The sequence below is a fragment of the Caballeronia sp. LZ035 genome (assembly GCF_031451175.1).
Classification (GTDB): Bacteria; Pseudomonadota; Gammaproteobacteria; order Burkholderiales; family Burkholderiaceae; genus Caballeronia.
On record NZ_JARUXS010000002.1, the window covers coordinates 1109572 to 1167242 of the forward strand.

General features: G+C 61.3%; 47 protein-coding genes (2 of these 47 only partly in view). 26 read left to right on the forward strand and 21 right to left on the reverse strand.

Going from position 1 to position 57671, the window contains the following annotated elements; translation table 11 throughout:
• Positions 1 to 829 carry the 3' portion of a catechol 1,2-dioxygenase gene (catA, locus tag QCE88_RS20665; RefSeq protein WP_309905577.1) on the forward strand. The gene continues 125 nt to the left of window position 1, outside the view, so only the last 829 of its 954 coding nucleotides appear in the window; its start codon lies off the left edge, out of view; it ends in the stop codon at positions 827 to 829.
• 92 nt (positions 830 to 921) lie between these two features.
• Here catA and QCE88_RS20670 read toward each other — a convergent pair whose 3' ends face one another.
• Positions 922 to 1623, reverse strand: coding sequence for a YafY family protein (locus tag QCE88_RS20670; RefSeq protein WP_309905579.1), 702 nt, complete (start codon positions 1621 to 1623; stop codon positions 922 to 924).
• Here QCE88_RS20670 and QCE88_RS20675 point away from each other — a divergent pair.
• From QCE88_RS20675 to QCE88_RS20735, 13 genes are all read left to right on the forward strand, one after another.
• The gene (locus QCE88_RS20675) at positions 1622 to 2116 is read left to right on the forward strand and encodes a VOC family protein (protein WP_309905582.1); all 495 of its coding nucleotides are present in this window, start codon (positions 1622 to 1624) and stop codon (positions 2114 to 2116) included. The two genes, QCE88_RS20670 and QCE88_RS20675, sit on opposite strands and share 2 nt — an antisense overlap.
• A gap of 155 nt (positions 2117 to 2271) precedes the next feature.
• On the forward strand, positions 2272 to 5439 hold the full coding sequence (locus QCE88_RS20680; RefSeq protein WP_309905584.1) for a PAS domain S-box protein: 3168 nt from the start codon (positions 2272 to 2274) through the stop codon (positions 5437 to 5439).
• A 744-nt stretch (positions 5440 to 6183) separates the two neighbouring features.
• Positions 6184 to 10059: a hypothetical protein gene (locus QCE88_RS20685; RefSeq protein WP_309905587.1), complete on the forward strand. Its 3876-nt coding sequence runs from the start codon at positions 6184 to 6186 to the stop codon at positions 10057 to 10059.
• 128 nt (positions 10060 to 10187) lie between these two features.
• A complete protein-coding gene (locus QCE88_RS20690; RefSeq protein ID WP_309905589.1) occupies positions 10188 to 12242 on the forward strand; it encodes a hypothetical protein in 2055 nt (684 codons plus the stop codon).
• Positions 12243 to 12540: 298 nt separating this feature from the next.
• Entirely contained in the window at positions 12541 to 12717 is a 177-nt protein-coding gene (locus QCE88_RS20695) for a hypothetical protein (RefSeq protein WP_309905591.1), read from the forward strand.
• Between the two features lie 36 nt (positions 12718 to 12753).
• Complete coding sequence (locus QCE88_RS20700) at positions 12754 to 13971, forward strand: CaiB/BaiF CoA-transferase family protein (RefSeq protein ID WP_309905593.1); 1218 nt, start codon at positions 12754 to 12756, stop codon at positions 13969 to 13971.
• Positions 13968 to 14426, forward strand: coding sequence for a MaoC/PaaZ C-terminal domain-containing protein (locus QCE88_RS20705; RefSeq protein WP_309905595.1), 459 nt, complete (start codon positions 13968 to 13970; stop codon positions 14424 to 14426). The genes QCE88_RS20700 and QCE88_RS20705 overlap by 4 nt, the downstream gene beginning before the upstream one ends.
• 46 nt (positions 14427 to 14472) lie before the next feature.
• The gene (locus QCE88_RS20710) at positions 14473 to 15429 is read left to right on the forward strand and encodes a sugar ABC transporter substrate-binding protein (RefSeq protein ID WP_309905598.1); all 957 of its coding nucleotides are present in this window, start codon (positions 14473 to 14475) and stop codon (positions 15427 to 15429) included.
• Positions 15429 to 16970 carry a sugar ABC transporter ATP-binding protein gene (locus tag QCE88_RS20715; RefSeq protein ID WP_309905599.1) on the forward strand — a complete coding sequence of 514 codons (1542 nt, stop codon included), beginning with the start codon at positions 15429 to 15431 and terminating at the stop codon, positions 16968 to 16970. Before QCE88_RS20710 ends, QCE88_RS20715 begins: the two co-directional genes overlap by 1 nt.
• Positions 16967 to 18181 carry an ABC transporter permease gene (locus tag QCE88_RS20720; RefSeq protein WP_309905601.1) on the forward strand — a complete coding sequence of 405 codons (1215 nt, stop codon included), beginning with the start codon at positions 16967 to 16969 and terminating at the stop codon, positions 18179 to 18181. The genes QCE88_RS20715 and QCE88_RS20720 overlap by 4 nt, the downstream gene beginning before the upstream one ends.
• 26 nt (positions 18182 to 18207) lie before the next feature.
• The gene (locus tag QCE88_RS20725; protein WP_309905603.1) at positions 18208 to 19047 is read left to right on the forward strand and encodes an IclR family transcriptional regulator; all 840 of its coding nucleotides are present in this window, start codon (positions 18208 to 18210) and stop codon (positions 19045 to 19047) included.
• Positions 19044 to 20234 carry an extracellular solute-binding protein gene (locus tag QCE88_RS20730; RefSeq protein ID WP_309905605.1) on the forward strand — a complete coding sequence of 397 codons (1191 nt, stop codon included), beginning with the start codon at positions 19044 to 19046 and terminating at the stop codon, positions 20232 to 20234. Before QCE88_RS20725 ends, QCE88_RS20730 begins: the two co-directional genes overlap by 4 nt.
• Entirely contained in the window at positions 20231 to 21301 is a 1071-nt protein-coding gene (locus QCE88_RS20735) for a Gfo/Idh/MocA family oxidoreductase (RefSeq protein ID WP_309905607.1), read from the forward strand. Before QCE88_RS20730 ends, QCE88_RS20735 begins: the two co-directional genes overlap by 4 nt.
• Before the next feature lie 19 nt (positions 21302 to 21320).
• Here QCE88_RS20735 and QCE88_RS20740 read toward each other — a convergent pair whose 3' ends face one another.
• Both QCE88_RS20740 and QCE88_RS20745 read right to left on the reverse strand, forming a co-directional pair.
• A complete protein-coding gene (locus QCE88_RS20740) occupies positions 21321 to 22529 on the reverse strand; it encodes a CaiB/BaiF CoA-transferase family protein (protein ID WP_309905609.1) in 1209 nt (402 codons plus the stop codon).
• Between the two features lie 8 nt (positions 22530 to 22537).
• Positions 22538 to 23662: an extracellular solute-binding protein gene (locus QCE88_RS20745; RefSeq protein ID WP_309905611.1), complete on the reverse strand. Its 1125-nt coding sequence runs from the start codon at positions 23660 to 23662 to the stop codon at positions 22538 to 22540.
• A gap of 253 nt (positions 23663 to 23915) precedes the next feature.
• On the opposite strand from QCE88_RS20745, the gene QCE88_RS20750 reads away from it, so the two are divergent.
• The 3 genes from QCE88_RS20750 to QCE88_RS20760 all read left to right on the forward strand — a co-directional run bounded on the left by QCE88_RS20750 (position 23916) and on the right by QCE88_RS20760 (position 26375).
• Complete coding sequence (locus QCE88_RS20750) at positions 23916 to 24665, forward strand: SDR family oxidoreductase (protein WP_309905613.1); 750 nt, start codon at positions 23916 to 23918, stop codon at positions 24663 to 24665.
• Between the two features lie 323 nt (positions 24666 to 24988).
• Positions 24989 to 25894 (forward strand): LysR family transcriptional regulator, encoded by a 906-nt coding sequence (locus tag QCE88_RS20755; protein ID WP_309905615.1) that lies wholly within the window; start codon positions 24989 to 24991, stop codon positions 25892 to 25894.
• 151 nt (positions 25895 to 26045) lie between these two features.
• Entirely contained in the window at positions 26046 to 26375 is a 330-nt protein-coding gene (locus tag QCE88_RS20760; protein ID WP_309905617.1) for a YciI family protein, read from the forward strand.
• A gap of 61 nt (positions 26376 to 26436) precedes the next feature.
• Here QCE88_RS20760 and QCE88_RS20765 read toward each other — a convergent pair whose 3' ends face one another.
• Genes QCE88_RS20765 through QCE88_RS20785 form a run of 5 tightly spaced genes read right to left on the reverse strand, consistent with a single transcriptional unit; the run spans position 26437 to position 31351 of the window.
• Positions 26437 to 27741, reverse strand: a complete 1305-nt coding sequence (locus QCE88_RS20765) for an MFS transporter (RefSeq protein WP_309905619.1) — start codon at positions 27739 to 27741, stop codon at positions 26437 to 26439.
• Positions 27742 to 27787: 46 nt separating this feature from the next.
• Complete coding sequence (locus QCE88_RS20770; RefSeq protein WP_309905621.1) at positions 27788 to 28387, reverse strand: peroxidase-related enzyme; 600 nt, start codon at positions 28385 to 28387, stop codon at positions 27788 to 27790.
• Entirely contained in the window at positions 28384 to 28899 is a 516-nt protein-coding gene (locus QCE88_RS20775) for a CMD domain protein (RefSeq protein WP_309905623.1), read from the reverse strand. Before QCE88_RS20775 ends, QCE88_RS20770 begins: the two co-directional genes overlap by 4 nt.
• Before the next feature lie 2 nt (positions 28900 to 28901).
• The gene (locus QCE88_RS20780; RefSeq protein WP_309905625.1) at positions 28902 to 30377 is read right to left on the reverse strand and encodes an NAD(P)/FAD-dependent oxidoreductase; all 1476 of its coding nucleotides are present in this window, start codon (positions 30375 to 30377) and stop codon (positions 28902 to 28904) included.
• Positions 30374 to 31351, reverse strand: a complete 978-nt coding sequence (locus tag QCE88_RS20785) for a LysR family transcriptional regulator (RefSeq protein WP_309905626.1) — start codon at positions 31349 to 31351, stop codon at positions 30374 to 30376. The genes QCE88_RS20780 and QCE88_RS20785 overlap by 4 nt, the downstream gene beginning before the upstream one ends.
• 922 nt (positions 31352 to 32273) lie before the next feature.
• On the opposite strand from QCE88_RS20785, the gene QCE88_RS20790 reads away from it, so the two are divergent.
• The 3 genes from QCE88_RS20790 to QCE88_RS20800 all read left to right on the forward strand — a co-directional run bounded on the left by QCE88_RS20790 (position 32274) and on the right by QCE88_RS20800 (position 36348).
• Positions 32274 to 32822 (forward strand): hypothetical protein, encoded by a 549-nt coding sequence (locus QCE88_RS20790; RefSeq protein ID WP_309905628.1) that lies wholly within the window; start codon positions 32274 to 32276, stop codon positions 32820 to 32822.
• A gap of 818 nt (positions 32823 to 33640) precedes the next feature.
• Positions 33641 to 34555: a hypothetical protein gene (locus tag QCE88_RS20795; protein ID WP_309905630.1), complete on the forward strand. Its 915-nt coding sequence runs from the start codon at positions 33641 to 33643 to the stop codon at positions 34553 to 34555.
• Positions 34552 to 36348: a hypothetical protein gene (locus QCE88_RS20800; protein WP_309905633.1), complete on the forward strand. Its 1797-nt coding sequence runs from the start codon at positions 34552 to 34554 to the stop codon at positions 36346 to 36348. Before QCE88_RS20795 ends, QCE88_RS20800 begins: the two co-directional genes overlap by 4 nt.
• A gap of 928 nt (positions 36349 to 37276) precedes the next feature.
• On the opposite strand, the gene QCE88_RS20805 is transcribed toward QCE88_RS20800, so the two are convergent.
• From QCE88_RS20805 to QCE88_RS20815, 3 genes are all read right to left on the reverse strand, one after another.
• Positions 37277 to 39688: a TonB-dependent siderophore receptor gene (locus QCE88_RS20805; protein ID WP_309905634.1), complete on the reverse strand. Its 2412-nt coding sequence runs from the start codon at positions 39686 to 39688 to the stop codon at positions 37277 to 37279.
• A gap of 255 nt (positions 39689 to 39943) precedes the next feature.
• Positions 39944 to 40927: a FecR family protein gene (locus QCE88_RS20810; RefSeq protein ID WP_309905637.1), complete on the reverse strand. Its 984-nt coding sequence runs from the start codon at positions 40925 to 40927 to the stop codon at positions 39944 to 39946.
• Positions 40928 to 40957: 30 nt separating this feature from the next.
• The gene (locus QCE88_RS20815; RefSeq protein ID WP_309905639.1) at positions 40958 to 41455 is read right to left on the reverse strand and encodes a sigma-70 family RNA polymerase sigma factor; all 498 of its coding nucleotides are present in this window, start codon (positions 41453 to 41455) and stop codon (positions 40958 to 40960) included.
• A gap of 380 nt (positions 41456 to 41835) precedes the next feature.
• Between QCE88_RS20815 and QCE88_RS20820 the strand changes: the two genes are divergently transcribed.
• The 4 genes from QCE88_RS20820 (at position 41836) to QCE88_RS20835 (ending at position 45082) form a co-directional block, all read left to right on the forward strand.
• The gene (locus QCE88_RS20820) at positions 41836 to 42276 is read left to right on the forward strand and encodes a hypothetical protein (RefSeq protein WP_309905641.1); all 441 of its coding nucleotides are present in this window, start codon (positions 41836 to 41838) and stop codon (positions 42274 to 42276) included.
• Position 42277: 1 nt separating this feature from the next.
• Positions 42278 to 42676, forward strand: a complete 399-nt coding sequence (locus tag QCE88_RS20825) for a hypothetical protein (RefSeq protein ID WP_309905643.1) — start codon at positions 42278 to 42280, stop codon at positions 42674 to 42676.
• 390 nt (positions 42677 to 43066) lie between these two features.
• Positions 43067 to 44194: a redoxin domain-containing protein gene (locus QCE88_RS20830; protein ID WP_309905645.1), complete on the forward strand. Its 1128-nt coding sequence runs from the start codon at positions 43067 to 43069 to the stop codon at positions 44192 to 44194.
• 54 nt (positions 44195 to 44248) lie between these two features.
• Positions 44249 to 45082 (forward strand): hypothetical protein, encoded by an 834-nt coding sequence (locus QCE88_RS20835; protein ID WP_309905647.1) that lies wholly within the window; start codon positions 44249 to 44251, stop codon positions 45080 to 45082.
• A 131-nt stretch (positions 45083 to 45213) separates the two neighbouring features.
• Here the strand turns inward: QCE88_RS20835 and QCE88_RS20840 are convergent, their stop codons facing one another.
• The 10 genes from QCE88_RS20840 to QCE88_RS20885 form a co-directional block, all read right to left on the reverse strand.
• Positions 45214 to 46953: an ABC transporter substrate-binding protein gene (locus QCE88_RS20840; RefSeq protein WP_309905649.1), complete on the reverse strand. Its 1740-nt coding sequence runs from the start codon at positions 46951 to 46953 to the stop codon at positions 45214 to 45216.
• Between the two features lie 101 nt (positions 46954 to 47054).
• The gene (locus QCE88_RS20845) at positions 47055 to 47336 is read right to left on the reverse strand and encodes a DUF2160 domain-containing protein (protein WP_309905651.1); all 282 of its coding nucleotides are present in this window, start codon (positions 47334 to 47336) and stop codon (positions 47055 to 47057) included.
• Positions 47336 to 48148, reverse strand: a complete 813-nt coding sequence (locus QCE88_RS20850; protein ID WP_309905653.1) for a carbohydrate ABC transporter permease — start codon at positions 48146 to 48148, stop codon at positions 47336 to 47338. Before QCE88_RS20850 ends, QCE88_RS20845 begins: the two co-directional genes overlap by 1 nt.
• Positions 48138 to 49034 (reverse strand): sugar ABC transporter permease, encoded by an 897-nt coding sequence (locus QCE88_RS20855; protein ID WP_309905655.1) that lies wholly within the window; start codon positions 49032 to 49034, stop codon positions 48138 to 48140. Before QCE88_RS20855 ends, QCE88_RS20850 begins: the two co-directional genes overlap by 11 nt.
• On the reverse strand, positions 49031 to 50155 hold the full coding sequence (locus QCE88_RS20860; RefSeq protein WP_309905657.1) for an ABC transporter ATP-binding protein: 1125 nt from the start codon (positions 50153 to 50155) through the stop codon (positions 49031 to 49033). Before QCE88_RS20860 ends, QCE88_RS20855 begins: the two co-directional genes overlap by 4 nt.
• Positions 50142 to 51233: an ABC transporter ATP-binding protein gene (locus QCE88_RS20865; RefSeq protein WP_309905659.1), complete on the reverse strand. Its 1092-nt coding sequence runs from the start codon at positions 51231 to 51233 to the stop codon at positions 50142 to 50144. Before QCE88_RS20865 ends, QCE88_RS20860 begins: the two co-directional genes overlap by 14 nt.
• A 617-nt stretch (positions 51234 to 51850) precedes the next feature.
• A complete protein-coding gene (locus tag QCE88_RS20870; RefSeq protein WP_309905661.1) occupies positions 51851 to 52453 on the reverse strand; it encodes a carboxymuconolactone decarboxylase family protein in 603 nt (200 codons plus the stop codon).
• A 10-nt stretch (positions 52454 to 52463) separates the two neighbouring features.
• Positions 52464 to 53804, reverse strand: a complete 1341-nt coding sequence (locus QCE88_RS20875) for an MFS transporter (RefSeq protein ID WP_309905663.1) — start codon at positions 53802 to 53804, stop codon at positions 52464 to 52466.
• 125 nt (positions 53805 to 53929) lie between these two features.
• The gene (locus tag QCE88_RS20880) at positions 53930 to 54814 is read right to left on the reverse strand and encodes an isocitrate lyase/phosphoenolpyruvate mutase family protein (protein WP_309905665.1); all 885 of its coding nucleotides are present in this window, start codon (positions 54812 to 54814) and stop codon (positions 53930 to 53932) included.
• Positions 54801 to 55871 carry a TauD/TfdA family dioxygenase gene (locus QCE88_RS20885; RefSeq protein ID WP_309905667.1) on the reverse strand — a complete coding sequence of 357 codons (1071 nt, stop codon included), beginning with the start codon at positions 55869 to 55871 and terminating at the stop codon, positions 54801 to 54803. The genes QCE88_RS20880 and QCE88_RS20885 overlap by 14 nt, the downstream gene beginning before the upstream one ends.
• A 205-nt stretch (positions 55872 to 56076) precedes the next feature.
• Here QCE88_RS20885 and QCE88_RS20890 point away from each other — a divergent pair, with 205 nt between their 5' ends.
• Both QCE88_RS20890 and QCE88_RS20895 read left to right on the forward strand, forming a co-directional pair.
• Positions 56077 to 56973, forward strand: a complete 897-nt coding sequence (locus QCE88_RS20890) for a LysR family transcriptional regulator (RefSeq protein ID WP_309905669.1) — start codon at positions 56077 to 56079, stop codon at positions 56971 to 56973.
• A gap of 229 nt (positions 56974 to 57202) precedes the next feature.
• Positions 57203 to 57671 carry the start of an MFS transporter gene (locus QCE88_RS20895; RefSeq protein ID WP_309905671.1) on the forward strand. It continues 968 nt past the right edge of the window, so the window shows 469 of its 1437 coding nt (coding positions 1-469); it begins with the start codon at positions 57203 to 57205; its stop codon lies off the right edge, out of view.

Here is a 57671-nt window from a genome sequence, read left to right on the forward strand (position 1 = left end):
CAGGGCAATCGACGAGCTCGACATGACGCCCGACGAAATTTGGGCCGGCGTGAACTATCTCAACAAGCTCGGACAGGACGGGGAAGCGGCGCTGCTTGCAGCGGGGCTCGGACTCGAAAAGTTTCTCGACCTCCGCATGGATGCGGCGGATCGCGAAGCCGAGATTCATGGTGGCACGCCGCGCACGATCGAAGGGCCGCTGTATGTGGCAGGCGCGCTGGTGCGTGACGGCGTGTCCCGCATCGACCTCGATGCCGACGCAGCGGCGGGGCCGCTGATTATCCGCGGCACGGTGAGCGGTCTGGATGGCGTGCCGCTGGCGAACGCAGTGGTCGAATGCTGGCATGCGAATTCCAGCGGCTTCTATTCGCACTTCGATCCGACCGGCGCGCAAAGCGACTTCAATCTGCGCGGTGCCGTGAAGACCGGCGCCGACGGCAAGTATGAATTCCGCACGCTGATGCCGGTGGGTTACGGTTGCCCGCCACAGGGCGCGACGCAGCAACTGCTCGACTTGCTTGCGCGTCACGGCAACCGCCCGGCGCATGTGCACTTCTTCGTCACGCACCCGGACACGCGCAAGCTGACGACGCAGATCAACATTGAAGGCGACCCGCTGATCTGGGACGACTTCGCTTACGCAACGCGTGAGGACCTCATTCCGCACGTGACCGAACGGACGGGGGGCAAGGCGCTCGGATTGAAGGACGACGGCTACAAGGAAATCGAATTCAATTTCGCGTTGACGCCGCTGGTTGCTGGCGTGGATAACCAGCGAGTCAGCCGTGCCCGCGTGGATCTGACTGAGTCGGCGCTGCAGGCATCCTGATGCGGCAAGTGGGTGTACCGGGAAGCACGTGGCGTGGATTCACGCCACGTGCTTTCGACTTTTCGGCGCCTGTCAATCAGTGACCCGTTTCCTCACAACAGATCAACCCCACGCGATTCCTTCATATAACGCTTCCAGCGCGCGACGAGAATCAGTCTTCGTTCGCCGTGTCGCTCATCGAGGAAGTGGATGCTCACGATCCGGTCGGTCCTGAAGTGGCGGAAGGCCTGCCGCAACTCGCACCAGGCAGCCAGCAGACGCGCGGCATCGGCATAGCCGATGAGTATGGGCCAGATCGTTCGCTCGCTCATGCGTCCGGCTTCGTCGCGATAGCGGATTCGCAGCTTGCGGCCGTCGCGGATCCATTCGCGCAACTGGCTCATATCGAGCGTGTCTGCCGAGGCTGTAAGCGGCGCTACCGCGCCGATCGTCGGGTCCGCGATGAAGGGCCGGAGGTGGTCAGGCACGGCCGTCGTAATCTTTGCGATGAGGTCTTTCGCTGCCCGGGAGAGCACTGCGTCGCTACGCTGCGCAACCCATTGGGCGCCGAGCACCGCTGCCTCCAGTTCCTCGGCGGTCAGCATCAAGGGCGGCATGTCGTACTGACGATCGAGCACGTAGCCTGTTCCGGCCTCGCCGCGAATTGGCACGCGCTGCGCCATCAGGTCCGCGATATCCCGATAGACCGTGCGCGTCGACACCTCGAGTTCCTCGGCGAGATTACGGGCGATGACGGGACGCCGTGCGCGTCGCAGAATCTGGATGAGCTGAAAGAGGCGGTCGGATCGGCGCATGCATTCGCTGCTGACAACACGGTGGCAGCAGCACCTTTGTAGGATGGCCGTGACGTCGCACACCCTTGGTGCGAACCCATCACGAGAGGAGAACATGGACTTCGTTTCTACCCGTATTATCACCGACGACATTGCCGGCCTCGTTCAGTTCTATGAGCGGCTCGGCCTGACGGCCACGTGGCTGGCAGACGAGTTTGCAGAACTCGAAGCGCCGTCCTGCAAGCTGGCGATAGGCACGACTCGAACGATGCAGCAGTTCTTTGCCGGCGCCGCGGTGGCGGCGAGCAATCGCTCGGTCATCATTGAATTCCGTGTAGCGGACGCCGACGCCGAATATGAGAAGTTGCAGGCAATGGGCGCTCATATCGAGCAGGCACCGGTCACGCAGCCGTGGGGCAACCGCTCGCTGCTGTTCCGTGACCCCGATGGCAATCTCATCAACTTCTTCACGCCGGTAACGCCGGAGGCGTCGCAAAGGTTTGCGCGGAACTAGTTTGTGTCCCCGGTCGAATTGTTTACGCCGTTGCGCTCAACTTTCTCCATCCGGTGCCGATAAGCGGAAAGTTCGTGCTGAGCGGAGGGGTTGAGCAACGTCGTGGCAACCCGTCATCAGCACATGTCGCCGCAACTCATATTGGCGGAGTGAAGATGCTGCACAATTCGATCAAGTCCTCCTTTACTCCCGCCGATGCGGAAGCGATGGAGCGAACCCTGGGGCGGATCGCCTTCGCGCCCGACGGCAGCATCCTTCGTGTGAACGAGCGCTTCCTGGCGCTGTTCGACTACCAGGGATGGGAACTCGTCGGACGCAATCGCAGCATCTTCCGGCCGCTCGCAGCGGGCGCCGCCGTGCCGGACGAGATCGATACGGTGCTTGAAACCGCCGAACCCTTTTTCGGTGAGATGCAGCAGTTGAAACGCGACGGCTCGTCCTTCTGGACCGAGGTGTCCTGCATCCCGTTCGCGGCCGGGGACGGCACGGTCGGCGAGATCGTCATGCTGGTGCGCGACGTGACCGACCGCATGATGTCGGCCGCCGACGACGCCGGGCAGATCGCTGCCATCAACACGTCGCAGGCCGTCATCCACTTCGCGATGGACGGCACGATCCTTCACGCCAACGAGAAGTTCCTGGACGCGACCGGCTACGGGCTCGATGAAGTCGTCGGCCAGCATCATCGGATGTTTGTCGCCCCCGACGAGGCAAGCGACCCATCTTATGCCGCGTTCTGGGCGCGTTTGCGGGAGGGTTTGCACGCTTCCGGCGAATATCGGCGCTTCAGCAAGGATGGCAGCGCCGTCTGGCTGCGCGCGACCTACAACCCCATCCTCGACCTCGATGGGCGTCCGTTCAAGATCGTTAAGTATGCGGTCGATGTGACGTCGGAGAAGCAGCAGAACGCCGATTTCGAAGGTCAGATTGCGGCTATCGACAAGTCGCAATGCATCGTGACCTTCGCGCCCGACGGCACCATTCTGGATGCCAACCGCAACTTCCTCGAAGCGGTGGGTTATACGATGGAGGAACTCGAAGGCCGCCATCACCGCATGTTCGTCGATCCGGCCTATGCGCACAGTCTCGACTACGAGATCTTCTGGAGCGATCTGGCTGCCGGCCGTCATCGCAGCGGAGAGTTCCGGCGGATTGGCCGCGACAAGCGCGAGATCTGGCTGCAGGCAATTTATAGCCCGGTGCTCGACCAGGATGGCCGGCCTTTCAAGATCGTAAAGTACGCGACGGTCGTCACGCGCGAGAAGCTTCGGCAGGCGGACCATCAAGGCCAGATTGCCGCGATCCACAAGTCGCAGAGTGTGGTTGCGTTCAATGTTGACGGTACGATCCTTGACGCCAACGATAACTTCCTCGATCTGGTGGGGTATCGGCTGTCTCAGGTTATCGGTCGCCATCATTCGATGTTCGTGTCGGCGGAAGAGCGCGATAGCGAAAGTTATGGGAAGTTCTGGCCAGCGCTTGCTGCGGGTGAGTACCAGGCGGGCGAGTTCAAGCGTCTCGGCCGCGATGGCCGGGAGATCTGGTTGCAGGCTTCGTACAATCCGATCCTCGACATGAACGGGCGGACCTTCAAGGTAGTCAAGAACGCCGTCGATGTGACCCAGCAGAAGCTGCGGCAAGGCGATTACGAAGGCCAGATCGCGGCGATCAACAAGTCGCAGAGCGTCGTGTCGTTCGACATGGACGGTAATGTGCTCGAAGCGAACGATAACTTCCTCACGCTGATGGGCTATACGCTGCGGGAGGTGGTGGGTCGGCATCATCGCATGTTCGTCGACAAGGAAAGCGCCGCCCATGCCGATTACGCGCGCTTCTGGAGTGAGCTGCGGGCTGGCACGTTCTTGTCTTCCAAGTTCAAACGCATTGCCGCGAATGGGGCGGAGGTCTGGATCCAGGCGTCCTATAACCCGATCTATGACCTGAACGGCAAGCCCTTCAAGATCGTCAAGATCGCCGCGGACATTACCGCCGACGTGTCCCTCGCCGCGGATCTCTCGCGCGCACAGAAGGAAGTCCAGCACGATCCGGCGACGGGCCTGCCGAACCGCCTCGGCCTGCGCATGTTCATGCGTCAGGTGCTCAAGGCGACTGACAGTGAACTCGCGCTGTTCTATCTGGATCTCGATCACTTCAAGCCGATCAATGACACGTTTGGGCATGATGTGGGTGATCTGGTGCTGCGCACTGTCGCCGCGCGCCTGACGGGAGAGATGAGGGAAGGGCAGTTGGTCGCGCGGATCGGTGGCGACGAGTTTGTGGTTGCGGCATCGAACCTTGCGAGGGCGCAGGTGGTCGAGCTTGCGGAGCGGCTGATCGAGGCTGTGTCGCAGCCGATCGCTCATGGCGAGCGGTGGCTGGAGGTGGGGCTGTCGATCGGTATCGCAATGACGCCGCAAGATACGCTGGAAGAGGATGAGCTTTTTCGCTTCGCGGATGTGGCGCTGTATCGGTCGAAGGGGAATCAGCGTGGTACCTATACCTTCTATGCCGAGGATGCGGAAACTTCCGCCGAGACAGAACGGCATCTCGCGCATGACATGCTGATCGCGATCAAGGCGCGTGAGTTCGACCTTGCTTGCAGCGTGCGCGTTGCGGCGACGAATGCGATTGCGGTTGAGGTTCAGGCGTGGTGGAATCATCCGTCGCTTGGACGGCTCGGTATGGAAAGTTATCTGCGTGTTGCGGAGCAGAGCGGGCTTGTGGTGCCGCTCGGAGAATGGGTGCTGCGGGAAGCCTGCAAGCTCGCGACGCGCTTGCCTGAGGTGACTGTTTGCGTGCCTGTTTTTCCCAAGCAACTGCTGACCAGCGATTTTGCGGAGACGCTGGCATTGGCGCTGCGTGAGAGTGGCATTGACGCGAATCGCCTTGAGCTGCGGCTCGAACGCGGTACGGCACGTGTGAATACGGAAAGCCTCCGCGCCGATCTCGCCAAGCTCAGGGCGATGGGTCTTCGAGTGGTGGCAGATAGCGCGCTTGCCGGTGAAAACGCGCTGTCGAATCGTGCTTCCTGGAGCATGGATCGGGTGACGGTCGATGCGCGTCTTGGGGCGTTGCTCAAGAGACAGATGCATCCGCTTGCAGAGGAGATTGCTGGGGTCGAGGCCAATGACGCCAAGGTAACAATGAGCGGCAAGCGTTACTTCGAGATCGACGCCTCGGCGGCGTTGCGGAGCTTCGTGGTGCTCGATGCGGTCAAAGCGTCGGAGCTAGCGGCGGTGCTGCGGGAGACGAGGAAGAAGATCAAGGGTGAGGGGTGCGGGGAAGAGGGGAGGAAGGTGGGGAGGAAGGAGAAGGTGGTGTGAGAGTGGGGGCGGCCGTTTGGTTGAGAACGGCTGCCTTCCTTTGGCGGAAGATGTGCGGTCTACGCGTATCGGCTCGGGGCGGACAAATCGATGGTCGTCGAGCGACGGACTGTGTTCAACGGGTTCTGGAAACGGTCCCGGTGCAGCAAGATTGAAGCCGAGTCTTCGTCGTAGTCGAGTATGAAGTCAGCAGGGCAGAAGGGATTCGAAAGGCCAGTCGCGGCATAGGCGAAGTCGTTTTTTCGACGAGATGAATCGAATACTCGTAGGAGATGAGGCTCTCGGCGGTGGATGGTGGCTAGGGTAATGATGCGGTCACGAGTCTACCGCAGCTGCTCCGACCAGAATTTGCTGGAGGCGACGGCGGATCGCGGGCACATGGAGGGGGAGGTGCGCTAATCGACCTTAGGAGACATTCGTCGGTCGCGGACCGTGCGGCTGCTGCACGTCTGTTTGCTGTCGTTCGGCGGCCGACATTGGTAATGTGGTACATCGGGAACCGCGGATACGTCGTGACGGCCAGAACGATCATGGCGTTCTTCCCATTGGAAGTCCGCTCTAGGCTGGACAGAGAGTCATTCACGATCGAGTTCTCGAATGACATCTGCGATCGGCGCATGCCATACTTCGCAGCAGAAAGGCGTTCGATGAGTCAGCAGCATGCCTCTCTGGCGCCAGACGCACCGGGTGATGCTGACGCCGTTCCCTTGATCCATGTCGGCTTCGACTATCCAATCCGATTCCATGGCCCCGACAGAGCCCAAAAAGCCGAATCCATCCACCACTGCAGCTTCTGCAACGGCGCCGGCGGAAGGCGAACGCCGAGCACTCCGCGGATATATCGGCCAGTATGAGCGGGCGGGTGCTGCCATCTATGCAGCGCTCGAGCGCGACGAGTTGCTCTGGATCGGCGTCGCCGACCGCACCGCGGGTATTGCCGACGACCTGGTACTTGGCTTCGATGGATTGGTGGTCGGCCACCAGTTCAAGACGTCCAAGTTCCCGGGAACCTTCACTGTTGAGACGTTGTTTACTGGCGCCAATGGCCTCTGGAAGCCCCTTGTTCATGCTTGGCAATGCCTGCGCAAGGACAACCCGGGAAGCCGTGTCGAGATCCGCTTGGTCATCAACGATTTTCCATCGACTACTGACAAGCCAGGCGACGGCACGCCGCCCCACAGCGCGGCATTTCTTGAAGAGTTCCAGCAGCATCCACATCGGTCGCTGGCAGATTGGTACACGCCGGAATGGAACCGACTGATCGATCACCTACGCCAGGAAGCTAGCCTGAGTGATGGCGACTTCGAACAGTTCTTGCACAGCCTCCGTGTGCTGTACGGAGCTGCGGCGGACTTCGTCCAATCGCACAAGCTGAACGCCGAGCAGGCACGACAGGCATCCGAGATTGCCAGCGTACTGCCCAAGCTGGTCGTCGACGCACGCGACAAGGACAGGTGGACGCGTGACGAACTGCTTCGTGAGCTTGGCTGGCGGGATCCCGCCAAGACGCTTCTCATCCATCGATTCCCGGTCGGCGCCTATGTTCAGCGCAACCGCGACACTGAGGTCAAGCTGCTGGCCGCGTTGCAAACCACCGGCCAGGGCTACGTCTCACTCATAGGTCCGCCTGGTGCCGGGAAATCCACCCTCCTACAGGTGGCGCTGGCCACCGAAGCAAATATCCGGCTCGTCCGCTACCTGGCGTACGTGCCGGGCGCTGCCCAGGGCGTGGGTCGCGGAGAGGCCGATAACTTTCTGACCGATGTCGGCACGCAGTTGCGCAACAGCGGTTTGATCGGACTGCGTCTTCGTGATGACTCGCTGCATGAGCGACGCGAACAGTTCGGCGTCCTGGTGCGGCAGGCGGGGGAACGCTTTGACCGCGACGGGATCCGAACGATCATCGTCGTCGACGGGCTTGACCATGTGCCCCGCGAAGAGCGGCCAACCAATTCGCTGCTGGGCGAGCTACCTCTTCCCGTAGCCATCCCGAACGGGGTTGTGTTCGTCCTCGGCACGCAGCGGCTGGATCTCGCGAATCTGAAGCCCGCCGTTAAGGAACAAGCGGAGAAGAGCGAGCGGCTGGTCCTCATGAGCCCCCTCGGCCGCGAGGACGTCGTCCGGATGGCGAATTCGCTTGGCCTGCCTGCCGACATTCCGCGATTGGAGTTGAGCAAGCTCACGCATGGCCACCCGCTGGCAACGCGCTACTTGATTCAGGCACTGATGCACGCGGACGAAGTTGGCCGCAAGCACCTGCTCAGTGGCGCGATGCCGTTCGAAGGCGACATTGAGACCGTGTATACCGCAGCCTGGCGCGAAATCGCAAGCGACAGCGATGCCATGGACGTGCTGGGCTTCATCGCCCGAGCCGAGGCGCCCATGGACCTGCGGCTGCTGGCCACGGTGGTCAAGGAGTCCGCGATTGAACGCGCCCTGGTCGTTGCACGGCACTTGCTCCGCAGGTCACCCCAGGGATGGAGCGTCTTTCACAACAGCTTCAGGCTGTTCGTCATCGCTCAACCGCGAACCCGCCTCGGAAGTATCGAAGTCGAATATTCTCAGCGCGCGTATCGCGACCTCGCCGAGCTGGTGAAGAACGCGCCGCAACAATCGGCGCAGCGATGGCTTGAGCTGCGCTACCGTGCCCGTGCGGGCGACGGTGCCGATGTACTTGCACTAGCGATGCCCGCCCACTTCAGGCGGCAGCTAGCTGACGGGCGTTCTATCGTCGAAATCCACGCCGATATCCGGCTGGCTCTGCTAGCAGTGCGTGGAACGTACGATACGACCGCCTTCACACGGCTACTGCTGTGTCGTGACGAAGTGGACCGGCGCGAAACAGCCCTTGAGTATGCCAACCAGCTTCCGCTGGCGATGCTGGCGGTCGGGGACATTGATTCAGCTCTTTCTTTCGTGCAGTACTTCCCCACGCAGGGCTACGAGGTTGTCGACGTCCTGTTGAATAGAGGCGACTTCGAGCGCGCGAAGGAGCTATTTGAAAGTCTCGAACCACTATCGCAGCTCCATACGTCCAAGTTCGAGAACCACGGGCACGAGCACAACATCAAAGAATTCGAGAGGTGGGCGAGGCGCGCCGTCCATTTCCGAGACACAGAGCAGGTCAAGGCAGCGATTGACCACCTCGCCGCAGAGGGGCTACGCGAGCCCGAAAAGCCGGATCCAGAAACTGTCGTCGCGCTGCGCCGGCATTTGAGGAGGGAAGCCGCAGAGGCGACGCTCCTTCAGAAGGTTGACGTCGATCCACAAGAACTCTGCAGCAAGCTCGGGGTAGCCGACGAAGACAAGCCGTCTGTGATGGTTCGCGCGGGGCTTGTGGCAAGTCGGCGTGGCGACATCGCGCAAGCGCTTGCCCTGTTTGACGCCGCTACCGCCCTTCCTGGCTTCGGAGAAGTGTCCAACGGCTACCGCCGCCGTGTGGCAGTGATTGCATTCCAAGCTGGCCGTCGTGACCTAGCCGAGGCTCTGTTCGACAAGTTGGTCGCACCGATGATCTCCATGTGCGACGACGAGGTGGACCTGGCTGGGCTGGGTTATCTGGTCGGCGCGGTGATGCATCACGCGAGGCTTTGCACGCTGCTCAACAAGCCGCTGCCAAGCGCGACAACGTCGAAGCACTCCTTCCTTCATCCGTTTCAGCAGCACGCGTCGACGATAGGCGTGCTTCTAGGTCGCGCCGCTGTCGACGACGCGACCGTGCAGGCTGGCAGCATCCAGGCCGAAGCCCGCGCTGCCCTTGGGTACTTGCTACGTCTGACGTCAGAAGCCGGTAGCGAGTCATATCGCATCCGGCAGGCCTTCAAAGCGATCCCCGTGCTGGCACAAGCGCTGCTTAGGCTCGGCGCCGAATGTGGCGAGGATGAGTACCGCGCCGTACTTCGAGAAATTGACGCAGCCATCGCCTCATCGATGCTGGGGGGCACTGCATACCTGCGGCGCCGGTTGGCCGTCGATGCGTATCGGGTTGATGGTGACCGCGCGGGGGCCGTCGACCGGCTCAACGACCTCGTGACGGAGCTTCAGGAGCGCACGCCGAGCGAACAGATAGACGGGTTGGCGGATCTGGCCATCGCGTTGGCTGCGGTCGGGGACGTAGAACGGGCGAAGCAGTTGCTTGCGACAGTTCCCGAGCAATGCCTTGGCTACGCGCTGGCTCCCAAAAAAGACCCACAGTACGCAATCTGGCGGGACATCTTGGTCCTTGCGAACACCGCTGACCCGGAGAGCCGTGTCAAACGGGTCTCAAACTTGATGCGGCAGGTCGGCGGCATGACCGAAACGGAAGGGTCGTCGGCCGCGCATCGCCTGACGATGTCGCTCATTGAAGAAGCGATGCAGGTCGGGCCTCGCTTCGGCTTCGAGGTGTCAAAGACACTGGCGTATTGGCATCTGATTGGCTGGCCGAACCGCGTCGACCTGCTCATGACGGGGATGGCGCGGCGAAGCCCTGACCTCGTCTTACCTTGCGCCACCGTCTGGTGCGGGCTCTGCCTACCGTTCTACATCGAACCGCACTACCGGGATCCGTACCACGTCGGCGACTTCATCGACAGCGCCGCCGACGCTGCAGGCCCCGGCCAGATGAGCCGCTCACGCTGATGCTATTGGGGGCGATCGAGGTAGCAAGCAGAGCACACGAGAGGGTCGGACTGCTCCAGCGCCTTCGCACCGCGGCCGGAAGACATGAGTTCTCGTCCTCGGAGCTTGACGCCGCTGTAGCCCGATGGATGTCAGAAGCGCCGGAACCTCGACACTCGTCTACGTCGAGCAAGTACGACTCGGAGGCCACTCTCGAGGAACTTGAACGCGCGTTTGAAGCGGATGGCGACAAGCTGGACTACAACGCGCCGTACCGTTTCAGAGATCTGGCCGAGAAAGCTCCGCTTAATTTGGTGCGGAGGATGTTTGAGCGTTGGCAGGTTTTGCGGGACGACGCGCGCTGCCGCTTCCTGATGGTGAGGCGGTTAGCTGCGGCGGGTGAGGTTGAGTACGTCAAGAAGCTGATTCAGGGCTACGAGACAAGCAAGGACCCCAGGAGCTCCTGGAGCCAATGGATGGGCGGCGGCAAGTTCCTCTACTTTGAGGCGAAGAAGCTCTTGGAGGGACCGTCCACGTCCCTTGTCGCCTTCGACAACATCGTCGATTCAGTGACGGCGGGCAAGGAGAGTACTCAGTCGCTGCTGACAGAGCTGGATTCGATATTGCCAGTAATCAGCGCGACGCCGGACTGGCCGGCCATCTGGTCGCTGCTTGAGGAACAGATGGCCTGCACTCGCGAGTTCCAGCTGGGACGGTCATTCCAGCCGAGCGAGCTACCACTCAGCGACACGGATCTTCTGGAGGACTTGCTGCACTTTGCCTATCGGCTGCCCGTTGCCGAAGTTCAGCGACACGCACGCAACTGCACGCTGCGCTTGGCAGGGCAAGCCGGACACGGTCAAGCTTTGTTCAAGTCCCTTATGCGGCGACTTCTAACCGGCGATTTCGATGCCCCCTTGCAAGGGCTCGGAACGCTGCTGGGTGTTGACAGCGCGGGCCTTGCACCTGAGCTGGGCACTGCCGTGGCTGCGTTGGTCAGTCACCGCGATATTTCGGTAGCAGAGTCAGCCGCGCTCTTGTCGCATCGGTGGGGGCTGGCAGTATCCATGGACGCGAAGCCACTGCCGTTCTTCTATAGCCTCGAACTGGAGGCCCCCTCAGAGGGCGACCATGCCTTCATGGACGAGAGAACTGGTGCGATGCGAGTCGAGTCGCCGCTTGGCTGGACTCAGATGCTGCGCTCGACAGCAAAGCACCTTGCACAGGCAGCAGGCATTGACGAGATGACAATCCGCCGGCGCGCGGCGATGCTCATCCAAGATTGGGGCGGACTTGAGGCATTTGGGCCTTCTAGTATCAAAAGGCTTGAGGCTCAGCTTCGCGCCCTAGACATGCAGATCACATACCTGAAGCCCCATGCCTACATTGCGATTACCGCGCTTCGCCACGTCGCGGGAGAACTGCGGCTAGCCGGCAAGCTGGACGGCCGCGACAGGCCGACGCTGTTGGAGCGTTTGGGTTGCCCTCTTCCGCCTCGGCCGCTGAAGCTCCCGCAAGTGCGCCCCGAATGGATCCGCATGCCGCTGTTTGACCGGCATGTGGCTTGGTCCGAGCGAGAGAAGAAGTGGGTTGAAGAGGTCGACAGCGACGTTGCTTCCTTCCCGGCACACCACGATGGCCAAGTCGTAGCCGAGATATCGCGTATCAAAATTTTTAAGCCACGCCAGTCCGAGCATCGCCTCTACCGATTTCGAGCACCCTCAGCACAAACCGACAGAGAAGACTTCGACCAGTGCTATGCCACGCTTCCAATCGCTGTCTGGCTTGGCCAGCACATCGCCCTCGACAATGAACTGGCGCCAACGCTGGTAAGACGAGTTGTTTGTTCTGTGGACACGGGCTTTGACGCAGCGCCCTATCCGTTCGCGCTGTGCCCGAACTGGGTTAAGAGGCTTCGCTGGCGCACGCATGACGAAGAACCGAGCGTCTTCCTTAACGCAAGCGGGGTTGTAGTCGCAAAGCTCTATTGGTGGCGTGACGCCGGCCCGGTTGACATCGATGCGGAGTCTCTGTGGGGCGAGGGATGCTACCTCGTTCTGACACCGACAGGCATCGAACAGCTCACCGCTACCAGTGGAACACTGGCCTTGGTCATCAACGTGTTTGCAAGCAGGCAGATCAAGCAGCCAAGCCACGACGGGCAATCTCTCCTAAAGACGGCGAAAAACAGCTACTCAGTCTAAGCCGTCCACATTCAGCTGACCGCGATCGCTGCAAACCAGACATTGGGAATGAAATGCGAGCGGCTGCAACGGGTCGTGACGACTCGTTCAAATTTTCCTCGAAGCAAACTCAACCGTACTGCGTCGTCAACGACCGCAATCCGAAGTGCAACGGCCGCAAGTCGGGGGAACCGCGAGGGTCCGCAAAGGCCGAACAAGAGACGATAGGCTGGCGCCGCACCACAACCTTCATCTATAAACAACTGCCTCTTCTGCTCGACTGTGCGAACGCGAAATAAGGCAGTTGCGAGTCGCGCCCATGCCGCTCAATCAACGTGCGGCGGTGCGCAAAAACCTCCCGACCGCGGCCATCATGCTGGCCGATCCCGCCAACGATTTGATGCTCGACCAATCCAACGATGCAATCCCACAATCTGACGTTCTCGACCTGACTCGCTTTACTCCCCCGAAAGCCCCCTCTGCGGGAATCCCCTAAATTGAGTTCGTTCATCTGCAAACATATAGTTCCTGCATGAACGAACGAATCCTCACCAACGAAGCGACCGACACAGCCGAGGCGCCCGACGCCATGCCCCTCGAAGGCCTGCTAGTCGTCGACTTCAGCCAATTCCTGGCAGGCCCGTCATGTTCGCTGCGCCTGGCTGACCTCGGCGCAAACGTCATCAAGATCGAGCGCCCGCAAGGCGGCGACCTGTGCCGCCAACTAAGCATCTCCGATCAACATTTGGACAACGACAGCGTCCTGTTCCATACGATCAACCGCAACAAGCGCAGCTTCGCCGCCGATCTCAAGCAGCCAGCCGACCTCGACCGCGTCAAAACGCTCGTGACGCACGCCGACGTACTGATCCACAACTTCCGCCCTGGCGTCATGGAGCGTCTCGGCCTTGGCTACGACACGGTGCGCGAGTGGAATCCCCGCGTGGTATACGCGAACGTCACCGGCTACGGCGAACATGGCCCATGGCGCGACAAGCCCGGCCAGGATCTACTGGCACAAGCGCTATCCGGCATCACCTGGCTCTCAGGCGACGCCGCACAAGGCCCCGTGCCCGTAGGCGTCTCCGTCGCCGATATAGTGACCGGTGCGCACCTCGCGCAAGGCGTACTTGCCGCGCTCGTCCGACGCGGCGTAACAGGCCGCGGTTCACGCGTCGAAGTCAGCCTGCTCGAATCCATTCTCGACATGCAATTCGAGCAGCTCACCGCCTACCTGCGCGGCGACGGCTCGCTGCCGCGGCGCTCCGCCGTCAACAACGCCAGTGTCTATGGCGCGGCGCCCTACGGCCTCTACGAAACCGCCGACGGCTTCCTCGCCATCGCAATGGCCCCTGCCGCGCAACTCGCGCAACTGCTCGACTGTCCGGCGCTCGAAGCCTTCGCCGATCCCTCACTCGCCTTCTCATGCCGTGACGACATCAAGGCGACGTTGCGCGTGCATCTGCGCACACGCACGGCGGCCGCATGGCTGGACGTGCTCGAACCCGCCGATATCTGGTGCGCACGCGTCCAGAACTACGAAGAACTGATCGCGCATCCCGGCTTCACCGCGCTCGACATGACGCAGCGCATCGTCACCACGGCCGGCGATGCGCTGACCACCTTGCGCTGCCCGATTCGCATCGATGGCGCCGTGCTGAAGTCATCGCGCGCCGCCCCCACGCTCGGCGAACACACCGACGAGATCGCCGCTGCATTCGGGCTCGACGGCAAGGAGACAGCGCAGTGATCCACGAACAGTTCTACGAAGACTACGAGATCGGCTTCTCGCGGCGCACGTTCGGACGCACCATCACCGAGACCGACATCGTCATGCACGCGGGGCAGACGGGCGATTTCTTTCCGCATCACATGGATGCGCAATGGTGCGCCACCCAGGATTTCAAGCAGCGCATCGCGCACGGCACGCTCGTGTTCAGCGTCGGGATCGGCATGACGGCAAGCACGGTCAATCCGCGCGCGATGTCCACAGGTTATGACCGCGTGCGCTTCGTGAAGCCGGTGTTCATCGGCGACACCATCACGGTCGCGGCGAGCATCACCGAAAAGCGTGCGCATCCGAAGCGCGACACGCATGGCATCGTGATCGAGCGTATCGAGATTTCGAATCAGCGCGGCGACACCGTGCTCGTGTGCGATCACCTGTATCTGGTGGAGCGGCGCACGCCCGGCATCGAATCGTGATCCCAACAGCGGGACCCTGAACCCGCATCACAATGACGGAGACATCATGCGGAAAGTTCTTGCGACGCTGGGCGCAGTGGCGCTCGTCTGCGCGTCCGGTGCGGCGAGTGCAAAAGATATCACCCTCGGCTATTCGAGCGTGGGCCTGAGCTATCCGTTCGCGGCCGCCATCGCGAAGGGTTTCGAGAATGCAGCCAAGGCGGCCGGCGTGAAGACAGTGGTGCTCGATGCCAAGGGCAGCGTGCAGAAGCAGGCCAACGATATCGACGATCTGATCGCACAGAAGGTCGATGGCATCGCGATCATGCCGCTCGATTCGACCGTCGCGCAAGGCTGGGTGGATCGCGCCGTCGCACGCGATATCCCGACCGTGGGCGTCGCGTCCGAGATCGGCGATCCGCACAAGCGGCCCATCAAGCAGGTCTATGAAAAGCTCACCGCGCTCGTCACGCAGGACGAAGTGACGGCCGGCGAACGCGCGGGCACCATGGCCGCCTCGATGTTGCCCAAGGGCAAGGTGGCCAAGATCGCCATCGTCGAGGGCGCGGCGGGTTATGCCGAAGTCTCGCAACGCTCCCAGGGCTTCAAGCAAGGGCTCGACAAGGCCGGGGTGAAGTACACGATCGTCGCGTCGCAGCCGGGCGACTGGACCTCGGAAAAGGGCGAGTCCACGTGCCAGAACATCCTGGCCTCGCATCCCGACGTCGACCTGTTCTTTGCCCAGTCCGACGATATGGTGGTCGGCTGCGCGCTCGCCGTGCGCAACGGCAGTTCGAGTGCGAAGCTGATCGGCATGGGTGGCTCGAAGCTCGCCATCAACGCAATCAAGCTCGGCGACGTGACCGGCACGGTCTGCTACAAGCCCGAGGAGATCGGCAAGCTGGCGTTCAACGCGCTCTACGGCACCGTGACGAAGAAGAACGTGACGAAGGCCGTGTTCGTCGCCTATGACACGCCGCCCATCACCAAGGCCAATCTCGCGGGCTGCGTGCCGCAATGGTGATGGACGTGCTGCTGCGCTTCGAGCGCGTCGAGAAGGTCTTTCCGAACGGCACCGTGGCGTTGCGCGGCGTCGATCTCGAAGTCGAACGCGGCAAGGTGCACGGCTTGCTCGGCGCGAACGGCGCGGGCAAGTCGACGCTCATCAAGATCCTTTCGGGTGCCTTCGCGGCCTCGGGCGGGCGCGTCGTCTGGCGCGGCGAAGCGGTGCAATGGGCGAGCCCGAGGGAAGCCAACGCGATGGGTGTTGCGACCATCCATCAGCATATTCCGCTCGTGCCGACGCTCTCCGTGCTCGAAAACGTCTTTCTCGGCGATGCAGGCCGCTGGCGGCGCGACACGGCTTACCGCGCGCGCTTCGACGCATTGTGCGAGCGCATCGGCTACGCGCTGGATGGCGATGCGCTGGTCAGCGACCTGTCGATCGGCGAACGCCAGATGGTCGCCATCTTCCAGGCGCTCGGCACGGGCGCCGAACTGATCGTGATGGACGAACCCACTGCGTCGCTTGCCAACGAAGAGCGCGAGATCGTCTATCGGACGGTGCGGCATCTGTCGCGCGTCGAAGGCAAGGCGATCCTGTTCGTCTCGCACTTTCTCGATGAAGTGATCGCGCTCACGGATTGCGTCACGGTGCTGCGCGACGGCGTCGCCGTCATGCACGCCGATACCGCCTCACTCGACGAATCGCGCATCGCGGAGGCGATTGCCGGGCGCGAGATCGTCGCGCTCGAACGCGCCACGCCGCCGCCGCGCGCCGCGCATGCGCCCGTGCTGCTCGAACTGGACCAGGTCGCTTCGCCGGGCAAGCTCGCGCCGGTGTCGATGAAGGTCGCGGCGGGCGAAGTCGTCGGCATCGCGGGGCTGCTCGGCTCGGGCCGCAGTGAATTGCTGCACGCCATCTTCGGCGCGGATCCGCAGGCGAGCGGAGAAGTGCGCGTGGGCGGCCGCGCCATCCGCCGTTCAACGGGCGCGGCGGTCGAAGCGGGCATTGCGCTCGTGCCGGAAGACCGCATGCGCCAAGGGCTCGTCCCGCTCTTCGAAATCTGGCGCAACACGACGCTGCCCGCGCTCGACAGCGTGTCGTGGCGGCGCTGGCTGCCGATGCGCGAACGCGAGATGCGACGCGGCGAGGAAGCCATCCGGCGCTTGCAGATCAAGGCGCAGTCGCCCGACGAACTCGTCACCGAACTCTCCGGCGGCAACGCGCAAAAAGTCACCATCGCGAAATGGCTCTTCAGCGACGTGCAGGTCTTCCTGCTCGATGAACCCACCGCCGGCATCGACATCGGCGCGAAGACCGACATTCTCCTGCTCGTGCGCGAACTCGCGGCGGCGGGCAAGGCGGTGATCGTGGTGTCGTCGGAATTCGAGGAATTGCTCGCGGTGAGCGAACGAATCGTCGTCATGCGCGACGGGCGCTGTATTGCGACACGCGCCGCGCAAGCGACGTCCGAGCACGAACTCATTCTGCTGGCGGGCGGCCGCGCCCCCGCGACTCATGCAGACGAAGCCACGGTAGCGATCTCAGGCGAAAAAACATGAACGTTTCGACTTCTTCCAATGGTCATTCGGTCGCGCCGGAGCGTCCGCCGAAAGCGCGTGTCGACTGGCGGCGCGTCTTCGGCTTGCGCGAGATGGGCGTGTATTACGCGCTGATTCTGCTGGTGCTCGTGCTGTCCGCCGTCACGGCCTACACGGGACGCGCGAACTACCTCAGCATCGTCAACGTGACGAACGTGCTGTATCAGTCGTCGCTGATCGCGATCATGGCCGTGGCGATGACCGTCATTCTGATCACCGGCAACTTCGATCTCTCGGTGGCGTCGGTCGCGGCGCTGTCGGCAGCGGTGATGATCGGTCTCGCGGATTCCATCGGTTTCGTGCCGGCCGCGCTGGTCGCGATGCTCGTCGCCGTGCTCGCGGGCGTGCTCAACGGCGCGATCGTGCAGTGGCTCGGCATCAATGCGTTCATCGTGACGCTCGGGACGCTGACAGCGATACGCGGCGTCGTGCTGATCGTCACCGACGGGCGTTCGCTGTCGGTCGAATCGGTCGACGCCATCGCCGCCATGCGCGTGTTCGAATCCGGCCGCGTGCCGCTCGGCGGCTTTTTCATCGTGCTGGGCATCGTCCTGATCGCGGCGAGCGGGCTGATGATGATGCGGGCGAAGCGCGCCGGGCGTGCGCTCGGCAACGCCGCGCCCGCCGCGTTCGGCATGCTGGCGGGCGGCGTGGTCGTGTTCGCGCTCGGCTGGATCGGTGGCGCGCGGCTCGCCGTGGCGAAGCCGGTCATCTACATGGCGATCTTCACGGGCATCGTGTGGTTCGTGTTGAGCTTCACCAACACGGGCCGACGCTTGTATGCCGTCGGCGGCAACGCGGAAGCGGCGCGTCTGTCGGGCATCAACGTCGGGCGCTATAAAATGGCCGGATTCATTCTGTGCAGCGCGGCGGCGGGTTTCGGCGGCATTCTGTTCGGCAGCCGGCTCGGCGCGATCAACCCCACGGCACTGCAAGGCGCGGAACTGACCGTGATCGCCTCGGCGATTCTCGGCGGCACGTCGCTCTATGGCGGCGCGGGCAGTGTCATCAAGACACTGGTCGGTGCGCTCCTGCTGTTCACGCTGACCAACGGGTTCAACATCCTGAACCTCGGCGCGAACTACCAGGGCGTGATCGAAGGCACGGTCGTCGTCACGGCCGCGGCGATCTATACCGTCGGAGGGTCCCGCCGTCGCGCACGGACACGCTGACACGCCGATACGCCAAGGGATTTCTCATGCCTCGCACCAAAGCCACTGCGCTTGCCGACGATCTCGACGAAAGCGACGCTTCAACCTCATCCGGCAAGCCCAATTATTCCGTGCCGGCGGTCGAGAAGGCGCTCGACATCATCGAATATCTCGCGGCCGAAGGCGTGCCGATGACGCGCGCGCAGCTCGCGCGCGCATTGAATCGTCAACCGCCGGAACTGTTCCGCATGCTGACGTGTCTGGAATCGCGCGGTTATCTGTGGCGCGATTCGGGCTCGAATGCCTATGCGCTGACGCTCAAGCTGTTCGAACTGAGCCGCACGCATTCGCCCTATGAAGGGCTGTTGCGCGTGGCCGAACCGCACATGCGCGCGCTCGCGGCGCAATTGCGCGAGTCGCTGCATCTGTCCATGCTGCATGGCGACCAGGTCATGGTCATCGCGCAGGAAGAAAGCCCGAAGCCGTTCAGGCTGTCGGTGGAAGTCGGCACGCTGCATTCGGTGGCGGGGACCACGTCGGGGCGGGTGCTGCTCGCCCATCTTCCCGACGATGAAGCCGCCGCACTCCTCAAACGCGATGCGACGCACCGGCAGTTGTCCGCCGCTGGACGCCAGACCTTGCGCGAGCGGCTCGCGCACATTCGCACGCAAGGCTACGAATGGAGCGAGGGCGAGTGGTTCGAGAGCGGCATCGATCTCGGCGTGCCGATCGGTTCGCCGCAATCGCGCGTCAAGGCGGCGCTTGTCATGGCGACGCTGCGCCGCAAAGGAGAGGGCCCGACGCTCGCCGACGTGCTGCCCGCGTTGCAGGCGTGTGCGCAGGCTATTGGCGCGGCGGCGGGCATCATCAAGGGAGACACCACTTGAGCATCACGTTGCGGGTCGCCGTGCGGCAGTTCGGGCCGTTCGAAAGTGCCATCGTCAGGCAGTTCGACGATTTCATCGCAAGCACGGGAGCAGATGCCCGTATCGAGATCGCGGCGCTGGACCTGAATCCGCTGCACGACACGCTGATTCAGCGGCGTGAACTTGCAAGCGGCGCGTGGGACCTGGCGTTTCTGTCGACCGACTGGATCGCGGAAGTCGTGGCGCTCGGGCTCGTCGAAAATCTCCTGCCGTTTCAGGCACGTGAACCCATACCCGATTTCCCGGCGGCGTGGAGTCCTTCGCTGCTCGGCCTTCAAACTTTCGCCGATGGCTTCTGGGGCATGCCGTATCACGATGGCCCGGAGTGCCTCGTCTATCGAAAGGATCTGTTCGATGCCGCGGGGCTCGCTGTTCCCACGACCTGGGACGATTTCGCGGCGACGGCGCGTCGCTTGCACGCGCCCGCTGAAGGCCGCCATGGCACGGCGCTCGCGCTGTTCCCGGACGGTCACAACGGGTTCTACGATTTTTGCATCCACGTCTGGACGCGAGGCGGCGAGTTGTTCACGCAAGAGGGCACGCCGACCCTGCCCGGCGCTGCCGCGCGCGACGCGCTCGATTTCATTCGCACCCTCGCACGCGACACCACGGCCGTCGCGCCCGACCCGCAAGCGCTCGACAGCGTGCGCTCGGGCCTGATGTTCGCCGCCGGCGAGATTGCGATGATGGTCAACTGGTTCGGCTTCGCGGCCTATGCGCAGACGGCGGCCGAAAGCCGCGTCGCGGGCTGTGTGGCGGTCGCGCCAATCCCGCGCGGCACGCGTGGCAAGAGCGTCTCGCTCAATGTGTTCTGGATGCTCGCCATGGCCTCGGGCTCACGCCACAAAGACCTCGTGTGGCGTTTCATGCGCCATTGCGCCAGCGCGCCGATGGACCGGCTGACGACGCTCGAAGGCGCCATCGGCACGCGCATGTCGACTTGGCACGACGAAGAAGTGAACCGGCGCATCCCGTTCTTTCATCAGCTTGAGACGCTGCATCGCGACGCACGCGAATTGCCGCGCCTCGCGCGTCTCGCCGACATCTCGCATGTCATCGATGCCATGCTCGCGCGCGCCGTCAACAGCGACGAGCCATCCGATGCACTGCTGGCCGCCGCGCAGGCGCGCATCGAGGAGATCGCATGATGACTTCGCTCGCGAGCTTGCAGCAAGCGTGGCCCATGCCCGCCGCGCCGGTGCCGATCGTGCTGATCGGCGCGGGCGGCATCGCCCGGGATGCGCATTTGCCGGCGTATCGGGAGGCGGGCTTCGAGGTGAAAGGCGTGTTCGATCTCGACGCCCAGCGCGCACGGGATCTGGCGCGGCAATGGTCGATTGCACGGGTATATGCATCGCTCGATGAGACGCTCGATGCCGAAGACGTGATCTTCGATGTCGCCGCGCCCGCCGTCGTCCATGCTTCGATTGTCGAGCGGATGCATGACGGCGCGGCGGTCCTGCTGCAAAAGCCATTCGGTCTCGATCTCGCGCAAGCCAGCCGTTTGCGCGCGCTGTGCGAAGCGAAAGGGCTCAAGGCGGCGGTCAACTTCCAGCTGCGCTTCGCACCGATGATGCTCGCCGTTCGCGACGCGATCCAGCGCGGCTTGCTGGGCGAACTCGTCGATGTCGAAGTGCATCTGAATCTCGCAACGCCGTGGCATCTGTTCCCGCATCTGAAGGCGGACCTGCGTGTCGAAGTGGTCTCGCATTCGATCCATTATCTGGACCTGATTCGCGCGCTGGTGGGCGAGCCGCGCGGCGTCATGGCGCGCGGCTATACCTATCCCGCGAGCGGTCTCGCCGATACGCGCACGAGCGCGATCCTCGATTACGGCCCGACCTTGCGATGCACGCTGTCGCTCAATCATCACCACGACTTCGGGACGCGCTTTCAGGACGCGGGGTTTCGGTTCGAAGGCCTGGACGGCGTGCTCGTCGTGAAGCTCGGCGCGCTGCTTGATTATCCGAAAGGCGAGCCGGACGAGTTGTGGTTCTGCGCACGCGGTGGCGAGTGGTCGCAGATCGCGCTGAAGGGCGCATGGTTCCCGCATGCGTTCATCGGCACGATGGCGAATCTCCAGCGCTACGTGAGCGGTGAGGATACGACGCTGGTTTCGAATGTCGCCGATGCCTGGCGGACGATGGCGCTCGTGGAAGCGTGCTATCGCAGCGAAGCGAAGCCGGCGGAGCCGATTCCGCACAGCCCGGCGTGAGCGGTGCGTGCGTGCGGCATCATCGGCTCAGTCCGAACTCCGCCAATACTTTTTCTGTATCTTCTCCGACGCGTGGCGCGCCGCGTTTGCTTACGGCCCGCTGTCCGTCGATGCGCAACGGCCCGCGCGTCGTCCACACGGCGGCGCTGTCGCGACGCTCCACCGTTTGCAGCATGCCAAGCCGCGCGAACGCCTCGGTTTCCATAAGACGCGGCCAGTCGAGCACTTCCGCGCACCAGACATCGGCGGGACGCAGGCGCGCCAGCCAGAACGCTGTCGGTTGCTGAACGAGTGCCAGCGCGATCAGCCGACGGATTTCATCGCGTCGCGTGAAGGCTTCGTCGGCGGTGAAGCCTGTCAGCGCGGGCAAGGGCAGCGTGTCGGCGAGTTGCCCGAGCGGCATCATCGCCAGGGCGAGATAGCCGTCGGCGGTCGGGTAGAGTCCGTACGGCGCCGCCAGATACACGTTTGCATTGCGATAGTCCGCACGCCTGGGCATGCGTCGGCCATCGTTCAGATAGGTCGTCAGCATCTCGAACTGCAGGTCGATGAGCGCTTCCAGCAAGCTCGTCTCCACGCGCGCGCCCGCGCCCGTCACGCCACGCTGCACGAGCGCCGCAAGAATGCCTTCCGTGAGGATGTGGCCTGCCTGGATATCCGCGATCGACAAGCCGAGCGGCACCGGTCCGTCACCTTCATGGCCATTGAGCCAGGTGATGCCCGATAGCGACTGCGCCAGCAAATCCTGCCCGGGCAGGCTCGCCCATGGTCCGGTTTCGCCATAGCCCGACACGCTTGCGTGGACCAGCCTCGGATTCAGCGCATGCACCGCTTCATGACCGAGCCCGAGCCGCTCGATCACGCCGGGCCGGAAGTTCTGGATCATCACGTCCGCGCGGGCGAGCAGTCCCTTGAGCGCGACGAGATCGCGGGGGTCTTTCAGATCGAGCGCAATGCTTTCCTTGTTGCGGTTGATCGCATGAAACAGCGTGGAATCGCCGGCGATGTCGGTATCGGTCAGATAAAGCGTGCGGCAGATATCGCCCGTTCCCGGACGCTCCACCTTGATGACGCGCGCGCCGAGATCCGCAAGCCGCAGCGCCGCCGACGGACCGGAGAGAAACTGCGCGATATCGAGCACGAGCAGGCCTTCGAGCGGCCCACGCGTGCCCTTCGTGTGATGCGGCAAGGCGCTCATGCTCATGGTCGTGCTCTTGCTCTTGCTCATGCTCTTGCTCATGCGGGCAGGCTGGCGCGAAACAACGCGTTGATGGCGTCGATGATCGCATGGGCGGGCTCGTCGTCGCGCAGGCCGCGATTGAGTCGTGCCGATGCGGCTTGCTGAAACGCCATGTAGCCGTCGTGGCGCGGCCGGACCCATGCGCCTTCCAGCGTGGCGCGGGTCGCGCGATAGAAGTCGCCGGCGGCTTCGTTGACGGCGTCGTCTTCCCATGCGGCCGCGTGGCCCGGCTGGCCGCCGGCTTCGGCAAAAGGCCCGCGCTGCGCTTCTGCGCCCGCCACCCACAGCGCGAATGCCTGCGCTTCTTCCTGATGCGCGCCGCGCGCCGATACCGCGATGCCCGTGCCACCCAACGCCGAACCAAACGGCGCGCGGTCGCCGATGACCGGCATGTCCGCAAACGCGAGTCGTACCGGCCTGAAATCGCGCCATGCGTAATTCACGTAGCCATAGACGAGCGGCACGCAATCGATGGTCGCCTCGGGCTGCGCCATGCGTTCGTACACGGCGATGGGATCGTCGTCGAAGCAGCGCGGATCGACATGGCGAACGAGTTCCCGCAGATGCTCGCAGGCGCGAGGGGCGATGACGCGGTCGAACAGATCAGGACCCGCGACCGTCCCCGGCGCGCCGAGTTGCGCGGCGAGCGTGTAGAGGCACATGAGCGAATGCGGGGCACGCAGAGGCAACGCGACGCGTCCGTTGCGGGCGAGTTGCAACACGTCGTCCCAGGTACGCGGAGGGGCAGCGAGGCGGTCGCGCCGCCACGCGAGGACTTGCGTGGCGGCGTCGATCGGCAGCGCCCATTGCCGGCCTTCCCAGCGATAGCTCGCATACGATTCGCCCACCGTGCCCGCTTCGATATCGCCGAGCGCCGCGGTGCCGTCGAACGGGCGCAGACAGCCTTCGCGCGTCACCTGGCCGACATGCGGATGATCGATCACGATGAGATCGTAGCGGCGCGCGAGTTCATCGACGGGAAAGGATTCGAAGTCCTGCAGCGAGCGCCGGTCCCACTCGATTGACACGCCGGTCCGCGCGCGCCATTCGGCCGAACAGCGCGCGAGCGGATCGTAGCCGCGCGCGTGATCCCAGGTCATGCCTTTCAAGACGATCGTCATCGGTGAGTTACTCAGGTGAATGAGACGTTTATAGGCGTAATGATGGCGTGTTGGGCAAGAAGGTGTCGATCAGGGTTTTCAGCAGCCATGGGCTCGATGACATCGGCCATGCATTCCCGGCATACCTGCCATGCCGTTGCGCCCTCTGTTCAGCCCCTCCGGCGGACCCCATTCTCTTGCCACCGCTTGCCACGATGCCCGCGTTCACACGCTGCATCGTGTCGAGCATCATCCACGTAACAGGAGAGTCACCATGGGCAAGCTTCAGGGCAAGGTTGCAGTCATTACGGGCGGAAGCAGCGGGATCGGGCTCGCGACTGCGAAGCGATTCGTCGCGGAAGGGGCGTATGTCTTCATCACGGGGCGGCGTCAATCCGAACTGGACAGGGCGCAAGAGATCATCGGATCGAACGTGACGGCCGTTCAAGGCGACATCTCGAGCCTCGATGATCTGAACCGCCTCTACGAAACGGTGCGGCAGCAGAAAGGCGGTCTGGACATCGTCGTGGCCAGCGCCGGATACGTCGCGTCATTGCCAACGGAGTCCGTCACGCCTGAACACTTCGACAAGACGTTCAACGTCAACGCACGCGGCACGTTCTTCACGGTGCAAAAAGCATTGCCGCTGCTGCGCGATGGCGGCTCCATCGTTGTCGTCGCATCCGGGATGCACTTGAAGGGTTTTGCGGACTTTGGCGTTTATGCGGCGACCAAGGCAGCCATTCGTTCGTTCACGCGGACCTGGGCAGCGGAATTCAAGGCGCGCGGCATTCGCGTCAATACGCTGAGCCCCGGAATGATCGAAACACCCATCGTGGACGGCATTTTCGGTTCGAAGGAGGCGGCGGATCATGCCCGCGCGATGTTCGAGCAGATCACGCCGCTAGGCCGTATCGGCCGCGCTGAAGAGATGGCCGCAGCAGCGCTGTTTCTCGCCTCCGATGAAAGCAGCTACAGCACAGGCATCGACCTGATCGCGGACGGAGGAATCACCCAGTTGTAGACTGGAAGCGGAAGTGGGCGCAACGGGTGGGTTGGATTGCCATGTTGCGCTTGTGATGGCCTTGATTCCGCGTGTCGTCGGGCGCTATGCGCTCGGCTTCGCCCGGTATCTGCTAATCGGGACATCACAGTCATGCAGCGCGGTTCTTGCACAATCATTTGCTTCGTGAGTCTGCCTTGCCAGCCGATGCTTCGCGCGCTGTAGTGCATGCAAAACGCAAAACGCAAAACGCAAATCGCAAAACGCAAAACGCAAAACGCAAAACGCAAAACGCCCGGCGTCACGCCGCTCCGCGACCACCTATCCCGAAGGATCGACATCAAATGGACCGGATTGACGTGATGCGCATGTTCATCCGGGTGGCTGACTCCGGCAATTTCTCGAAGGTTGCCCGGGAAACGGGTGTCAGCCAGCCGACTGTCAGCAAGCTGATTGCCGGACTGGAAGCGAGGTTGGGTGCGCAATTGCTGCGACGCACTTCTCGTGGCCTGAGTCTGACCGACGCCGGCCAGGATTTCTACGACTCGGCAAGCGTCATCGTGCAAAGTGTGGATGAAGTCGAGGCAAGAGTCGGCAACAAGGAGGCGTCGCCGTCGGGCTTGGTCAGGGTTGCGCTTTCGCCGGCGTTTGGTCGGATGGAAATCGTGCCGCATCTCCCCGATTTCTTTTCTCGCTACCCGGACGTCAGTGTGGAATTCGATGTTTCCCAACGCTATGTCAATCTGGTCGAAGAAGGCCTGGATGTGGCGATCCGGGTAGGTCCCTTGAGCGATTCGGCGTTAGTGGCACGGCGCATTGGCAGCATGGGGTATCTGACGACCGCCGCACCCTCGTATCTCGACAAGGCCGGCGTGCCACACACGCTGGATGACCTGAAACAGCACGCCTGCATTGCTTTCATGTCGCGCGACGCAGCCCGGCCGTGGGCGTTCGTCGGGCCTGAAGGTCCGGTCGAGTTCATCCCGCAAGGACCCGTGCGCAGCAACGATGCGGAATACGTGCGTGCGGCCGTACTGGCGGGCCTTGGCATTGGGCACAACGCGGGATGGCTCTACGCCCGTGACGTCGCTGACGGGCGTCTCGTTCCATTGCTGGCCGACGCTGCGCCACCGCCGTTCCCGATCCATGCCGTCTGGTCGGGCAGCCGACGGCTCGCCGGGAAGACTCGGGCCTTCATCGATTTTCTGGCCGAGTTGTTCGCCGACAATCCTCTTCTGAAAGTCCGCTAGGCGCGGTCACGGGCCTATGCACGCGTGGCATGGCACGTATGCCATTCCCACGCCTTCCCGAGGTTTATCGCGAGGCTTATCTTTCTTCTCACGGCATCACGCAGGAACCAACCGGTTTCACCGACGCAGACTTTCTAAAGGAGCAGCAATCATGGTTGACGAAAATGGTCCTCATTATTTCGTGGCATTCCAGACCCCGGGACCGAACTGGATTCAGGGTGTCAGATACAACGAGCAACCCGACTTCATGAAGCACGTGGCTTACATGATCGAGATGCAGGAGAAAGGGCTCACGGTGTTGAGCGGCCCGTTCATGGAAAAGGCCGGTGGTCTCGCGGGTGTGCTGGCTGACGGAGGAATGACGATCTTCAAGGCTGCCGATCTCGAGGAAGCCCAAAAGATCGCAACGGACGATCCGACAGTGCAGTCAGGGTTGCTCAACGTCGAAGTCAAGATGTTCTGGGTTCCCTTTCACACTTGATGGGCGGTAGGTGAATCACCGCCTGTATGAGGCCGTTCCTTCACACACCAAGCCCGCCGTGTCATCCCGTGGTCTGCGCACCGCTGGCCCGACCCTGCCTGAAGTGGCCCGGCTTGAGCGCCATCACGGCGATGAGACTGAGCGCAATGCCGATCATCACATACAGCACGGGCGCCAACGGCGAACCCGTGAGCGCGATGAGCCACGTGACGAACGTCTGCGCAAAGCCACCGAAAACCAGCACGACCACGTTGTTGACCACGGCGAGCGACGTCGCGCGCGAGCGCTTGGGGAACATTTCCGCGAGCGTCGTGCAATACACGCCAAGGAAGGTGGCACTCACGACGCCGATCACGATCTGCGCAACCAGCAGCCGTGAAACGGACGGCGCCGCCACGACCCATGCATAGAGCGGATAGATCGCCACGAGATAAGCAGCCAGCGAGCCGACCAACAGGGTCTTGCGGTCGTGACGATCGGACAGGGCGCCCGCGATCGGCGTGACGATCAGCATGACGATGGCCGCGATCATCTGCACCATGAAGCTCTCCGACACGGGCAGCTTGAGCACCTGCTTCGCATAGGTGACGGTATAGCCGAACGTGACGTAAAACGTGACCGTGCTCGCGACCACCATGCCCATGCCGATCAGATAGTCGGACAGACCGCGCTTGACGGCACTCGCGTCTGCCGAGCGTGCTTGCGGCGTTGCATGGATGCGAGCATAAGTCTCGCTGGCATGACGGCGCAGATACACCGTCAGCGGCGCAATCAGGAGGCCGACGGCAAACGGAACGCGCCAGCCGCCCGCCATCTGCTGCTCGGGCGTGAACACCTGAGTGACCAGCACGCCGAGCGCGGCGCCGAGCATCGTCGACATGAGTTGTCCGCTCATCTGCCACGAGCCATAAAAACCGGAACGATTGGGCGGCGCAAGTTCGATCAGGAAAGCCGTCGAGGTGCCGAACTCGCCGCCAATCGAGAAGCCTTGCAGCAGCCGGGCCGCGAGCATCAGCAGCGGTGCGGCGATGCCCGCCGTGGCGTAGGTCGGTGCGAACGTCATGATCGCCGCGGCCAATGCCATGATGCTCATGCCGAGCGTCATGGCCGATTTGCGGCCATATTTGTCGGCATAAAGACCGAGCAGCACGCCGCCCACCGGCCGCATGAAGAATCCCGCGCCGAACAGGGCGGTGGTCAACAGGATGCCATTCAGGTTCGCGCCCGAGTCGGCGGGTGCAGCGGGGAAGAACAGCTTGCTGATGAGCGGCGTCATCGCGGCGAAGATGGTGAAGTCGAACCACTCCATCGCATTGGCCAGCACCGCAGCCACGATGACGGGCTTCAGGCCAGGTTGAGTATCCATCGGCTATCTCGGGATAAGGTTGGAAGGACGGTTCGACAAAGCGGGGTCATGCAGCCGGTGTCTGCTCGGGAAACACAGGCTCGCCGAGATTGAGCATCAACCGGTTGGCCCACGCGAAGATGGCGATCGAATGGATGAGATCGAGAATCTCGGCATCAGAAAGACCGGCCTCGCGCAACGCACTCAGATGGCTGGCTTCGATGTTTTCCGGCCGCTCGGTCAACGCGGACGAGAAGCGTGCGATCGCTTCTTCGCGGCTCGTCGTACCGGCGCTGTGAGGGTCGTCGAATACCTGGCGGATGACGTCGTTGCGCTTGGCGAGCTGTTCGAAGCGCTGTGCATGGACCGACGCGCAGTACACGCAGCCATTGATCCGCGATACCACGGTGGTCGACAGTTCCCGCTCCGCGCGCGGCAGGCCGCCGGGCGCGTACATGATCGCGTTGAACGCTGCGGAACGATGTCGCAGGATCTCAGGCTGATGCACCAGAAAGCGGTAGTAATCCGACTCCTTGGCCTTGGGGTGGCTCTCTTCGAGCACGGCGATCTGCTCCACGCTGGCCTGGTCGAGGTTCACGACGTCGAGCCATGCGCGCCATCCCAGTGATTCGTTCGTGAAGCCGTTCGAACGGATGAAGTCGGTCATGCTGCGCGCTCCAGTTGTGCAAAGGCTTGCAGACCCGCCACGAGGCGCGTCTGATACGACAGGAAGGCAATCAGCTGTGCAAGCGCGACGACAGCGGGCGTCGTGAGTCCGGCAGCGGGCAGCGCTTGCAGGGCGGCCTTGTCGCCGGCGATCGGGTCCTCGATCAACGTACGCGTGAACGTGAGGATTGCACGCAGGCGCGGATCGGTCAGATCGTCAGGCGTGCCGGTTGCCACGGCGATGAGCGTCGCGGCGTCGACATCGTGCGCGGCCAGTTCGGCGCGGTAGTGAGCGGCCAGCGCCGGTGAAGGCGTGAGCCGGCTTGCGTAGAGCGCGACAAGCAATCGTTCGACGAGCGTGATGCCTTCGAGTGCGGGATCGAACAGCGCGTCGTAGCTGCCTTGGGTCGCGTCCACGACCTTCGCACGCTGATGCCGCAGTGCGTGAGTGCTTGAGCCGGTCGCAAGGCCTGTGACGCGATCGACCACGTCCTCATCCATGTCATGTTTCATGTTCAACTCTCGAAGGCTTGATCGGCGAGTGCCGGTGGTGGTGGCGCGGGCGTCCATTCGGTCCCCTCGACTTCGGGCTCGGCGAACGTCTCCATGTTGGCGTAATGCAATTCGACATCTTCTCGATAGAACGTTGCCGCGAGCCCCTGGGCGAGCCGCTTCGCGCCGTCGCTCACGGCCGGGATATCGCCCGAGAGCGCGCCGTGCGAGAGCGTCGCGGGGGCACAGAAGCAATGGATGCGTTCGAGGCCAGGGCATTCGCCCGCGCTCTTCTCCTGGAACTCGAAGACAGGGCCGAGATCGGGTGAATCGGCAAGCTCGATGTCATCGTCACCGGCGGGCGGCGCGTAGCGGTCTTTCCATACGCGGACATGACGCGCGAAGGATGCGAATTCGGGGCGGTCCGTCCAGTCGATACGAAAGCCTGTGCCGAACAGGAGGAAGTCGAGCGCGAAGTTGCCCTTTGGCGTGCGCACCTGTAGCGCGTTCCCGACGACTTCGACATCGGTTATCGGTGTCCCGAGATTGAAGCGAGCGTTCGCGTGACGCGACACGCGCAGCGTGCTGCCGCGTGGCGGTGGAACCTGCTGCACGTTGATGTAATGGCGGATGCGCCACTTCCAGTCATCAGGCAACGCGACATGACCGTGCGTAAGGCCCGGATTACCCGCGCCCTTGCCTTTGTTGATGCGGGGAATATCGGTGCGGCGAATCAGCAGATCAACGGATGCCGCGCCTGCTTCGAGCGCGGTCGCTGCGCTGTCCATCGCCGATGCGCCCGCGCCGATGACGCCCACGCGCTTGCCGCGCAGCGTGCCGTAGCCGAGCACATCGGACGAATGAGCATAGAAGCGACGCGGCAGGTCACGCGCGAACGCAGGCACGGTGGGACCGCCTAGTCCGTCGCGACCCATCGCGAGAATGACATGGCGCGCGTAAACGGTTTCGTTGCCCGCGGCATGCGTGATGGACAGCGCCACGCAACCATCCGCGCGCGGCGTGATCGCGGTGATGCGGTGTTCGTTGCGCACGTCGATGTCCAGCACATCGCGATACCAGCGCAGATAGTCCATCCATTGCAGGCGCGGTATCTTGTCGAGCGCGTCCCAGGCCTGTGCGCCGAACTGTGCTTCGAACCACGCGCGGAACGTGAGCGACGGCAGGCCGAGCGCAGGTCCGGTGAGCTGCTTTGGCGAGCGGAGGGTTTCCATGCGTGCCGTGGTCGCCCATGGGCCTTCGAAGCCACGCGGCGATTGATCGTAGATGACGGCATCGATGCCGAGATGGCCCAGCGCCGCCGACACCGCGAGCCCGGCCATGCCGCCGCCCACGATCGCGACGTTGACGAGCGCGTGGCCGTCGATGGTGCGCTCGGGTACCCAGCGTTTCGCGGGCAGTTCAAGCCACGCGAGGTCCTGGCGCAAGCGGGCTTCGAGCGCCGCGAGACCCGCGGTCGATGGAGTGCTCGGGTTCGTCACAGCAAGTTTTCCTTGATGGCAGGCAGGTCGCCATAGAGCGACTGCAGGACTTGGGCGTGCTCCGTGCTCGCGCGCAGCGTGAAATCGGGGAGCAGGGCGCGGGCGGTATCGGCGAGTGCGTCGATCAGGCTTGCGGCCACAGGCGGCAGCGGGATCGCATCGCGCGAGATCACGCCGAAGAAATACGGAATGTCGGCGTCGATAGGTCGGATGGTGATGCCGGTGAGCGGCGTGCCGTAGGCCGTGACGGGTTCCAGCACGGAGATGCCGAGGCCCGCGCGCACGGCAGTCAGCGCGTTCATCGACGAATTCGTTTCGATCAGTCCTGCGGGTTTGACCGACGCTTGCGTGAATGCGTGGTCGAGGCGGCGGCGAAGGCGATACGGATTTTGCATCGTGACGATACGCCGGCCGTCGCAAGCCGAAAGCGGCAGGCGGTCGTGTTGCGCGAGTGGATCGTCGTCGCGCAGCGCCGCAACGCACGCGGATTGGCCGATCCAGTGCAGGAGCACGCCACGATGTTCGAGCGGCAAGCTGGCCACGCCGATATCGGCTGCGCCGGTGAGCACGGCGTGGACTACCTGTTCGGGGGTCACGCTGCGTAGCTGCACGTTGTGGGCCGCGCCGGCGATCTGGGCGTGGGCCAGGCCGAGCGGCACCAGGCCAGCGGCGAGCGCGGCGGTCGCAGCGATGCGCAAGGGACGACTGTCGCCACGGGCGATTTCATCGGAGCGTTTCTGGAGTTCTTGCAGGTTTGCGAGGACGGATTCGACTTCCTCGTAAAGCTGGATGCCTTGTTCGGTCGGCGTGACGCGGGGGCCGTTGCGGGTGAACAGCGCGTAGCGCACGTCAGCCTCGAGGTCCTGGATCAGGCGCGTGATGGCAGGCTGCGAGCGGTTGAGCAAGCGGCCGGCGGCGGTGATGCTGCCGGTTGTGACCACTGCGGCGAAGGCTTCGAGTTGGCGGATGTCCATACGGCTACGGGGGTGCTCGAATCATGTTGTTTGAGCATTCTCACGTACCAATAATGCGATTTGCAAATAATAAATTGGAATATTGGTATCAGGGGCGAAGGACGGCTGGAGGCGGTAGCGCAGGGAACGCGTGGAAATCGGCGCTGACCTAGTCGAGGTGAGGCTTGCGCGGAATGGATCCGTCGGAGAGGGGGCGCAAGAGGGTGAAACGACAGGCAGGCAGAAAGCGCCAGATGCTCAGGACAGCAAGGAAGTTCTTCGCAGGTTTTCGGCCGCACGTCGCATTGGAGTAGAGCGGCCTGGTTCGGCTGTCCACTTCACTTGAAACGATTTCGTGGTCGGGAGTTCTGTGTCGCTCTGTGGATCAACGAGGGCGTCGGCGAGGCGTAGAAGGCGGCAAGCGGCCACGAACTGCCGTTCAGCGAGCGGAGAACTCTGCAATCAGAACGGCCGCAATCCTCGGGAACCTGCCGGACAAACCGCGAGAACAATTCGATGAACCGGGTCGTGTGCCTTTGACGCCCAAGAAATATCAACGGTCATTCGAACATCGACACTAGTTCGGCACAGCATATGGTCAAGTGGTCGTTTTGACAGTCAGATGAGTCTCGCGTGAGAAATCGTCGCCGTGGCTGTCGTGCTGCTGTATGAGACGTTGTGCCGCGTCGGCAAATTCCGAGAAGCGTGCGGTAGCCAACAATTTGACGTCACTTTTTGAGAAAAGCACCGCGCTTACGGATAGAAATATTGAGTCAACCCCGTCACGCATCCGTTCATCAGAACTGTCGGGCTTGGATAGGTTTAGGCCGGCTTGGCAAACACGGTTGTCAGGCGCTCATGCCTCATATTGTCTTTCACGTGCATTACCTTGTATCGCGGTTCTCGGATCGACAGTTTCGGACGTTTTCTGGGGGGCGGTCGCATGAGTGCCAAACAGAGGTTCTGGAGGGAGCTCTTTGAATTGAAAGTTCACACCGACTACATTGCCGGCTATCGAATCGATTGCGAGAAGAAAGAAAGGATATTGAATATCTTACTAGCTCTATTGTCGACAAGCAGTCTTGGGATCTGGGCAGTTTTCAAGGCATACCCCGCAATATGGGCCGCGATTATAGTAGTCACACAAATAATTTCTGCTGTAAGTAAATACCTCCCATATCATTTGCGGGCCAAGGGGCTTTCATCTGCAGTGCACGAATTCGACGACCACTTTATATGGGCCGAGGGAAAATGGACAGAAATTTCGTCGCGCCCAGAAAATGATCCCGGCTTTGACAAATCCAGAAAAGAACTCCAGTTGCGTAAAGCTAAGACCATGAAAACGCATTTCGCATCCTCCCTGCCTGTTCGACAGGACATTATGGACCGAGCGGAAGCTTCGGGGTCTGCCTTCTTTCAAAATTTCTATGGAGCAACGCATCATGACCAAAGCGCTACATACTCTGGATCAACAATCGCCGGACCGAGGTGATATATCCGAACTACCGCCCGTTAAATCTCCCACACCGCCTATGCCACCACCCTCGATGTTGCCGACCGAAACGGCCAATAAGGGGTGACGCCTCACCGGTCCATCGTTAGATGAACGTCGACACCAAGATTCACTTAACTTTGAACTTTCTTGACCTAGCTTCAAACTCTCCGGGGTCCAGTCGACGGCGGCGACACCGCGAATATGATTACGCAAAACAGCGGACGGAACTTGAAGGGCGGTCCGGCTCAGTTCGGCCATGAGCGGTCACACGGTGATGGGCTTGGCTCGACGCTCGAACGTCCGCTACGCTCATTTTCCGGCGTAGCCGGTCCAGTAGAGATTGTGCTTGATCGGCCGCTGCGAAAGGTTGCATCAGCAGCATCGATACATTCAAGCGGATCGACCTGAAAGTGACATGGCACAGCACAATCTGATTGAGCTACGGCTTACGTCCAAGCGTGACGTAATTAGGGGTTCTCGCGTCGATCGGAAAACCGGCGCGTGGCATGACGAAGTTGTAGTCGATGATCCCCACAACCAGGAACTGGCGCGTCGCCGTTCGACGAGAACGCGAAACGAAAGGACAAAAGACGGCCGCCGCTGTCTGCAGCGTTCGTCGGAAAAGCGCTCTTTGCAGTACGCAACTACTTGCCCTTTTTTAACCTAGCTCTATTATGAAAGACGATTGACAGTTTTGATGTGCTAGCTTGCGTGACTGCCCGCGTGCTGCGCTTACTGAGAATTGGCCCAAGGAGTGCCGGCCAATCGTTGAAGCGCCTTGTCCTGGCAATCTGCTCACTTCACGGAGCGGAAACATGCGTATCCTTCAGAATTCGATCGACTTATCGATAGACGGTTTCGCTATAGGATTAGCCACTCATTCTTGCGTTGAGCACGGGAACATTTATCGCATTCTTTCGATAGGAATTTTTCGCTTAATAGTGGCGATGTTATTGGTGATTTTCGCACGCGGCGGGAATGCCATCGACCTCAACGAGTATAGAACGCTTGCAGCGTCTGAGCAGCAGCGGACAAATCAACTCATTTCAATGGCCCAAACCGTTGCACGGCTCAATCAGGTGCTTTTTATGGAGAACCAGGATTGGCAGGGCTGCATCGCTTCCCCCAATAATCGCAACGCGATAAACGAGGTCACGAGTTGCATCATCGTTCTAGATAAATGCGTTCTAGATATTCGAACGGCCATGGAAGCAGTTCCTATCATGAAGCTGGAGCCAATTGGGAAAGGAGAAGCCGCATTACGCAAGCAGGCAGATATCTCTTTAAAGTTGGCGAAGGAAACACTGACTAAGCTCGAGTCAACGCGAGCATCTCTTAGGAACGACGCCACGGGGTTCGTGGATGATGCAACTGTCTGCAAACCCGCAATGAGTTACGTCTCTAAGCTAGAGGCCCTACGACCAGACTTTTTGCGAGCAATAAATACCGGTGATGTCTATTTCCTACGCGGCACGCTGGCGACGGTCGAAAGCTATGCGGCAGCAATCCGTGTCGGACAGGCAATTTGCGCAAACGATTACATGAACTCGCTATCGGCTGCGAATGCGGTAGTTGGGGATTTGCGCAAGATTGCTGAAGCGCAAGACGCTGAAATCCTGTTCCAGCGCGGTTGCCAATCAGTTGGAACTCGACCGAACTGGGCATCTATCTGTCTATCGCCCCGAAATGTGCTGTCTGAGTATGCCCTACACACCGAGCTTATAAAATGATAGACAACGCGATGAACGATATGGGCCGGCTCATAGTAATCCTGTTGTTCGTTCTCCCAGCGTTTCCAAGCGCCGCCGATGTTACTTTTAAGAACCAACCTGCGGGGCCGAAACGCATGCATTACGTTGACTTTACCGAAGAGACTCCCTTCGACGAGATCGACGTCTTCAACATCAACGCCGCCCCGAGAGCAGATGGGCAGCTCGGCGAAGCCGATAGTTCAGCGCTGAATCGTGCCGGCGTGCGCAGTTTTGAACAGGGCGGTTTGATGTCCTCTGATCAGCGGGATGCTTTCATTAAGGGACGAGGCCAACAGCGCTTCTCAGACTTCGTTATGGCGCAGCGACCGTCTGCTCTCGGTGCCGACGCATTTCTGAGAGGGGGTTCGTCCATCGTTAACCCTTATGTAGTTATGGACCAACTGTATCCGTTATATAACCCTACGCTTTATTTGCCAAATTCGTTGACATCGGAGACGGTCAATTATTTAGATGTTCTGGCGCGCGACATAGCAGACGGAAAGGTAGGAAGTCAAAATGTAGTAATCCAATTTCCTCCGCTTCCGACGGAAGACGAATTCAACAAAGCAGCGCTCCCAGGTGTCAGTGCTACTGGAGTCCCTGCAACGTTCGTCAACGAGATCCTACGTCGAGCGCGTGAAAAATTGATCAACGGGTACAGGGATGCGTTCAAAACCTTAGAATCTAAGATCGACGGAAGTTACGCGAAACTGGCCGGCATAGAGCATAACCAGACAGAGGACGCTCGAAAAGCGCCGGACGCATTCGGAAAAGAAGTGTACGGACGAAAGATCGTTCTCTTTCGTCCGAGTCCAAGTGACCCTTTTGATACTTCCGCGTCTCGACACTTCGATGCTGTTTCAGCCGTGCACTCGCAGATGCCGGTCGGAGTCGAGATTTATCAGTTGTTTATTCCAAGCGAGTTGAGACGCACTAACAACTCCGGTAGTACAGCATTGATGGCAAAGAATGCGAAATTCCGAAACGACATCTTAGACACCTTGAAGCGTGCGAATTCGGGAATTGCCAATGGGCCGCAGGGGGTCTTAGCGCGGTTCCTGGCGAATTTTTTTGCAGTTGAAGCAGATCGAACGTATGATTTCGACCCTGAGCGGGCTCGACAACTCCATGATAATGCGAAACTCATGTTGGATTGTATAAGCGCGATCCCATTCCTTGGGGTTCCTCGCGACCTCTTTGAGGCTTACCTAGGCGAAGATGTACTGGACGGCAAGCAACTTTCTCCTTCGGAACGCGCTCTCAAAACGTTCTTCGTGGCGTCCGCAGGGGTCGCGCGAGCGGTACCTAAGCGTTTTCTCAATCGGGTCGTAGACAGTGTCTTAAAGCTTGGTCGACGATTTTCGGCCGACGAGCGACGCTCATACGAATCAGCGACTGTTTTACTGCGAAATTTAGCTGACCGCTGGCCAAGCTCGGTCGATAAACTGCGACGGGCTGCTATGGGAATAAAAAATTTTGATCCACGAAGGGTGGATCGTGCAGGCGCTAATAGTTTCTTTGTCGCAAAAGTCAACCGCCTCGAGATGGACTATCTGGGACGGGCATGGGTTGGTTCGGAGGCCACCGTCCGATACTCTGCAGACGATGGAAAGCTGATCTATGAGAGTATCGACGGACTACGGCAGTACCGGCCACCTGAGTGGAAAGCAGACCTTGGTAAGATGCAAGCAAATTTGAAGGAAAGGTTAAAGCCAGACCCCGGCAAGAAACTAGGCGCTTGGCTTTCGAATGCACACTTCGATGTAGAATAAGGGGATTCGCACCGAAGTCAGCGGAGCAGCCTGAGCCCATGTGCAACGATAACACGCACTTATCGGCTCGAGACCTAGGCGTTGCCACGGATTGAAGCTGCTTCGCTTCATTGACGCGCCGTGCAAACATGAAGTTAATGTCCGTCCGCGACTGGTTTCGGAAGTGAGTTTTCACTTGTAGTGTGTTGTAGAGCCCGCGAGCCGTCGAAGTTCGAATTTCGTGCAACTTTGTACAGACAAGATTTGACTAAATCGCGCGCTGGTCCGGCAGACTCAGTTTCGCTCGTCGGCATGCGGCGGAAGTTCTATATCATTTGCCCTGAATAGCTTTCAACGAGCGCTAGGCGTTTCCCGGATTCTGGCTCGGAATCGACGATTCCAAATGGCCGTTTCACGACTTGAAGCGGTCCATCATGCCGGCTTTGAACGAATGTCAGAAGTGGGTCGCAAGGGCTCATTCGCTGTTTCCCGAGACTACCGTCCCACCCGTTTTCGACCTCGAAAACCATGAATCTGCCTTTCGACCTGATGCATTTGTTCGGCAACGACTTCGACCCAGTGAGGCGACAAACCGTCGATGTCCGCGCCGTCGCTGTGTTTCAATCGGTAAGCGCTCGCTGAGTCAGTTGATGTGCTTTCAGGACAACTCCAGCAGCGTCATCGCGACGCAGGGTGCGGGATTGACCAGCGAAGTCCAGCGCATCGCCGACTGCATCTCGGATTTGCGCGTCGAAACTCCAAGGGACGCCCCCGCCTAAACGACGAAACTCACCAGCAGCCCGGCAATCACGGCTTCCCTTTGCAAAATGGGCAAAAACAGCGGCCCCACGCTCGACAATGCGGTGATGTCTTACTTCCCGGAACAAAGACGCAGATCAGGGAAGCCGCCTGCCACGCAAACGTGTCGATACGGTATGTCAGAGTCGGTTTACCAAAGATACCTCACCGTGCCGAGAATCGCGCGGCGCTCGCCAAACTCACACGAAGCCGCGCTTTGGCAACCGGTCAGATATTCACGATCGCCGATGTTCTGCACGTTGATGCTCACTGACGCGCCCTTCAGGCGTGAGTCGATGCGGCCGAGATCGTAACGGGCCATCAGATCGAAGACGGTATAGCTCGCGGTCTTCCACAGATTGGCGGTATCGCCATAAGACCCGCTGGTATAGCGCACGCCCGCGCCGACTTCGAGACCCGACAGAACTGCCTGCTCGAAACTGTAGGTCGCCCAAAGGCTGGCCTGATGCTTCGGAATCAGCGGCAACTGATGGCCCAATTGCGCCGGGTTGGTCGAGGCGAGCACGCGGGTATCGGTGAACGAGTAGCTGGCGATCAGTTTGATCTGCCGCGTGATCGCCGCGCGCGCTTCCAGTTCGACGCCGCGCGAGCCGACTTCGCCGGTCTGGATGCTGTACAGGATGTTCTCGGGGTCCGGCGTCAACACGTCTTTTTGCTTCATGTCGAACAGCGATACCGCAAACAGCGCATCGAGGTTCGTCGGCTGATACTTGATGCCGATTTCCGTTTGCTGCCCACGCGTCGGCGTGTAGGGGCGGCTGCCCGATTCCGGCGAGGTGGTGCCGATCTGCGGCTCGAACGATGTCGAGTAGCTGATATACGGCGCGACGCCGCTGTCGAACAGATAGCCAAGCGCGACGCGGCCGGTGAACGCGTTGTCGCTGGCGGTCGTGGTCAGGTTGGTCCTGCGATTGTCCAATGCTGCACGTGACCAGTCGTTGCGGCCACTCAACGTCAGAATCCACCGGTCGAGCTTGATCTGATCCTGCAGGTACACGCCGTACTGGTTCAGCGTCTGCAGATTGTTCGCCGTGTAGGTAATGGCGGGTGCCGCACCCGTGTTGACCGGATTGAAAATATCGATCGAGCTCGTGGCGACCGTGCCGGTGTAGTTGTCGATCGTTTCGCGGCGGAAATCGAAGCCCGCGAGCAGGGTGTGATTCAGCACCGCCGTCTTGAACTTGCCCTGAACCTGATTATCGACGGTGAATTCGTCCATGCTGCGGTTGATGTCCGTCGCGCGCCGAAGCAGCGTGCGGTAGTCGGTTGGCAAGCCGGTCGCCGCGTCAGTTACGAAGCCATTGCCCCACGTCGAATAGTTGTGGGTTTTTACATGGGCATAGCGCAGTGCCTGCTTGACCTTCCAGTCGTCGTTGAATGCATGATTCGCTTCGTAACCGATCGCATAGTACTCGCGTTGCAGCGTGTCACGATCGGGGTCGCCAACGTTCAGATTTGAATGAATCTGTCCCAATGGATTGGCGTACAACGTGCCGTACGCAGGGTAGTACTGCGTGGCGATCCCGGCATCGTCCTTCTGGTATTGAGCGAGCAAGGTGAGCGAGGTGTCGGCCGTGGGCCGGAAAGTGAGACTCGGCGCGAGATACGTGCGATTGTCGTCGGCGCCGTCCACCTGGGTGCCGCTGTCGCGGCGCAGCCCCACGAAGCGATAGAGCAGCTTGCCGTCCTGGTCCACCGGTCCACTGAAGTCGAACGCACCTTGCACGTGGTCGTAGCTGCCGCCTTGCAACTCGACTTCGTGACGCGCCTGATCGGTCGGCCGTTTGCTCGTCATGCTGATGATGCCGCCCGGCGGATTCTGACCGAACAGCACGGATGACGGCCCACGCACCACTTCGATGCGTTCAAGACCGAATGGCTCCGATTGCGCGCCTTGACCGCCGAGGCCGTACGGCAGCATCAAGCCGTCCAGATAGAAGTTCGGCATGAAGCCGCGCACGCGCACATAGTCCCGGTCAGTCGTGACACCGAAGCTGTCGCCGCGCACGCCGGGTGAATAACGCAACGTCGCGCCTACACTTTGCGCGGCCTGGTCCGTGATCTGATCGGCAGTGACGACGGAAATGGATTGCGGGGTTTCGAGTAGAGGCGTATCGGTTTTCGTGCCGGCTGCGCTGCGTGACGCGACGTAGCCGCTGGTTTCCGTCCACGCGGTTTCAGCGTGGCCTCGCACATGAATCGGTTCCAGCGTCGTCGCGCCGGTGGTCGCAGGCGGAGTCGGAATGCGGTACAGCTTGTAGGCTCCGCCCTCGACGAGGCTCGCCGCGAGACCGGAACCCTCCAGCAACGCATCCAGTCCTGCCAGCGCGCTGTATGTTCCATGCAAGCCTCTGCTTTGCACGCCATCGGTCAATGAGGGATCGGTCCCGATCATCAATCCGGCGTGCCGTCCGTAGGCGATCAAAACGTCGTCGAGACGTCCTGCCGGAATGTCGTAACGCCGCGCATCGTTGCCGACATGCGGTGTTTGCGCCCGGGCATCGGATGCGGGCAGCAGGGTTGCGGCACCGGCGAATGTCATTGCGATGGCCAGTGTGAAAAGATTCGGTGCACGCCGGAAAGCGCTGCGTGTAGCGGCGCGAGGTTGAATTGAAACCATGAAGAGGCCTTGATTCGAGCGGTAGATGGACGACGCTGCCGTGCGCCTCGGCTTCGTCTTATGAGGTCTAACGCTCGAAATCGAAAACAGTGCCGTTTTTTTTCGGTGCTGTTATTTCGATAAATTGATAATCGAACGGCGCGGTGACGTGCCGGCTCTGGTTGGCGTTGGGAGGGCTCAGGCGGATCGCTGAGTCAGCGTCACCCAGTAACGGGTGCGGCTATGAAGCGTGACCGGCAAAACGTGTTGAATCACGCGCAACACCTTGTCGGTGTCGTGTAGGGGGAAGGTGCCGGTGACGCGCAGATCGCCGACCGACGGATCGCAGCGCAGGATGCCTCGCCGATAACGCGCCAGTTCGTCGATGAAATCGGCGAGACGCAGATTGCGCGCCACGAGGAGACCGTCGATCCACGCGACGGAGCTGGAATCGAGCGCGGAGGGCGCCTCGAACGCGTTGCGGTTGAACGTGGTGGTTTGCCCGCGCGCGAGCGTCAAGACCTGGCCGGTCGCGTTGGCCGGACGGATTTCGACCGCGCCTTCGATCACGCTGACGCGCGTGTCCTGATCCGTTTCTCCTGGCTGACGTACCGTGAAGCGCGTGCCGATCGGCGTAACGACACCGTTTCGGGTATCGACGTGCAGAGGGCGACCCGCCGGGTCATGTCCGCTCACCACCAGAATCTCGCCCTTGTACAGCGTAATGCGTCGCTGATGCGCGTCGAATCGGATATCGACGGCGCTATCGGTATTCAGAGTCAGGCGCGTGTGATCGGCCAGCACGAACTCGCGCTGCTCTCCGACACTGGCGCTATAGCCTGCCGTCCAGCTACGCCAGGGCGTCGCATCGAGCAGCGTCCAGCCGACGATGCCGGCCCCCGAGAACGTCAGCAGGCGTGTCATCGCACGACGCCGTTTTTGTTGCGCGTTCACGCTCTCGAGGACCGAGCGCGCGCCCTGAGGCCCGAGTTCGCCGACGTGGTCATTGAAGCTTCGCGTCATCTCGGCCATGCGCCGCCATGCTTCGGCGTGAACCGGGCTGGCCGCTCGCCAGCGCTCGAATCCGGCGTGGTTTCGCGCGTCGGGACCGTCCTGCAGTTTGACCATCCAGTCGGCGGCCTGGGCAACGATCGTGGCGTCGATACGGTTGGCGAGCGTCATCGGGTCACGTCCGCGCCTGCCGCTGCGAGCTCATTCATAGACCACGGCGTAGCATTGCTGCAAGGCTTTGGACATGGCCTTCTTGACCACATCGATTGAAAGGCCGAGTTGATGAGCCACCTGCGGATAGCTGAGCCCATCGAGTTGGGCGAGAAGAAAAACCGTGCGGGTTCGCGGTGTCATCGTCTCGACCAGACGGCATAACCGTTCCAGCGTCTCCAGAATCAGCGCGCGCGCTTCCAGCGACGGCGCGGTGGCCTCCGGCTGACTCGCCAGCACGTCGAGGTACGCGCGTTCCACCTGAGCGTGACGGAAGTGACTCACCACCAGATTCTTGGCAATCGTCGTCAGATAAGCGCGGGGCTGCGGCAAAGCTTGTGCGGGATCGCTGCGCAGCAGACGCTCGAAGGCGTCGTGCGCCAGATCGGCCGCATTGTCGCGGTTACCGAGTCTGCGATACAGAAAGCTCACGAGCCAACTGTGATGCTCACTGTAGAGCACGCCAACGGCGTCGATCTGGTAAGTCATTGGAAATGAGTTGGCCACAGGACGAGCGAACGCGGTCGTGTCGCTTAATGAGAATCACTCGCATTCTAAACGAAGAATCACCGTTTGTGGTTAGTTTGTAATCTTTGGCATGCGTTTGCGAGAGGGCGCGGAGCGCGCCCAGCGTTCGATCGCCGGCCGAGGTCATCGCGGAATGACATCTCGCAACAGCAGCAAACAATGCGAACACTGACGTTGCCTGGCCAATGTCACGACGATGACTCAAAATCCGTCGGCGCTGGATACGCGATAACGAAATCACGCCGGGCGATCCGACGAGCCTGCTGTGCGCCTGTCGGGTCGTAGCCAAGTAGTGTATCGGGATCATTTGAAACTACGGGAGAAGGAAAATTTTTAGATCATTGTTCGGCAAGAGCAGCCCCGCGCCGAGTACCGCGCTCGTAAAGGATATGAATCAGCTTAGGCCCCATCTATCGGCAGCGGGCTGGACCTTCGAGGACCGGAAGCCCATCGAGATATTTGGAATTTCGCTGGAGCGCGCTGTGACGAATCAATCAGGTATCGCGTCCGCCGTGGGCTTTGGCGGCGGCTACTTCCACGTCATAAAGCTATTCGGGCTCACTCGCCCGTTGACTGCGGAAGAGATCGTCAAATTCAACGCCGAGACGCAACTCTTCAACCTGACGCCGCACGACGAACCTCCTGCAGGCATCCTGAAGTCGCATATTTCCGCGCGCTGCGGCGTTGAACCGCGAGTGCTCATTTCGCTGTTGACCTACTCGGAGGATGCATTGGCAAAGGTGGTCGGCATGGTCGGTGCGAACGCGCTGAAGGCGATCTGACATGGAACTGACCGATTTCATCCCGGTTCCAGACTTGCGCTCGCTGGACAAGACGATCCGGAAACTAGGCCTCGATAGCATCGAGGGGGTTGAGAGTGGAATGCCGGTGCTGACCGTTACGGTCGGACGGACGCTGTTTATGGTGACCATTCACAATCAGTGCCTCAAGCTAATGTATATGCTGCGCTCGACCCATCATCCGGGCGACGTTGCGTTGTCCAACAACTGGAACATGTACAACTTCATGGGCACCGTGATTCCGCTAACCAATGGCTATGCCATGAAGCACGAGACTCTCATGTCGACTGGAATCGTGGCGGGCAATCTCAAAGACACCCTGATGAATTTTTCGCAGGCGGTCGACAAATTCGTGCAGGAGTGGGCTTCTCTTCCAGAGTGAGATTACGCCCGACCCACCTCGCGCGAACAGATGAGGGTCGACTGGAACAGGACAGGAGCGGCTCGCCGCGGACGCAAAACTCAGTCACCCGCCGCGACTGTCCGCAGCTTGAGATCGCCTCAGGCCGCAAAGCCAAGCTGAACAACTTGTTCCTCCGCCCAGTCCAGCAGTAGCCAACCCCTGGACAATCCCACATCGCATCCTTCAGCCGAATGTAGCGTTTGAACGCACCGCGGCTGCCCCCAAACAACAGCAACCCAAGTTGCTTCAAACGAAACCCGAACGACAACCATAACCACTTGACAGCCACCGCTCCCAAGGATTATTAGCATTTAATTCACGCCTGTTCCTTTGCCGAAACCACCGCACGAAGCCCCTCATGAGTTCTCCATGACGACACTCCTGGTCTTCGCTATAGCCTTGCCCTGGTTGCTCATCGTCTTTGGTTGCTGGTTGGGCTATCAACTGGTGCGTCAACACGGGCGGATCTTGCTGAGCCTGGAGGCGCTCGAGAACGGGTTTCGGGGCGGATTGACTGAGCCGTCCGATCCTGCATCGACTGCCCTGAATGGCCTCCCGTCAGGCTCCATAGCGCCGGACTTCGAATTGCCTGACCTTTCCGGGGCTCTTCACCGGCTCTCAGCGTTCCGGGGCCGTCCTGTCCTGCTGATCTTCTTCAATCCAGCCTGCAGTTTCTGCATGAGCATGCTGCCGGAGTTGAAATCCTTCGCGCCTGAAAGTGAAAATGGCAAGCCAATGCCCTTGGTGTTAAGCACAGGAGAAGCCGAAACAAACCGCCAACTCTTCCAGACACACGGCATTGAATGCCCCGTGCTGCTGCAGAAAGATAGGGAATTGGCTGCGCAATACCGGGCGCACGGCACGCCGGTGGGCTACCTCATCGACGAGGAGGGAACCGTTGCTAGTGAGTTGGCCATGGGCGCGGCGGCCTTAATGGCGTTAGCAACATCGCCGGCTCCTCAAGCCACGCCGGAACCGAACCGCAATCGCCCGGCCGAGCTAGCCGCTCGGGGAAACAAACCGATCAATAAAAGCCGACTCAACCGCAGCGGCCTCAGAGCTGGAACGCCGGCGCCAAATTTTCGTCTACCGAGCCTGGATGGAGATGACCTGGCCCTTGAGGATTTTCGGGGCAGGCGAGTGCTACTCGTCTTCACCGATCCAGGTTGTGGCCCATGCGAGCTTCTGGCCCCGCACCTGGAGCGCGTGCATCGTGAGCGAAAAGATGTCCTGGTGCTCATGGTGAGCCGGCAGGACGCGGAAACTAACCGCCAGAAAGTGGCAAAGCTTGGATTGACGTTTCTGGTGGTGCTGCAAAGAAATTGGGAGGTCTCACTCCAGTATGCGACGTTCGCTACGCCAGTGGGTTACCTCATCGATGAGCGCGGGGTACTGGGATCCGACGTGGCCGAAGGATCCGACGCCATTCTGGCTTTAGCGGGCAGCCAAAGCGCGTCTTCCAACGACGCCAGACTCCACGCTGAAAGTCCTTTGTGATTGCACGAGACACTTCTCCGGGACTCAATGCCCCACTGATACCAGGAAGCCGCCATGAAAATCCGCTCCGTCAACCCGAATGCAATGGACCATCGATTCGATGAGTGGACCAAAGCCGTCGCACACGGGCCGACCCGGCGCAAGACGCTGCGACTGATAAGCCGCGGCCTGTGTGGCGCGTTCCTGACCTCGCTCGGATGGAGAAGTTGGGCCGCGAGCAGCACTACCGTGGCCGCATCCAGTGCCTCGCCTTCTCTCGGGACCGATGGCGACATCGCCGCCGCCTTGGCTCAAAACGGACTCTCGATCTGCCGCAACCAGGAGTACGCGCTCTGCGCGGGTGTCCGCTGCTTCGTCTATAACAACGTCGCCTATTGCCGCTGCGACCTGCAGTATGGCGACAGCGTCAGCCGCTCGTTGTCCTACTCCGGCGGGGACGTTTGCAACTTCAATGCTCAAGGCGCCAGCAGCGGCTATGTGGTGAGTACCTTCAGCGTTCCCCCGGCAAGCACAGGGCAATCCGGAGACCGGGCGCTCTATTTCTGCCCCCCGACTTCAAACTCCGGTGCCTATGCCTCGTGCGATGGCGGCATCTGTTTCGCGAGCACGCGAGGTCAATCGTTCCCTGGCCTCGGCCGGCTCGGACAAGACCAGATCGTGTGCTCCTGTCCGATAGCGACCGGCACGTCAGGCTCGGCGGCCAAAGTAGGCCACCAGATCTTTGGACCCTATCCGTGCCAGGCTTCCTTCTTCGAGAACTGCAAGAACACGGTTGCCACCGGAGGAAACGGTACGATCCTCTACGAAGGCGCGCCTACCGGTTCCTATGAAATTGGCGCCCTGGTGTTGAACAAAAGGCTTGCGCACTTCAACATGTGCCTTCCCTAAGCGTTCTTACACGCTGACGAGATCCATAGCCCAAATCTAGACCGCTGCCGGGATCGCTTCCGGCCGCTTGCCAAACTCAATACAACAAAAAAAGGCGGCGCAATCAAGCGCCGCCCATCCACAAAAACGCGCTACCGCACCTTCCCCGCCTTCCACGCCGACAACAACTCCTCATACTTCACCGTCTCACCCTTGGGCTTCTCATTGGCAAGCCGCTTCCACGGCGCGTTCTTGTCGGACAACCACTTCGACGGATCGCTTTGCGCATTGAGTTCCGGCGCGCAAACCTTCATCCCGGCCCGCTGCAAACGCGCCAACACCTGATCCATCTCCTTCGCGAGGTTATCCATTGCAGCCTGCGGGGTCTTCTCACCCGCGACAGCAGTACCCACGTTCTTCCACCAGAGTTGCGCCATCTTCGGATAGTCAGGCACGTTGTTGCCGGTCGGCGTCCATGCGATGCGCGCCGGGCTGCGATAAAACTCGATCAACCCGCCATACTTGTCCGCGTTCTTCGTGAAGTAGTCGCTATGAATGTCGGAGTCGCGAATAAACGTGAGACCGACAATCGACTTCTTCAGCGACACGCTCTTCGACGTCACGAACTGCGCATACAGCCACGCGGCGGCCCGCTGATTCGCCGGCGTCGACTTGAAGAACGTCCACGAACCGACATCCTGATAACCATTCTGCATGCCGTCCTTCCAGTAAGCCCCATGCGGAGACGGGGCCATGCGCCACTTCGGTGTACCGTCCGCATTCGTGACGTTGCCCGGCTTGAGCATCGATGCCGTGAACGCCGTATACCAGAACACCTGCTGCGCGATCCGGCCTTGCGCCGGCACCGGGCCAGCCTCGCTGAAGGTCATGCCCGATGCTTCCGGCGGCGCATATTTCTTGAGCCAGTCGATGTATTTGGTCGTCGCGTAGACGGCTGCCGGGCTGTTGGTGCCGCCGCCGCGCGACACCGACGCCCCTACCGGATGACACCCATCAGCCGTCACGCGAATGCCCCATTCGTCGACGGGCATGCCGTTCGGGATCCCTTTGTCGGCTTCGCCCGCCATGGAGAGCCAGGCATCCGTGAAGCGCCAGCCAAGCGACGGATCCTTCTTGCCGTAATCCATATGCCCATAAACTTTCTCTCCGTCGATGTTTTTCACGTCGTTCGTAAAGAACTCGGCAATATCTTCATACGCGGACCAGTTGACCGGCACGCCGAGGTCGTAGCCGTATTTCGCCTTGAACTTGTCCTGGAAATCCTTGCGTGCGAACCAGTCCGCGCGGAACCAGTAAAGGTTCGCGAACTGTTGGTCCGGAAGCTGATAGAGCTTCTTGTCGGGCGCGGTCGTAAAGCTCGTGCCGATAAAGTCCTTCAGGTCGAGACCGGGGTTGGTAAAGTCCTTGCCTTCGCCCGCCATGTAGTCCGATAGCGGAACGATCACGCCATAGCGATAGTGCGTGCCGATCAGATCCGAGTCCGAGATCCAGCCGTCGTAAATGCTTTGCCCGGATTGCATCGAGGTCTGCAATTTCTCGACAACATCGCCTTCCTGAATGATGTCGTGCTTCACCTGAATGCCGGTGATTTCACTGAACGCGGACGCAAGCGTCTTTGATTCGTAGATGTGCGTGTCGATGGTCTCCGACACGACATGAATCTCCTTGACGCCTTGCGACTTGAGTTTCGCCGCGGTGTCGATGAACCATTTCATCTCGTCCATCTGTTGCTGTTTCGACAGCGTGCTGGGTTGAAATTCGCTGTCCACCCATTTCTGCGCCTCTGGCGTGCCCGCCAGAGCCTGGTTCGCGAAGGCGCCTGACACGATACTTGCCAATGCCAGCGCGACGGTCCGTCTCCTCTGATGCATGGTCTTCTCCTGTGTCTTCGGTGCCCCTTCGACTATGTCGGCACCCGCTGGGGGCATCAGCGGAACCGGCTTTGCCAGTCTTCACTGCATGCGCCTGCTTGCTAGCCCTTCCACATGATCGCAAGCACCACGAGCACCGAGGCTGCGAAGCCGGGCCAGGCACTCGAGCCTTCGGCGCTGATCGCGAGCCACGCGAGGTTGACATACGCGGCCAGTAACAGGCCGATGAACAGGCGATCACCGCGCGTCGTCGCAATTGGCAGAAAGCCCTTGCGTTCATGCGTGGGCGAGCGCAGTTCCCATACCGTCATGCCACCCAGCATGACGACAATGCAGCCGAAGAAGATCGCGACCTCGGGCGTCCAGTACATCCAGGTGAACATCACACTCTCCCCATCGCGAAGCCCTTCGCAATGTAGTTGCGCACGAAATAGATCACCAGCGCACCGGGAACGATCGTCAGCACGCCCGCCGCTGACAGCACGCCCCAGTCCATGCCGGCCGCCGACACGGTCCGTGTCATGACGGCAGCAATCGGTTTCGCGTTGACCGATGTCAGTGTGCGTGCGAGCAGCAGTTCGACCCAGCTGAACATGAAGCAGAAGAAAGCCGTGACGCCGACGCCCGACTTGATGAGCGGCAGAAAGATCTTCACGAAGAAGGCGGGAAACGTATAGCCGTCTATGTACGCGGTCTCGTCTATTTCTCGCGAGACGCCCGACATGAAGCCTTCGAGAATCCACACGGCGAGGGGCACATTGAACAGCATGTGTGCAAGTGCGACGGCAATGTATGTGTCGGTCAGGCCGACGCTCGAATAGAGCTGGAAAAACGGCAGCAGGAACACCGCGGGCGGCGTCATGCGGTTGGTGAGCAGCCAGAAGAACATGTGCTTGTCGCCGAGAAAGCGATAGCGTGAGAAAGCATAAGCAGCAGGCAGCGCGACCAGCACCGACATCACCGTGTTCATCAGCACGTAGATGATCGAATTGATATAGCCCCAGTACCACGACGGGTCCGTGAAGATCACCTTGTAGTTATCGAACGTCACGTGCTGCGGCAACGTGGCGAACGTCGACATGGTTTCCTCGTTCGTGCGCAGCGAGATCGAAAACATCCAGTAAAGCGGAATCAGCGCGAACAGCATATAGACGACGAGCATCAAGGTCCGCATCCAGCGGCGCTTATCCTGCATGGCCGTCTCCTTGCGCAGCGGGTCCGCCTTTTCCTACGCGGCTCATCCAGTTGTAGAGAATGAAGCACAGCAGCAGGATGATCAGGAAATAGATTAGCGAGAAAGCCGCAGCCGGGCCGAGATCGAACTGACCCACCGCTTTCTGGGTCAGGTACTGGCTGAGAAAGGTGGTGGAATCACCCGGACCTCCGCCTGTCAGTACGAACGGCTCGGTGTAGATCATGAAGCTGTCCATGAAGCGCAGCAGCACGGCGATCATCAGCACGCCGCGCATCTTCGGCAACTCGATGTAGCGGAATACCGCAAAGCGGCTTGCGCCGTCTATTTCCGCGGCCTGATAGAAGGCGTCCGGAATCGCGCGCAAGCCCGCATAGCACAGCAGCGCGACGAGCGGGGTCCAGTGCCAGATATCCATCACCAGCACGGTGATCCATGCGGCCGTGGGACTCGCCGTGTAGTTGTAGTCGAAGCCCAGACGATTGAGCCAGTAGCCGAGCAATCCGATATCCGGGCGTCCGAAGATCTGCCATATCGTGCCCACCACGTTCCACGGAATCAGCAGCGGCATGGCAAGCACCACGAGTGCGGCCGATGCGCGCCATCCCGAAGCCGGCATCGACAAGGCGAGGCCCACACCCAATGGAATCTCGAACAGCAGTACGCATGTGGAGAAAATGACCTGTCTGCCGAGCGCTTCGCGCAAGTCCGGATCGGTCATGATGTTGCGGAACCACTCGGTACCCACGAACACATGCTGCGTCGGGCCGATGATGTCCTGAACCGAATAATTGACCACCGTCATGAGCGGCAGGATCGCGGAGAACGCGACGCAGATGAACACGGGAATCACCAGCAGCCATGCTTTCTGATTGACGGGCTTGTTCATCGCGCGGCCCCTTCGAAGACGCGCGTTTCGATTCTTTCGTCGTTGCAGAAGTACACGGTTTCAGGCGCAACGAGTTGCAACCATGCAGGTCCGTCGACCACCCGCACATGCGGTTCGAGCCGCGCGTTGAATACATGGCCGTCGCATTGTGCGGTGACCAGTTGATAGTTGCCGAGCTGCTGCGCCTTCAGCACTTGCGCGTTCACCGCGCCGGTTCCTCCTCCCTGCGAGAGGCGGACAAATTCCGGGCGAATCCCCAGTTTGAGCGCGCCGCCTGCCTGCTGATGCGCGTTCCGTAGCGTCGCCAGCGTGCCGGCGTCGAGCGGCACGCGCTGCGAGCCGATCCGGGCGCCGTCGGCGTCGAGTTCGATCGGACACAGGTTCATGCCCGGACTGCCGATGAAGTAGCCCACGAACGCGTGATCCGGCCGCAGAAAAAGCGCATCGGCGCCTCCCTTCTGAACGACGCGGCCATTCGTCATGACCACGACTTCGTCGGCGAAAGTGAGCGCTTCTACCTGATCGTGCGTCACGTAGATCAGCGTGAGCTTGAGTTGCTGGTGAATCTTCTTCAACTGGCGGCGCAGCATCCATTTCATCGCCGGGTCGATCACGGTCAACGGTTCGTCGAAGAGGATCGCCGCGACGTCCTTGCGCACGAGGCCGCGCCCCAGCGAAATCTTCTGCTTGGCGTCGGCGGCCAGGTTGCTCGCCTTGAGCGGCAGGTCGCGCGTCATGTCGAGGATTTCCGCGACTTCGTGCACGCGCTTCGTGACCTCGGCGGCTGATAACTTGCGATTGCGCAGTGGGAACGCGAGGTTATCGAACACGGTCATCGTGTCGTAGACCACGGGGAACTGGAATACCTGGGCGATGTTGCGCTCACGTGCACTGAGCGCCGTCACGTCGCGTCCGTCGAACAACACGGTGCCCTCCGAGGGCTTGACGAGGCCTGACACGATATTCAGCAGCGTGGTCTTGCCGCAACCCGATGGACCGAGCAACGCATAGGCGCCGCCGTCATCCCAGACCATGCTCATGGGTTGAAGCGCGTAGTCGTCGACCGTCGCGGGGTTCGGGCGGTACGCGTGGGCGAGATTCCTGAACTCAATGCACGCCATACACTGCCTCCGGGCGGGACACCAGTTGGGTCTCTGCGCCGAACACAAACAGTTCTCGAGGGTCGATGAAAACGTCGAGTTGCGTGCCCAGCTCGATCTGATGCACGCCCTGCAACTGCGCCACGAGGTTGACCGCGCCGGTTAGCGTGCGCAAGTGCAGGTAGGTTTCGGAGCCGCTCAGTTCAGCGAGTTCGAGCCGGCACGGCACCGCGATCGCATGAGCAGCCTTCGGCTTAAGACGCAGATGCCCCGGCCGGATACCGATGCGGCATGTGCCGCTCACAGCGGGACCGTGCTGCACTGGAACCTCCACGCCGATCGGCAGACGCGCGCGGCCGTTGCCGCAGTCGCTCGTCAGCATGTTCATCGGCGGGTCGTTGAAGACTGCGGCGGCCGCGACGTTGACCGGCGCGTTATAGACATCGAGCGTGGGACCGAACTGCAGAACCCGGCCTTTATCGACGATCGCCGTATGGCCGCCCAGCAGTAATGCTTCGAGAGGCTCCGTTGTTGCGTAGACGACGGTGGTGTTGCCGTCGGCGAAGAGCATGGCCAGTTCCATGCGCAATTCCTCGCGCAGTTTGTAGTCGAGATTGACGAGTGGCTCGTCGAGCAGCACCAGCGACGTACGCTTGACGAGTGCACGCGCGAGCGCGCAGCGCTGCTGTTGGCCGCCTGACAGCTCGCCCGGCCGCCGCTCCAGCAAATGATCGATATGCAGCTTGGCTGCGACTTCCCGTACGCGCCGGCGGATTTCAGCAGGGTCGGTCTTTTGCAGGCGCAAAGGCGAGGCGATGTTCTCGAACACCGTCATCGCCGGGTAGTTGATGAACTGCTGATAGACCATCGCGAGATTGCGCTGGCGCACGCTGACGCCTGTCACGTCCTGGCCGTCGACGAGCACGCGGCCTTCGGTCGGTCTGTCCAGACCCGCCATCACGCGCAACAGCGTCGTCTTGCCGGCCTGCGTGGGTCCGAGAAGCACATTGATGGCGCCTGGGACGAGGCGCAGATCCACGGCGTATAAATACGGTTGCCCGCCAGAAACGACACTGACCCGCTCCAGTTCGAGGACCAAATCGCTCTCCTTTGCGGCGTGCGCGACGCCACTTCACAGAGGCGGCGCTTCAAGGTGGCGTCAATTGGGTTTCACATGGATTACGTGCAGCAATCGAAATGTCCCTTTTGTTGGATGGCGTTTAAATTGGGGTAAACCTTACGACAGGATGAGACGGTCGGCGCAAGACCGGCTTGGCGCGTCAGCGGAGCGGTGACGGGCTTTTCTGTTCGAGCCTGACTGGGAAGTCGACGAGGCGCTGCGGCTGGCGACGTGGCTGTTCAAGCCGCCGGCGGTGGCCACGCAGAAGGGTGCCTGCAGGACAATCCGGGCACGGATGGCATCGCCTCGACCCGGTGATCGGGCAAACGATGCGCCGTGAAGAGGTGGTGGGGTTTGACGCTGAGCACCGCGTACCGCAAAAAGCCGCGCACGCAATGCAGCAAGCATGTGACTTCGGGAAGCTGTGACCGCAGGCAAGGACCTAAGCCTGTCCGTGAATAGACCACGGCGCAAACCCGCCAGCAAGCCAGCAGACGACCCGAATCGCCGACAGACTATTCGCGCCTCACGTCAACGCGTCGTTCCAGCGTGCGTCACGCAAGGTGCCTGATGCCGTTGCCGGGACTTCAACCGTGTTATGCGAACGCATCCGCAACATGCAGCACGTGCGCATAGACAGCACCCGCACGCAGTACGACAGCAATCGCATACGCTTCGTCGAGCGCCTCGCCCGATGCGCCGGCTTCGAGCGCCTGTGCATGAAAGACCCGGCGGCGCGAATCGTTCGATTGCGCATACGCGGCGGCGGCTGCCGCGACCCAGACCAAGGCCGGTGTCAGCGCGTCGGTGTCGAACACCTGTTGCACGAACCGTCGTCTCGCTTCGGCAATGCTTGTACCGGCGACCGCGTCGTCATCCTGTACGGCGAGATTGCCCGCATCGATCGATACCACTGCATCACCCAGCGATTCGAGCGCTGCGCTCAGATAGCTGATCGCCACCGATTCTGCCGCGCTTGCGCCGCCATGACGTGCCAGTTCGGCGTGATGTTCGATGCAGAACGCACAACGTGTGATCTGCGCGATCGCGACGGCAACGAGATGTTTGTCCTTCTCGCTCAGCGCGCCGGCCTTCCAGACGGGCGCCGAGAGCGCGCGAAACGCCTTGGGTGCGGCATGTTCGCGTTCGAGCCGGGCGAGGATGCGTGCTTCTTCTGTATGGGAGCGGGCGTGGCTCATGACTTTCCCTTCAGGTGATGACGGCGGAATCCACGGGCGACTGCGGAGCGCGAAGTGCACCGCGTGCGGCTGGATCGGCGGCGGCCAGCACCGCGATGAGACTCAGTAATCCGAGCGCGCTGATATAAGCGCAAATCAGCCAAGGGGTGTTGCCGCCCACCGCCAGCAATGCCGCCGCGACGAACGGCGTGAGTCCACCCGAGAGCAACGTGCCGATCTGATAGCCGAGCGAGATGCCACTGTAGCGCACCTCAACCGGAAACTGCTCGGCGAACCATGCAGCGCCGGGTGCGTAGATGGCTGCATCGAAGAGGGCGAGTTCGATCGCGAAGACCAGCGGCAGGTAACGCAGATCGCCGTGATCGAGAAACCAGAAGAACGGCCAGACCAGCAGGCTGATGCCGACTACCGCCCAGATTGCCGGCCCGCGTCGGCCGATGCGATCCGTGAGCGCGGCCCACAGTGGCGTCGCGATCACCGCGAACGCCGATCCGACGATCACCGCAGTCAGCGCATACGAGGCACCGCCGCGCTTGAGGTTCAGATAGCTGATCGCGTAGGTCGTGACGATCGCGTACATGGCCGGTTGCAGCAGACGCAAGCCTATCGTGACGAGCAAAGCGCGCCGGTGATAACGCAACACGTCGGCGACCGGCGCGCGGCGAATGCGGCCTTCGCTCTGCAGGGCAACGAACGGCGCGGGCTCTTCGATACGCGAACGGACAAACGCGCCCACTGCCACCAGCACGACGCTGAAGAGGAAGGGGATACGCCAGCCCCAGTCGTTGAATGCTTCGACCGACAGCGTCGAGCGCACCGCGAGAAAGGTCCCGGACGCGAGCAACATGCCCGTCGCCGATCCGACCTGCGTGAACGAGCCGAGCAGTCCGCGCCGGCGCGGCGCCGCGTGCTCGACCGACAGCAGCGACGCACCGCCCCATTCGGCGCCGGTCGCGACGCCTTGCAACAGGCGCAAGGTGACCAGCAGTGCGGTCGCCAGCAGACCGGCGCTCGCGTAGGTCGGCAGCAGACCGGTCAGCACCGTGGCGACGCCCATCAACACGAGCGAGAGCACCAGCACGCGTTTGCGGCCGATGCGATCGCCGTAATGTCCAGCAAACACGGCGCCCAGCGGCCGCGCGAAGAAGCCCACGCCGTAGGCCGCGAAGGAACCGAGTATGCCGGCGAGCGGATTGGTGGCGGGGGGAAAGAACGCGTGGCTGAAGATCAGCGCGGAAGCCGTGCTGTAAATGTAGAAGTCGTACCACTCGATGGTGGTACCGATGAAGGCGGCAAAGGCGACGCGCGCGGTACCGGTGCGCGCGGTCGTTGAAACGTGCGGGGATGACATGATTCGCTGGTGACGGACTTGAATGCAAAGGCGAGATTGGAGCATCGATGGGTTGCGTTGCGAACCAATCGTTTGTGCTTTGCATAGACGCGGGAACGCGAACGGTTTCGTCCCGCGCGCCCCGATCAAACGTACCGCTTGCTCGCCGCCAGCAGCTCCGGCGTGCCGATCACTTCATTCAACTGGTCGAAGGTCAGCATCTGCGGCCACATGGGTTCAGTCGTGCCGTGGTTCAGCAGACTCGCGTAGTACCCTTGCAGCCCGTGCGCCACGAAGCGCGCCGTGCCGCCCGGAAAGATCACGATGCGGTATCCCCGTTGCCGCAATTCCGCGACGCTTCGAACCGGCGTCTTGCCGCCTTCCACCATGTTCGCCAGCAGCGGAACCCGTTCGCCGAAGCGCCGGCACACGATGTCCATTTGCTCCACCGTATGCACGGCTTCGACGAACAGCGCATCGACGCCGCATGCAAGGTAGGCCTCGGCGCGCTCCATCGCGGCGTCGAAACCTTCGACTGCGATGGCGTCGGTGCGTGCGAGGATCAGCGTATCGGCAGAGTGGCGCGCATCGAGCGCGGCGCGCAGCTTGCCGCACATCTCGGCCGACGACACCAGCGTCTTGTCCGCCAGATGACCGCAGCGCTTGGGAAAGCCCTGGTCTTCCAGCTGGATCATGGCCGCGCCCGCACGCTCGAAGTCGCGCACGGTGCGCTGCGTATTCAGCGCGTTGCCGAAGCCCGTATCGCCATCGACGATGACCGGTGTGCGCACGCGATCCGTGATACGCCATAGCGTATCGACTGCTTCCTTGGCCGTCGTCAGACCGACATCGGAGCGTCCGAGCGAGGTATACGCAACCGCTCCGCCCGACAGATACAGCGCCTGAAATCCGGCCTGTTCCGCGATGAGCGCGGTCAGTGAATCGTAGATACCGGGTGCGAGCACGGTTTCGCCCGCAGCGAGACGGCGCTTCAAGGCGCCCGACGGCGACACGTCCTCATGCGACGACATGAGCATCTCCTTGTGCGGTCGTGGCGGCCGGAACGGATCCGTCGAGCCCCGGCTTGAGCAGCATCTTCATGCGGTCGGCCTGACGTTTCTCGAAGCGGACGAACGCCTCCGTGATATAGCTGCCACGGACGCCGCCACGCACCGAGCCGGGACGCGCATCGCCGAAGTAGTATTCCCATTCGGGCGGCAGCGGCGCTGAATCGGGCACCGACATCCACAGGCGCAACAGATGACGACGCCGTGCCTCGTCTTCGAAGTCTTCGAATTCCGTACGCGAATGCAGCATCACGTAGTTGTTCAGCAATTGCAGATCGCCCTGTTCGAGCCACATGGAAAAGCACAGGCGCGGATCGGCGGCCAGTTCATCCAGCAAGTCGAGCGCTTCGGTCAGTTCGGGCGTGAGGCGCGGCACTTCCGGAAAATCCGCTTGCGCCGCGTTGGTGTTCTTGCGATTGGCGCGCAAGGCGAAGTGCTCCGTCAGCGAACCGATCACCGGGCAGTTGTAGAAGCCCGGCCGGCCAGGCGCCTGCGTGCCCTGATAGCTGTGAAAGACAGGGCCTTTCAATGCATCGATCAATTCCGGCCGACGCTTGCGAATCTCCTCGACCAGCGCGAACGAACTCGTGATCTTGCTCTGGCCGCCCGACTTGGCCTCATGAAGACAGAGGAGGGCGACGACATCGCACGAGTCCGCATGGAAGTCGAGCGCTGCATTGGTGTTGTAGCCGCGGCCGTTCTTCGACTTATAGGTCGCGCCGGAATCGCGCACATCGTTCATGACTTCGCTGGCGCGGTTCTGCGTGCGCGCGACCCCGACGTGCAGGCCGAGTCCCCAATAAGCGAGCTTCGCTTCCTCCACGGACCACTTGTGGACCGGGAAGCCTTTCAGCAGGCACATGCCGAAGCGTTGCTGCGTGGCGCGGAACGCGCGATGCAGAATCTCGGCGGAGGCGGGTTCGAGCGGAAAGTCTTCCGACGTCATGTCGAGCAGCGGCTTGCCCAGCGCCTTCGCGTGGCGCATGGCACGGTCGAAGCCCTCCGCGGCTTCGTCGCTCATGCGAAGGGTCCACGACGTGTCGCGTTCAAGGTCAGCGCTGTACCATATCTCGGGCTTACCTTGACGTACTGTACTGGACTCGGACGGGGAAGGCTTCATGCTTGTCTCCTTGTTGGGCGGCGCGTCGTGCGCTTGCCTGCAAGAATAGGGCAACGCTTCGTAAGATAAAATGGAGTTTTGCTGACGAAACTCGACAAAAAATCTGATGAAGATCGAAATCTTCAATACCTTGCAGGCCGTGCTGGATGTCGGTTCCCTCGCAGGCGCGGCAAAAAATCTGCATCTGACGCCCAGCGCGGTCAGCATGCAAATGAAGCAGCTGGAGGCCTATGTCGGCCGGCAGCTGTTCGATCGCTCCGGGCTGGAAGTACGTCCGCTGCCTGCCGCGTACGAGTTGTCGGAGTTGTTGCACGGCATGCTGTCGCGTCTCGATGCGTTTCGCCGCCAGCCGAGCTTTCAGGTTGAAGGCCATGTGCAGCTCGGCATGCTCGAATCGATGCTGCCCGTCGTGCTGCCCGAGTTGCTCAAACGACTGAAGACCCGTTATCCGCTGCTGCATCTTCAAACACGGCGCGGAAAAAGCATCGAGCTGACCAACGCGGTCAAGGCGGGCGATCTCGATGCAGCGGTGGTCGCGCAGCCGGAACGCGGTTTGTCCCGGCTGCACTGGCAACCGCTGATCAAACGCGGGCTGACCCTGATGGTGCCGCCACAGGAACGCGAACGGTCGTTGAGTGCGCTGCTCAAACGCTACGAGTGGATTCGCTATGACCGTAACACGATCTCCGGCGCGATGGCCGCCAAGTATATTCAGCAGCGCTTCGGCGGCAAGCCGGCGGGCGACCTGGAGTTCGACAGCGTCCGTGCGATTGCGCCGCTGGTGAGCGCGGGGCTCGGTATTTCCCTGGTGCCGCTCATGGAGCCGGCCATCTGCACGCTCTATCCTGTCACGGTCATCGCGTTGCGCGATGCACCGGTTCTCCAGTTCTCGCTCGTCACGCGCAAGACGGACAGTGAGAGCCGTCAGTTGCTCGCGTTGCAGGAGATCCTGCTCGCCGCCACGCGCGCGGCCGACCGGGACGCGGCCTCGGACATGCCTTGACTGTGTGTCTGCGTGCGTCGCTAAGTCAAAAAAATTGACGTGAAATCTAACGATTATTCAATAAAACTTTTTGCGTCAGCACCTTAATATGGCATGAAGCCTCGCATGCGGACCGGGTGGGGCGCTCATCATCGCCGCTCGTCTCGAGCGACGGCAATGACGAGCGACACAGAAAGCGATTCCACGAGAACGCCCACCCGATTCCGACGGCCAAAAAAGGAGACGTTTCTTGAGCCATTCCCCTACGCTGCGCGCCCATTCCGGTGCTCGCCTCGACAGGCTGCCGATCGGCCGATTCCATTGGCATCTCGTGGGCATGATCGGGGCCGGCCTGTTCCTCGACGCCTTCGATATCTATCTGCAAAGCGGCGTGCTGGCGACGCTCGTCAAGGGCGGCTGGTCGACGCTGCAAAGCAACGCTGCCTTCATCTCCAGCACGTTGATCGGCATGTGGCTGGGATCTTTGATCGGCGGCTATATCGGTGATCGCTATGGGCGGCGCATGGCCTACCAGTTCAACCTCGCGGTCTTCGGCCTCGCCTCGATTGCAGCGGTGTTCGCGCCGAACATGACGGTGCTGATTGCGCTGCGCTTCGTGATGGGCGTCGGCCTCGGCGCCGAGCTGATCATCGGCTATGCGACGCTCGGCGAGTTCGTGCCGAGTCTCGCGCGCGGGCGCTTCGGCGCGATCCTCGCCT

What these genes read in the sequence shown, in the direction of transcription:
- QCE88_RS20795 (WP_309905630.1), top strand. Translation starts at nt 33,641, where the DNA reads ATGCGTATCCTTCAGAATTCGATCGACTTATCGATAGACGGTTTCGCT.
- QCE88_RS20680 (WP_309905584.1), top strand. Translation starts at nt 2,272, where the DNA reads ATGCTGCACAATTCGATCAAGTCCTCCTTTACTCCCGCCGATGCGGAA.
- QCE88_RS20890 (WP_309905669.1), top strand. Translation starts at nt 56,077, where the DNA reads ATGAAGATCGAAATCTTCAATACCTTGCAGGCCGTGCTGGATGTCGGT.
- QCE88_RS20775 (WP_309905623.1), bottom strand. Translation starts at nt 28,899, where the DNA reads ATGAAACATGACATGGATGAGGACGTGGTCGATCGCGTCACAGGCCTT.
- QCE88_RS20800 (WP_309905633.1), top strand. Translation starts at nt 34,552, where the DNA reads ATGATAGACAACGCGATGAACGATATGGGCCGGCTCATAGTAATCCTG.
- QCE88_RS20860 (WP_309905657.1), bottom strand. Translation starts at nt 50,155, where the DNA reads ATGGCGTGCATTGAGTTCAGGAATCTCGCCCACGCGTACCGCCCGAAC.
- QCE88_RS20675 (WP_309905582.1), top strand. Translation starts at nt 1,622, where the DNA reads ATGCATTCGCTGCTGACAACACGGTGGCAGCAGCACCTTTGTAGGATG.
- QCE88_RS20735 (WP_309905607.1), top strand. Translation starts at nt 20,231, where the DNA reads ATGATGACTTCGCTCGCGAGCTTGCAGCAAGCGTGGCCCATGCCCGCC.
- QCE88_RS20870 (WP_309905661.1), bottom strand. Translation starts at nt 52,453, where the DNA reads ATGAGCCACGCCCGCTCCCATACAGAAGAAGCACGCATCCTCGCCCGG.
- QCE88_RS20760 (WP_309905617.1), top strand. Translation starts at nt 26,046, where the DNA reads ATGGTTGACGAAAATGGTCCTCATTATTTCGTGGCATTCCAGACCCCG.
- QCE88_RS20845 (WP_309905651.1), bottom strand. Translation starts at nt 47,336, where the DNA reads ATGTTCACCTGGATGTACTGGACGCCCGAGGTCGCGATCTTCTTCGGC.
- QCE88_RS20700 (WP_309905593.1), top strand. Translation starts at nt 12,754, where the DNA reads ATGAACGAACGAATCCTCACCAACGAAGCGACCGACACAGCCGAGGCG.
- QCE88_RS20885 (WP_309905667.1), bottom strand. Translation starts at nt 55,871, where the DNA reads ATGAGCGACGAAGCCGCGGAGGGCTTCGACCGTGCCATGCGCCACGCG.
- QCE88_RS20770 (WP_309905621.1), bottom strand. Translation starts at nt 28,387, where the DNA reads ATGACCGACTTCATCCGTTCGAACGGCTTCACGAACGAATCACTGGGA.
- QCE88_RS20750 (WP_309905613.1), top strand. Translation starts at nt 23,916, where the DNA reads ATGGGCAAGCTTCAGGGCAAGGTTGCAGTCATTACGGGCGGAAGCAGC.
- QCE88_RS20855 (WP_309905655.1), bottom strand. Translation starts at nt 49,034, where the DNA reads ATGAACAAGCCCGTCAATCAGAAAGCATGGCTGCTGGTGATTCCCGTG.
- QCE88_RS20830 (WP_309905645.1), top strand. Translation starts at nt 43,067, where the DNA reads ATGACGACACTCCTGGTCTTCGCTATAGCCTTGCCCTGGTTGCTCATC.
- QCE88_RS20850 (WP_309905653.1), bottom strand. Translation starts at nt 48,148, where the DNA reads ATGCAGGATAAGCGCCGCTGGATGCGGACCTTGATGCTCGTCGTCTAT.
- QCE88_RS20740 (WP_309905609.1), bottom strand. Translation starts at nt 22,529, where the DNA reads ATGAGCAAGAGCAAGAGCACGACCATGAGCATGAGCGCCTTGCCGCAT.
- QCE88_RS20805 (WP_309905634.1), bottom strand. Translation starts at nt 39,688, where the DNA reads ATGACATTCGCCGGTGCCGCAACCCTGCTGCCCGCATCCGATGCCCGG.
- QCE88_RS20840 (WP_309905649.1), bottom strand. Translation starts at nt 46,953, where the DNA reads ATGCATCAGAGGAGACGGACCGTCGCGCTGGCATTGGCAAGTATCGTG.
- QCE88_RS20825 (WP_309905643.1), top strand. Translation starts at nt 42,278, where the DNA reads ATGGAACTGACCGATTTCATCCCGGTTCCAGACTTGCGCTCGCTGGAC.
- QCE88_RS20815 (WP_309905639.1), bottom strand. Translation starts at nt 41,455, where the DNA reads ATGACTTACCAGATCGACGCCGTTGGCGTGCTCTACAGTGAGCATCAC.
- QCE88_RS20835 (WP_309905647.1), top strand. Translation starts at nt 44,249, where the DNA reads ATGAAAATCCGCTCCGTCAACCCGAATGCAATGGACCATCGATTCGAT.
- QCE88_RS20710 (WP_309905598.1), top strand. Translation starts at nt 14,473, where the DNA reads ATGCGGAAAGTTCTTGCGACGCTGGGCGCAGTGGCGCTCGTCTGCGCG.
- QCE88_RS20880 (WP_309905665.1), bottom strand. Translation starts at nt 54,814, where the DNA reads ATGTCGTCGCATGAGGACGTGTCGCCGTCGGGCGCCTTGAAGCGCCGT.
- QCE88_RS20670 (WP_309905579.1), bottom strand. Translation starts at nt 1,623, where the DNA reads ATGCGCCGATCCGACCGCCTCTTTCAGCTCATCCAGATTCTGCGACGC.
- QCE88_RS20790 (WP_309905628.1), top strand. Translation starts at nt 32,274, where the DNA reads ATGAGTGCCAAACAGAGGTTCTGGAGGGAGCTCTTTGAATTGAAAGTT.
- QCE88_RS20715 (WP_309905599.1), top strand. Translation starts at nt 15,429, where the DNA reads ATGGACGTGCTGCTGCGCTTCGAGCGCGTCGAGAAGGTCTTTCCGAAC.
- QCE88_RS20745 (WP_309905611.1), bottom strand. Translation starts at nt 23,662, where the DNA reads ATGACGATCGTCTTGAAAGGCATGACCTGGGATCACGCGCGCGGCTAC.
- QCE88_RS20875 (WP_309905663.1), bottom strand. Translation starts at nt 53,804, where the DNA reads ATGTCATCCCCGCACGTTTCAACGACCGCGCGCACCGGTACCGCGCGC.
- QCE88_RS20810 (WP_309905637.1), bottom strand. Translation starts at nt 40,927, where the DNA reads ATGACGCTCGCCAACCGTATCGACGCCACGATCGTTGCCCAGGCCGCC.
- QCE88_RS20755 (WP_309905615.1), top strand. Translation starts at nt 24,989, where the DNA reads ATGGACCGGATTGACGTGATGCGCATGTTCATCCGGGTGGCTGACTCC.
- QCE88_RS20765 (WP_309905619.1), bottom strand. Translation starts at nt 27,741, where the DNA reads ATGGATACTCAACCTGGCCTGAAGCCCGTCATCGTGGCTGCGGTGCTG.
- QCE88_RS20725 (WP_309905603.1), top strand. Translation starts at nt 18,208, where the DNA reads ATGCCTCGCACCAAAGCCACTGCGCTTGCCGACGATCTCGACGAAAGC.
- QCE88_RS20785 (WP_309905626.1), bottom strand. Translation starts at nt 31,351, where the DNA reads ATGGACATCCGCCAACTCGAAGCCTTCGCCGCAGTGGTCACAACCGGC.
- QCE88_RS20720 (WP_309905601.1), top strand. Translation starts at nt 16,967, where the DNA reads ATGAACGTTTCGACTTCTTCCAATGGTCATTCGGTCGCGCCGGAGCGT.
- QCE88_RS20695 (WP_309905591.1), top strand. Translation starts at nt 12,541, where the DNA reads ATGCCGCTCAATCAACGTGCGGCGGTGCGCAAAAACCTCCCGACCGCG.
- QCE88_RS20685 (WP_309905587.1), top strand. Translation starts at nt 6,184, where the DNA reads ATGGCCCCGACAGAGCCCAAAAAGCCGAATCCATCCACCACTGCAGCT.
- QCE88_RS20690 (WP_309905589.1), top strand. Translation starts at nt 10,188, where the DNA reads ATGTCAGAAGCGCCGGAACCTCGACACTCGTCTACGTCGAGCAAGTAC.